This window comes from Binatus sp. (SeqCode), from assembly GCF_035272065.1.
Classification (GTDB): domain Bacteria; phylum Desulfobacterota; class Binatia; order Binatales; family Binataceae; genus Binatus.
This window is the reverse complement of record NZ_DATEQZ010000066.1, coordinates 1-55,324: the sequence shown is the minus strand read 5'-3', so window position 1 is coordinate 55,324 and position 55,324 is coordinate 1. Positions and strand designations below refer to the sequence as shown.

At 60.3% G+C, this 55,324-nt stretch carries 52 protein-coding genes, 2 tRNA genes and 1 pseudogene; 37 read left to right on the top strand and 18 right to left on the bottom strand.

Features of this window, described 5'->3' with window-relative positions; translation table 11 throughout:
* Positions 1-191 precede the first annotated feature (191 nt).
* The 10 genes from VJX68_RS12970 to VJX68_RS12925 all read left to right on the top strand — a co-directional run bounded on the left by VJX68_RS12970 (position 192) and on the right by VJX68_RS12925 (position 10,362).
* A tRNA-Glu gene (locus VJX68_RS12970) sits at positions 192-269 on the top strand.
* A gap of 19 nt (positions 270-288) precedes the next feature.
* Positions 289-1,134, top strand: a complete 846-nt coding sequence (locus tag VJX68_RS12965) for a phytanoyl-CoA dioxygenase family protein (protein ID WP_324096118.1) — start codon at positions 289-291, stop codon at positions 1,132-1,134.
* Between the two features lie 344 nt (positions 1,135-1,478).
* On the top strand, positions 1,479-2,273 hold the full coding sequence (locus VJX68_RS12960; protein WP_324096117.1) for a UDP-2,3-diacylglucosamine diphosphatase: 795 nt from the start codon (positions 1,479-1,481) through the stop codon (positions 2,271-2,273).
* Positions 2,270-3,526: a glycosyltransferase gene (locus tag VJX68_RS12955; RefSeq protein WP_324096116.1), complete on the top strand. Its 1,257-nt coding sequence runs from the start codon at positions 2,270-2,272 to the stop codon at positions 3,524-3,526. The genes VJX68_RS12960 and VJX68_RS12955 overlap by 4 nt, the downstream gene beginning before the upstream one ends.
* Before the next feature lie 332 nt (positions 3,527-3,858).
* On the top strand, positions 3,859-4,305 hold the full coding sequence (locus VJX68_RS12950) for a hypothetical protein (RefSeq protein WP_324096115.1): 447 nt from the start codon (positions 3,859-3,861) through the stop codon (positions 4,303-4,305).
* 304 nt (positions 4,306-4,609) lie between these two features.
* Positions 4,610-6,238, top strand: coding sequence for an alkaline phosphatase family protein (locus VJX68_RS12945; RefSeq protein WP_324096114.1), 1,629 nt, complete (start codon positions 4,610-4,612; stop codon positions 6,236-6,238).
* Positions 6,235-6,696: a hypothetical protein gene (locus VJX68_RS12940; protein ID WP_324096113.1), complete on the top strand. Its 462-nt coding sequence runs from the start codon at positions 6,235-6,237 to the stop codon at positions 6,694-6,696. The genes VJX68_RS12945 and VJX68_RS12940 overlap by 4 nt, the downstream gene beginning before the upstream one ends.
* Positions 6,697-6,822: 126 nt before the next feature.
* On the top strand, positions 6,823-7,221 hold the full coding sequence (locus VJX68_RS12935) for an STAS domain-containing protein (RefSeq protein ID WP_324096112.1): 399 nt from the start codon (positions 6,823-6,825) through the stop codon (positions 7,219-7,221).
* A gap of 92 nt (positions 7,222-7,313) precedes the next feature.
* Positions 7,314-8,213: an MBL fold metallo-hydrolase gene (locus tag VJX68_RS12930; RefSeq protein ID WP_324096111.1), complete on the top strand. Its 900-nt coding sequence runs from the start codon at positions 7,314-7,316 to the stop codon at positions 8,211-8,213.
* A gap of 52 nt (positions 8,214-8,265) precedes the next feature.
* A complete protein-coding gene (locus tag VJX68_RS12925) occupies positions 8,266-10,362 on the top strand; it encodes a CHASE2 domain-containing protein (RefSeq protein ID WP_324096110.1) in 2,097 nt (698 codons plus the stop codon).
* Here the strand turns inward: VJX68_RS12925 and VJX68_RS12920 are convergent, their stop codons facing one another.
* Together VJX68_RS12920 and VJX68_RS12915 are read right to left on the bottom strand one after the other, a co-directional pair.
* The gene (locus VJX68_RS12920; RefSeq protein WP_324096109.1) at positions 10,363-10,944 is read right to left on the bottom strand and encodes an OmpA family protein; all 582 of its coding nucleotides are present in this window, start codon (positions 10,942-10,944) and stop codon (positions 10,363-10,365) included.
* A gap of 2 nt (positions 10,945-10,946) precedes the next feature.
* A complete protein-coding gene (locus tag VJX68_RS12915; RefSeq protein WP_324096108.1) occupies positions 10,947-11,423 on the bottom strand; it encodes a FecR family protein in 477 nt (158 codons plus the stop codon).
* A gap of 116 nt (positions 11,424-11,539) precedes the next feature.
* Here VJX68_RS12915 and VJX68_RS12910 point away from each other — a divergent pair, with 116 nt between their 5' ends.
* Positions 11,540-11,968, top strand: a complete 429-nt coding sequence (locus tag VJX68_RS12910; protein WP_324096107.1) for an ATP-binding protein — start codon at positions 11,540-11,542, stop codon at positions 11,966-11,968.
* A 27-nt stretch (positions 11,969-11,995) separates the two neighbouring features.
* On the top strand, positions 11,996-12,346 hold the full coding sequence (locus VJX68_RS12905; RefSeq protein WP_324096106.1) for a hypothetical protein: 351 nt from the start codon (positions 11,996-11,998) through the stop codon (positions 12,344-12,346).
* Positions 12,347-12,397: 51 nt separating this feature from the next.
* Here VJX68_RS12905 and VJX68_RS12900 read toward each other — a convergent pair whose 3' ends face one another.
* Positions 12,398-12,751 carry a hypothetical protein gene (locus VJX68_RS12900; RefSeq protein WP_324096105.1) on the bottom strand — a complete coding sequence of 118 codons (354 nt, stop codon included), beginning with the start codon at positions 12,749-12,751 and terminating at the stop codon, positions 12,398-12,400.
* A 243-nt stretch (positions 12,752-12,994) separates the two neighbouring features.
* Here VJX68_RS12900 and VJX68_RS12895 point away from each other — a divergent pair, with 243 nt between their 5' ends.
* From VJX68_RS12895 to VJX68_RS12860, 8 genes are all read left to right on the top strand, one after another.
* Positions 12,995-13,582 (top strand): DUF2087 domain-containing protein, encoded by a 588-nt coding sequence (locus VJX68_RS12895; protein ID WP_324096104.1) that lies wholly within the window; start codon positions 12,995-12,997, stop codon positions 13,580-13,582.
* 730 nt (positions 13,583-14,312) lie between these two features.
* Positions 14,313-14,963: a potassium-transporting ATPase subunit KdpA gene (locus VJX68_RS12890; protein ID WP_324096103.1), complete on the top strand. Its 651-nt coding sequence runs from the start codon at positions 14,313-14,315 to the stop codon at positions 14,961-14,963.
* A gap of 35 nt (positions 14,964-14,998) precedes the next feature.
* Positions 14,999-15,436 (top strand): potassium-transporting ATPase subunit KdpA, encoded by a 438-nt coding sequence (locus VJX68_RS12885; protein ID WP_324096102.1) that lies wholly within the window; start codon positions 14,999-15,001, stop codon positions 15,434-15,436.
* Between the two features lie 32 nt (positions 15,437-15,468).
* Complete coding sequence (locus tag VJX68_RS12880; protein WP_324096101.1) at positions 15,469-16,134, top strand: potassium-transporting ATPase subunit KdpA; 666 nt, start codon at positions 15,469-15,471, stop codon at positions 16,132-16,134.
* Positions 16,135-16,207: 73 nt separating this feature from the next.
* Positions 16,208-18,352 carry a potassium-transporting ATPase subunit KdpB gene (gene kdpB, locus VJX68_RS12875; protein WP_349255915.1) on the top strand — a complete coding sequence of 715 codons (2,145 nt, stop codon included), beginning with the start codon at positions 16,208-16,210 and terminating at the stop codon, positions 18,350-18,352.
* Positions 18,353-18,378: 26 nt separating this feature from the next.
* Entirely contained in the window at positions 18,379-19,398 is a 1,020-nt protein-coding gene (locus tag VJX68_RS12870) for a potassium-transporting ATPase subunit C (RefSeq protein ID WP_324096121.1), read from the top strand.
* 60 nt (positions 19,399-19,458) lie between these two features.
* Positions 19,459-20,466 (top strand): sigma-54 interaction domain-containing protein, encoded by a 1,008-nt coding sequence (locus VJX68_RS12865; RefSeq protein ID WP_324096099.1) that lies wholly within the window; start codon positions 19,459-19,461, stop codon positions 20,464-20,466.
* Between the two features lie 184 nt (positions 20,467-20,650).
* A complete protein-coding gene (locus VJX68_RS12860) occupies positions 20,651-21,964 on the top strand; it encodes a DUF1329 domain-containing protein (protein ID WP_324096098.1) in 1,314 nt (437 codons plus the stop codon).
* Positions 21,965-22,065: 101 nt separating this feature from the next.
* On the opposite strand, the gene VJX68_RS12855 is transcribed toward VJX68_RS12860, so the two are convergent.
* The 3 genes from VJX68_RS12855 to VJX68_RS12845 are packed head-to-tail and all read right to left on the bottom strand — an operon-like array spanning position 22,066 to position 24,096.
* Entirely contained in the window at positions 22,066-22,584 is a 519-nt protein-coding gene (locus VJX68_RS12855; RefSeq protein WP_324096097.1) for a chromate transporter, read from the bottom strand.
* A gap of 20 nt (positions 22,585-22,604) precedes the next feature.
* Positions 22,605-23,276: a chromate transporter gene (locus VJX68_RS12850; protein WP_324096096.1), complete on the bottom strand. Its 672-nt coding sequence runs from the start codon at positions 23,274-23,276 to the stop codon at positions 22,605-22,607.
* A complete protein-coding gene (locus VJX68_RS12845) occupies positions 23,212-24,096 on the bottom strand; it encodes a hypothetical protein (RefSeq protein WP_324096095.1) in 885 nt (294 codons plus the stop codon). The genes VJX68_RS12850 and VJX68_RS12845 overlap by 65 nt, the downstream gene beginning before the upstream one ends.
* Before the next feature lie 133 nt (positions 24,097-24,229).
* Here VJX68_RS12845 and gabT point away from each other — a divergent pair.
* The 6 genes and pseudogenes from gabT (at position 24,230) to VJX68_RS12810 (ending at position 30,093) form a co-directional block, all read left to right on the top strand.
* Positions 24,230-25,506 (top strand): annotated as a pseudogene (gene gabT, locus VJX68_RS12835) (4-aminobutyrate--2-oxoglutarate transaminase).
* A gap of 33 nt (positions 25,507-25,539) precedes the next feature.
* Positions 25,540-26,412, top strand: a complete 873-nt coding sequence (locus VJX68_RS12830) for a sulfotransferase domain-containing protein (RefSeq protein ID WP_324096093.1) — start codon at positions 25,540-25,542, stop codon at positions 26,410-26,412.
* Positions 26,409-27,266, top strand: a complete 858-nt coding sequence (locus VJX68_RS12825; RefSeq protein ID WP_324096092.1) for a sulfotransferase domain-containing protein — start codon at positions 26,409-26,411, stop codon at positions 27,264-27,266. Before VJX68_RS12830 ends, VJX68_RS12825 begins: the two co-directional genes overlap by 4 nt.
* 4 nt (positions 27,267-27,270) lie before the next feature.
* Complete coding sequence (locus tag VJX68_RS12820) at positions 27,271-28,179, top strand: sulfotransferase domain-containing protein (protein WP_324096091.1); 909 nt, start codon at positions 27,271-27,273, stop codon at positions 28,177-28,179.
* A gap of 6 nt (positions 28,180-28,185) precedes the next feature.
* Positions 28,186-29,106, top strand: coding sequence for a glycosyltransferase family A protein (locus tag VJX68_RS12815; protein ID WP_324096090.1), 921 nt, complete (start codon positions 28,186-28,188; stop codon positions 29,104-29,106).
* 30 nt (positions 29,107-29,136) lie between these two features.
* The gene (locus VJX68_RS12810; protein WP_324096089.1) at positions 29,137-30,093 is read left to right on the top strand and encodes a glycosyltransferase family 2 protein; all 957 of its coding nucleotides are present in this window, start codon (positions 29,137-29,139) and stop codon (positions 30,091-30,093) included.
* Positions 30,094-30,208: 115 nt separating this feature from the next.
* Here VJX68_RS12810 and VJX68_RS12805 read toward each other — a convergent pair whose 3' ends face one another.
* The 3 genes from VJX68_RS12805 to VJX68_RS12795 form a co-directional block, all read right to left on the bottom strand.
* Positions 30,209-31,453, bottom strand: coding sequence for an NAD-dependent epimerase/dehydratase family protein (locus tag VJX68_RS12805; protein WP_324096088.1), 1,245 nt, complete (start codon positions 31,451-31,453; stop codon positions 30,209-30,211).
* A 42-nt stretch (positions 31,454-31,495) separates the two neighbouring features.
* Positions 31,496-32,458, bottom strand: coding sequence for a glycosyltransferase family 2 protein (locus VJX68_RS12800; RefSeq protein ID WP_324096087.1), 963 nt, complete (start codon positions 32,456-32,458; stop codon positions 31,496-31,498).
* Positions 32,459-32,898: 440 nt separating this feature from the next.
* Positions 32,899-34,080 (bottom strand): sigma-54 interaction domain-containing protein, encoded by a 1,182-nt coding sequence (locus tag VJX68_RS12795; protein WP_324096086.1) that lies wholly within the window; start codon positions 34,078-34,080, stop codon positions 32,899-32,901.
* Positions 34,081-34,575: 495 nt separating this feature from the next.
* Here VJX68_RS12795 and VJX68_RS12790 point away from each other — a divergent pair, with 495 nt between their 5' ends.
* The 4 genes from VJX68_RS12790 to VJX68_RS12775 all read left to right on the top strand — a co-directional run bounded on the left by VJX68_RS12790 (position 34,576) and on the right by VJX68_RS12775 (position 38,948).
* Positions 34,576-34,968 (top strand): hypothetical protein, encoded by a 393-nt coding sequence (locus tag VJX68_RS12790; protein WP_324096085.1) that lies wholly within the window; start codon positions 34,576-34,578, stop codon positions 34,966-34,968.
* Between the two features lie 68 nt (positions 34,969-35,036).
* Positions 35,037-35,112: transfer RNA gene (locus VJX68_RS12785), tRNA-Lys, on the top strand.
* Positions 35,113-35,349: 237 nt separating this feature from the next.
* Entirely contained in the window at positions 35,350-36,906 is a 1,557-nt protein-coding gene (locus VJX68_RS12780; RefSeq protein ID WP_324096119.1) for a right-handed parallel beta-helix repeat-containing protein, read from the top strand.
* Between the two features lie 206 nt (positions 36,907-37,112).
* The gene (locus VJX68_RS12775) at positions 37,113-38,948 is read left to right on the top strand and encodes a flavin-containing monooxygenase (RefSeq protein ID WP_324096084.1); all 1,836 of its coding nucleotides are present in this window, start codon (positions 37,113-37,115) and stop codon (positions 38,946-38,948) included.
* A 99-nt stretch (positions 38,949-39,047) separates the two neighbouring features.
* On the opposite strand, the gene VJX68_RS12770 is transcribed toward VJX68_RS12775, so the two are convergent.
* Positions 39,048-39,416, bottom strand: a complete 369-nt coding sequence (locus VJX68_RS12770) for a hypothetical protein (protein WP_324096083.1) — start codon at positions 39,414-39,416, stop codon at positions 39,048-39,050.
* A 251-nt stretch (positions 39,417-39,667) separates the two neighbouring features.
* Between VJX68_RS12770 and VJX68_RS12765 the strand changes: the two genes are divergently transcribed.
* Positions 39,668-40,189 carry a CC0125/CC1285 family lipoprotein gene (locus VJX68_RS12765; RefSeq protein WP_324096082.1) on the top strand — a complete coding sequence of 174 codons (522 nt, stop codon included), beginning with the start codon at positions 39,668-39,670 and terminating at the stop codon, positions 40,187-40,189.
* 132 nt (positions 40,190-40,321) lie between these two features.
* Here the strand turns inward: VJX68_RS12765 and VJX68_RS12760 are convergent, their stop codons facing one another.
* Positions 40,322-41,575 carry a nucleotidyltransferase domain-containing protein gene (locus tag VJX68_RS12760; protein ID WP_324096081.1) on the bottom strand — a complete coding sequence of 418 codons (1,254 nt, stop codon included), beginning with the start codon at positions 41,573-41,575 and terminating at the stop codon, positions 40,322-40,324.
* Between the two features lie 344 nt (positions 41,576-41,919).
* On the opposite strand from VJX68_RS12760, the gene VJX68_RS12755 reads away from it, so the two are divergent.
* The 6 genes from VJX68_RS12755 to VJX68_RS12730 all read left to right on the top strand — a co-directional run bounded on the left by VJX68_RS12755 (position 41,920) and on the right by VJX68_RS12730 (position 48,663).
* Entirely contained in the window at positions 41,920-42,210 is a 291-nt protein-coding gene (locus VJX68_RS12755; RefSeq protein ID WP_324096080.1) for a PqqD family protein, read from the top strand.
* Positions 42,211-42,233: 23 nt separating this feature from the next.
* Positions 42,234-42,635, top strand: coding sequence for a lasso peptide biosynthesis B2 protein (locus VJX68_RS12750; RefSeq protein ID WP_324096079.1), 402 nt, complete (start codon positions 42,234-42,236; stop codon positions 42,633-42,635).
* 248 nt (positions 42,636-42,883) lie between these two features.
* A complete protein-coding gene (locus VJX68_RS12745) occupies positions 42,884-44,203 on the top strand; it encodes a tetratricopeptide repeat protein (RefSeq protein WP_324096078.1) in 1,320 nt (439 codons plus the stop codon).
* 219 nt (positions 44,204-44,422) lie between these two features.
* Positions 44,423-46,351, top strand: coding sequence for an asparagine synthase (glutamine-hydrolyzing) (asnB, locus tag VJX68_RS12740; protein ID WP_324096077.1), 1,929 nt, complete (start codon positions 44,423-44,425; stop codon positions 46,349-46,351).
* A 184-nt stretch (positions 46,352-46,535) separates the two neighbouring features.
* A complete protein-coding gene (locus VJX68_RS12735; protein WP_324096076.1) occupies positions 46,536-47,144 on the top strand; it encodes a hypothetical protein in 609 nt (202 codons plus the stop codon).
* Positions 47,145-47,430: 286 nt separating this feature from the next.
* The gene (locus VJX68_RS12730; RefSeq protein WP_324096075.1) at positions 47,431-48,663 is read left to right on the top strand and encodes an MFS transporter; all 1,233 of its coding nucleotides are present in this window, start codon (positions 47,431-47,433) and stop codon (positions 48,661-48,663) included.
* Between the two features lie 187 nt (positions 48,664-48,850).
* Here the strand turns inward: VJX68_RS12730 and VJX68_RS12725 are convergent, their stop codons facing one another.
* The 7 genes from VJX68_RS12725 to VJX68_RS12695 all read right to left on the bottom strand — a co-directional run.
* Complete coding sequence (locus tag VJX68_RS12725; RefSeq protein ID WP_324096074.1) at positions 48,851-49,645, bottom strand: MaoC/PaaZ C-terminal domain-containing protein; 795 nt, start codon at positions 49,643-49,645, stop codon at positions 48,851-48,853.
* 83 nt (positions 49,646-49,728) lie between these two features.
* Positions 49,729-50,118 (bottom strand): CBS domain-containing protein, encoded by a 390-nt coding sequence (locus VJX68_RS12720; RefSeq protein WP_324096073.1) that lies wholly within the window; start codon positions 50,116-50,118, stop codon positions 49,729-49,731.
* A 386-nt stretch (positions 50,119-50,504) separates the two neighbouring features.
* A complete protein-coding gene (gene pgi, locus VJX68_RS12715; RefSeq protein WP_324096072.1) occupies positions 50,505-52,142 on the bottom strand; it encodes a glucose-6-phosphate isomerase in 1,638 nt (545 codons plus the stop codon).
* Positions 52,143-52,161: 19 nt separating this feature from the next.
* A complete protein-coding gene (locus VJX68_RS12710) occupies positions 52,162-53,055 on the bottom strand; it encodes a cytochrome c oxidase assembly protein (RefSeq protein WP_324096071.1) in 894 nt (297 codons plus the stop codon).
* Positions 53,052-54,494 carry a cytochrome b N-terminal domain-containing protein gene (locus VJX68_RS12705; protein ID WP_324096070.1) on the bottom strand — a complete coding sequence of 481 codons (1,443 nt, stop codon included), beginning with the start codon at positions 54,492-54,494 and terminating at the stop codon, positions 53,052-53,054. The genes VJX68_RS12710 and VJX68_RS12705 overlap by 4 nt, the downstream gene beginning before the upstream one ends.
* Positions 54,491-54,994: a QcrA and Rieske domain-containing protein gene (locus VJX68_RS12700; RefSeq protein WP_324096069.1), complete on the bottom strand. Its 504-nt coding sequence runs from the start codon at positions 54,992-54,994 to the stop codon at positions 54,491-54,493. The genes VJX68_RS12705 and VJX68_RS12700 overlap by 4 nt, the downstream gene beginning before the upstream one ends.
* Before the next feature lies 1 nt (position 54,995).
* Positions 54,996-55,324 (bottom strand): c-type cytochrome (locus VJX68_RS12695; protein WP_324096068.1); only part of this gene is annotated, 329 nt, incomplete at its 5' end.

Here is a 55,324-nt window from a genome sequence, read left to right as displayed (position 1 = left end):
ATTCGATACTTGCCGAGCATGGCCACAAGTCGGTGTCTGAAATCGTCGGCATCGTGCGATTCTCGCGATGAGTCCTCGCGCGGCTCGAATCGCCGGACAGCATGGCTTGCTCCGCTTCTTGCGGCTCTGATACTTTCGGCTGTCAGGCGCGCGCATAGCGCGCGTTCGTGTTTTCGGGCTTCGTGCGCAACGTCCCCGTCGTCTAGCTCGGCCTAGGACACCGGCCTTTCACGTCGGTAACACGGGTTCAAATCCCGTCGGGGACGCCAGGATTCGAGGAGATGAGACGTGAGTACTCTGTCATCGACTAGCGACGCGGTCGCGGCGCTGCATCCGCTGAATCACGGATTCAGTTGGACGCCGGTGCGTGGGCCGTTTCGCTCGATCACCGACGAGCAGGCGCGTTCGTTCAATGAGCGCGGCTTCTTCGTGCTCGAAAACGCGATCGATCCCGCGAGCATCGTGCGAGTGCGCGACGCGATCGATCCGTTCGAAGCGCGGGCCGAGGAGTTTCTGCGCTCGCGCCCCGACGGCAGGATGGGCATCGCGCAAGCCGACGGAATCACTTTCACGGTGCATCTGGTCAAGCTCTCCAAAGTATTGCGCGAGTTCTCGGCGAGCCGCGTCTTTCAGGATCTCTGCCACGATCTCATCGGCACCGACGTGCGCCTCTACTGGGACCAGGCCGTGTACAAGAAGCCCGAGTATCCCAAGCCATTCCCGTGGCATCAGGACAACGGCTACACCTACATCGAGCCGCAGGCGTACCTGACCTGCTGGATCGCTCTCAACGACGCGACGGTTGATAACGGCTGTCCGTGGGTGATTCCGGGCGGGCATTTGCGCGGCACGCTCGCCCATCGCCTGTCGAAGCTCGGCTTTGTGTGCCGCGAGCAGGACGGCCCCGAAGCGCTCGCCGTTCCAGTGCGCGAGGGGAGCACCGTCGTATTTTCTTCGCTGATGCCGCATCGCACCGGCCCCAACGTCACTGCGGGCGTGCGCAAATCGTACATCTTGCAGTACGCGCCCGATGGCGCGCGAATCGTACAGACCGATACTGCCTGTGACGATCCCGATCGCCAGTATCTGGTTCTGAAAAACGGCGAACCTGTTTCGCCGCCGCCGCTCGAATAACCGTTCTCAATAGTCAGATCGGAATAAAGTCGGACCGCCGCCGACTTTCGCGGAGCCTGGCGAAAGCGTTGAGGATTCGATTAGCTAATCATCAATGTAGCAGTGCGTTAATATGCAAGTAGCAACTTGCTAATACATTTATCATTCTTTCCTATCTCACTCTTCAGCCGCAGTTCACTATTTGTGTAGTTATCGAAGTCTCGATCTGATTGCATATTTTAAGCAAAGTCCGACATGGAGTGTCGGAACGATCGCAGAAGATCGATCGGCGGATCGTTGGATGTTGGCGGAAGGATGCTCGTGGTGCTGTCGATTCGAAGCAAGCGGGGAGGGGAGGGTAGGCCATGTTTCAACGCAGTTACTACCGAACGATCTGGATATCCGATGTTCATCTCGGGACCCGTGCATGCAAGGCAAGTTCGTTACTCAGTTTTCTGCGCCATCACATTGCGGAGACCCTCTATCTTGTCGGCGACATAGTCGACGGATGGAACTGGGGACCTTCGTGGCACTGGAGTCCCGCGCAAGAGGAGTTGGTGAATGAGATCGTGCAATGGCGCCGCAACGGCGTCAATGTAGTATTCATTCCGGGAAATCATGACGAGACCAAGGTTGGGCTGGTTGAAGCACTATTCGGCCGCATTCCTTCCATAAGTTCCTTGATTCACACCACCGCCGAGGGTGCCAGGATGCTTGTGATCCACGGGCATCAGTTCGACGGCTCGCTCAATCCGAATCGCCTGCTGCCGATCATAGGATCTTACGCGTACGCTCGAGCCCAACGGATTCATGACTGGTACAATCGACAGACCGAACCGGGAAGCGATGAAGGTCGTTCGCTTTCCGACTTTTTTCGCTACCCCGCTCGCAAGGCTCTCGAGTTTCTCACTGACTTCCGCGATCGAGCAGTACTCGCAGCCGCGCGCGACCACAAAGCCGACGGCGTGATCTGCGGACACATTCATCGCTCGGATCATCGGGTGATCGGAAACGTCCTATACGTGAACGACGGCGATTGGGTACAGAATCGGACCGCGGTCGTCGAGGAGCGCGACGGCTCGCTGCAGGTCCTTCGATGGAGCGGCGTGCAGGAGAACATTTCGATTTCGGAACCGATGCAACAGGAGGCGACTTCGTGACAACTTCCGGACCCGAGTCGACCAGCCACGCAGATTCACAGATCGATCTAATTTATTTCGACGCCGGTGGTGGGCATCGCGCTTCGGCGACCGCGCTGATATCGGCGGCGCGCCAACAGCAGCGTTCCTGGCAAATCAAACTTATCAACCTGCGCGATCTGCTCGAACCGGCCGACTTGGTCCGGCGCCTGACCGGGGTTCGCATCGAGGACTTCTACAACTCGCAGCTCAAATACGGCCTTACCATAGGCACCGGTCCGCTGCTGCGGATAACGCAGATGCTGATTCGGCAGCTCGAGCCGGCGATCATCAAGCTGCTGGCGCGTTATTGGCAGCACTCGCGGGCCGACCTTGTGGTTTCGATGATCCCGAACTTCAATCACGCGATTCTGCAAGGCCTGCGGCAGGCGGACGCGATGCGGGGACGGCGCGACACTCCAATGGTAACTATTCTTACCGACCTGGCCGACTGCCCGCCGCACTTCTGGATCGAACGCCAGAGGCAGTACCTGGTTTGCGGTACTGCTAGTGCGGAGGAACAGGCGATAGCTATGGGTCATGCCTCCGAGCGTGTATTTCGCACCTCGGGAATGATCGTGCGTCCCGAGTTCTATCGTCCTATGAAGCTTAGCCGTGAAACCGAGCGCGTCCGGATAGGGCTTGACCCAAAATTGCCGACCGGCATCGTGATGTTCGGCAGTTATGGATCGAGCCAGATGGCAGCTATCGCCAGGAGAATCGAAGTTGCCGGGCTGAAGACTCAGCTCATCTTCATATGCGGTCACAATGACAAGCTGCGCGAGCGTATCGAGAGTATGGAGCTGTCCTATCCGTTCCGCTGTGTCGGCTTCACGCAGGAAATTCCCTACTACATGAAGCTGGCGGATTTTTTCATCGGCAAGCCGGGTCCGGGCAGCATCAGCGAAGCTCTCGTTATGGGACTTCCTTTAATTGTCGAGCGCAATGCCTGGACAATGGTGCAGGAACGCTTCAACACCGATTGGATCGCGCAAAAAGGGTTCGGGATAGTGCTGCCTTCCTTTCGTGAGATAGGCAGTGCGGTCTCGACGATGCTGGATCGCGTAGAGTTCATCCGCTTGCGTGCCAACGTGGAAGCGTTCGACAACTGCGCGGTGTTTGAAATCCCCGAAATTCTGGAAGCCCTGATTTCCCGCCATCGCGCCTCAAACTGGAGCTTCGGACGCACCGCGACTGCGAGGCAATTTGCGTCAGAAATTCACTACGGCGTTTGAACGATTGAAAGTAGCTTTTCTTGCGGTGTTCCTGTTAGCAGCATGCACCGCACATTCGAGTGACGCCGGTGCCTTAGAGGCCAGCCCGATCGGCGCTTCCGATTTCGGCGGGCTACAGTTCAAGATCCTGAGTTCTGATGGGAAGCAGACGATTGGTTATACGCGTTTCGTGGTCTTGCAGCAACTCAATCGAAGAGATCAAGGGCGATACCAGATACCTCGATGGCGAGCGCGATAGCGAAGATGAACTCTTATACTTAGCGCCTTCGACCCATACGCCAAGGCTCGACACCTATAAGCACTCGTTCTTCTATGCCGACGGCACGCTTCATATGGTCGACACGCTAGACACCAAATCTGGCGTCGCCTCGTGTACGAGCTACACGTCGGGCAAGATGAAGGTGCGCAAGTCTCAGCTTGACGTACCGGCGGATTCATTCGCGGGTGCGTCTGGACTTATGACGATGGTGGGCAGTCTTCGGCACGGGAACCGTGAAGTCAGATTTCATGCGTTCGCATGCGCGCCGGGACCCGCGATCTTCAGCGTCAAGGCGTCGCTTTCGGATCGATCGGAGCATTGGCCCTTTTACCCCGGCGACCTTTTCCGCCTTGATATGCGGCCCGACCTCGGAGCTTTGAACCTGCTGATTGCGCCGTTCATCCCAACAATGGATGCGTGGTTCAATCCCAATGACAACTGGAACTATGTAGGCGGCGAGTTCGACCGCTATTTCCGCGGACCTCACGTGCTGACGGTGCGAGTGCTGGCGGCAGATTGAGACTTCCAGAGCTCAAATCCGAGATCGATTCGTGACGATAAGATGGCGCGTACGTGTCGTGTGGATTGTTGTTTTCTTTCAGCCAATCGGTCATCGCACGAAACCTTCAACTCAAAAGCGCCGAAACGTGCGGTGGCTTCCGGGTTGCTGCGCATAACTTTTAATCCTCCTTCGCCCGAGCGTTCACACCCCTGCTGAACATCGCGCGCTATTGGTGCGGTTGCTCCGATCGGTAATCACGGGACGCAGAGTTGCGAAGGTCTCGCAGATTTTGCGCGCACACGATCTAAGGAGGAACAATGCTGTGAAGTCTCGAAAACGAATCCTGAAATTTGCGTGGGCATTGCTTGCTGGCGCGATCTTGCTCGCTGTGGCGGCATGGCCCGCGGGCGCTCGTGCTGCGTGCCAGCTCGGCAACGGAATCGAACACGTCGTCTACGTCGAGTTCGACAACGTGCACTTTACCCGTGACAATCCGAACGTGCCGTCGGATCTCGAGCAGATGCCCCACCTGCTGAACTTTCTCACGCAGAACGGCACACTGGACGCCGGCGATCACGCGGTGCTGATCTCCCACACCGCCAACGACATTCTCACTACGCAAACCGGCCTGTATTCCGACGATGACGGCATCGCAGTCGCTAACAGCTTCGGAGTATTCGATCCTTCCGGCGTTGGGTTCCCTTCGTCGTTCTTCTACTGGACGGACCTCGTCAAGGATATAACCCCAGCCACCATGGACAGCACGTTCGCGCTGACCACACCGTCGGGAGAAAACGTTCCAGCGCCGTGGGTGCCGTTCACGCGCGCGGGATGCGACGTCGGCGCCTACTCGACCGCCAACATCGTGCTGGAACGGTCGCCATTCGACGTCGCAAAGGTCTTCGGTAACCCGTCGTCACAATTGTCCGAGTCGGAGCCGCAGAGAACCAACGACTTTATCGGTGAGGCTATCCATTGCACTCAAGGCAGCGCGCTTTGTTCGACCGCGAATCGCGGCGTGACCGATACCCTGCCGAGCGAGCCCGATGGCTACATGGGCTACCAGGCGTTGTTCGGGGCGAAGTACATTTACCCAGTGCTGGGCAACCCCAACGACTATAATGGAAACCCGTTGAACTCCTTTCCAGGTTTCGATCCCGTCCCGGCGCAGACGCTTGCGATGGTCGAGGCGATGCTGAAGAAAGGCATTCCGGTGGTCTTTGCCTACATCGCCGACGCTCACGACAATCAGGAGGGACACAGCCTCTCCCTCGAGAGCACGTTCGGTCCGGGCGAAGCGCCCTACGTGAAGCAGCTTAAGGATTACGACACTGCCTTTGAGACATTTTTTGCCAACCTCAAAAGCGAAGGGATTGACCAGACCAATACTCTGTTCGTCTTCACTCCCGACGAGGGCGATCACTTTGTCGGAGCTACGCCGGCCAACCCAGGTTGTGATGGTGTGAATACACCTTGCACCTATCCCACCTCACCAGTGCCGGGAGTTGGCGAACTCGACATCAATCTGAACGGGCTGGCCGCCGCCGCTGGCGACTCGACGCCCTTCGACATTCATTTCGACGATGCGCCGACTGTTTACGTGCCGGGCCAGCCGCTTCCGACCGACCCGTCAGTCCGGAAGCTGGAGCAGACAATGGCTGGCCTGACCGCGGAAAACCTGCACACGGGATCAATCGAGAACCTGATGGTAGCGATGGCGGATCCGGTGGAAGAGTCGATGCTGCACATGGTGACGCAGGCGATTCCGCACGCACGCCGACATTTACGTACTTCGGCGATCCCAACTTCTTCTTCGAGTCGCCGCCGTCCGCTACGGGCACCGCTCCGTTCGTGGGCACCGGCTTCGCCTGGAATCACGGCGACATCCAGCCCGAGATCGCGCGCACCTTTATCGGTATCGCAGGTCCGGGAGTCAACAATCTCGGCGTGACCGACAGTTTCTTTTCCGATCATGTCGACGTGCGGCCGACGATTATGTTCCTGACCGGACTCATCGACGACTATCAGCACGACGGCCGCGTTCTGATGGAGCTGATTCGGCCGAATGCGTTGAGCGGCGATCTGCACGCGCATCACGAGACGCTGCTCAGGCTCGGACAGGCGTACAAGCAGATCAACGCGCCGTTCGGCCAGCTCGCGATGAGCACGCTGGCGATCTCGACCAGCGCGCTTCAAAGCGTGTCGATGAACGACTCGACCTACACGCAGCTCGAAGCGCAGATCGCCGCGTGGACCGCTCAGCGTGACGACATCGCGGCGCAGATGAAGGCGTTGCTGGAAGGTGCCGAATTCGGTGGACAGGCCATCGACGAGAAGCAGGCGAAATCGCTGATCGCTCAAGCGCAGAGCTTGATTGGTCAGGCGGCGAGCCTGGCGGCATCGCTCTGACCTTTAGCCTCTGCTTGACCCGGGCTGGCCGGCTCGACGCCGTGCCAGCCCGCGTCAAGTCCGATCCATTCTCACCGACGGCCTCGCGCCGTTAGCAGATCTTTCAGCTTGCGCCTCATCGCGGAAATGTCGAGAATTGAGCCGCAAATCATTTGCACGGACATTTGCCATTGGAAATTCGCGGAGGTTTCCGTGGAAATCGGCGAGCGGCGCGATGGCGACATCCTGGTCCTGAGTCCCGCGGGACGAATCGACAACGACACGAGCCCGCCCTTCCAGACGCGGCTGCTCGGCGCTTTGACCCCTGGCGCGGCGGTGTTGGTTGATTTCTCGGCCGTCGAGTACATTTCGAGCGCCGGCCTGCGCGCGCTAATGATGGGATCGAAGCAATCAAAAGCGGCCAACGGGCGGCTCGCGGTGGCGGCGCTGGGGCCAGTGGTCAAAGAGATTTTCGAGATCAGCCGTTTCTCATTAGTGGTAGAGGTCTTCGACACTCCCGCCGGCGCGCTCGCGGCCCTGCGCTAGCCGGTGGACGCGCGCACAGGGGATCAGTGCCGATGTTGATCCGTTTTTGGGGAAGTCGCGGTTCGATTCCGACGCCGCTCGGATACCGGGCTGTGCGAACCAAGATCCGCGAGGCGCTGCTCGCCGCGCGCCGCCATCAACTGGACAGCCCCGAGTCGATCGACAACTTCATCGCGAAGGAACTCCCATTCTCGACGAGCGGCACCTACGGCGGCAACTCGAGCTGTGTCGAGATCGAAGCCGGCGGCGACGAGTACGTGCTGTGCGACGTGGGCTCGGGCGTGCGCGAGTTCGGAAACGCGTTGCTCGCGAAGCATGGTCCCGCGAGGAAATCCCGCTTCAACGTTTTCCTGTCGCACACGCATTGGGATCATATTATGGGGTTTCCGTTTTTCACCCCGTCCTACATCCCCGGCAACGTGATCCGCATTCACGGCTGTCACAACGCGATGCGCGACGTTTTCATTCGCCAGCAATCGAATCCCTGCTTTCCGATCGATTTCCGTTCGCTCGGCGCGACTATCGAGTTCGTCGAACTGGAACCCGGCCGCACCTACGAGATCGACGGGCTGTCGGTGAAACCGATCCGGCAGAACCATCCAAGCGATTCCTACGGCTTTCGCTTCTCAAAGAATGGCAAGTCGATGGTTTACTCGACCGATTCCGAGCACAAGTTCGACGTTCTCACCGAGAACTATCCGTTCGTCGAGTTTTTCCGCGACGCCGACCTGTTGATCTTTGACGCGCAGTACTCGCTGGCGGATCAGATCTCGATCAAAGAGGACTGGGGGCATTCGAGTAACATGATTGCGGTTGAGCTCGCGCAACTCGCGCGCGTCAAGCACCTCGTGATGTACCATCATGAGCCCGTCTTCGACGACAAGATGATCGAAAAGGTGCTGGGCGAGACGCGCCGCTACGCGGAAATCAACGGGTCGCCGAATAAGTTGACCGTCACCTCCGCTTACGACGGACTCGAGATTGTCATCTGAGGACAAGTCCGAGTTACAGCCTGGACGACCGCTGACTAGCCCGCGGGGATTGTTGGCAGAGCCGGGACGCGCGCCGGCGTTGGTCGTGCTGGCGTTGCTCGTGGTCATGCGCGCGCTCGATCCCGGCGTCGTGCAGAGCCTCAGGCTGCGCGGGTTTGATTTCCTCGAACAACTTGCGCCGCGCAAGTATCAGCCGCTGCCGGTGGAGATCGTCGCAATCGATGACAAGAGCCTCGCACAATACGGACAGTGGCCATGGTCGCGGGCGCGCGTGGCGCAGCTGGTCGACAAGATCGCGGCGGGTAAACCGGGCGTGCTCGGCGTTGATATTATTTTCGCGGAGCCCGACCGTCTTTCACCCGGACGCCTGGTCGAATCCGATCCGGAAATTCCCGCGAACGTTGCCGGCGAGCTCGCGCGGCTGCCCTCGCATGAATCCACTCTCGCCGACGCTTTGCGCAAAGTCCCGACGGTATTGGGCGTCGGGGTTACCAACGAAGCGGACCACGGCGCGGCGGCGCCCATGCGCGTCACGATGATTCTCGAATCGGGCGCGAATCCGCGCCCGTTCCTTTTCACTCATCCGGAGCTCATCCGCAGCCTGCCAGAGATTGCGGCGGCGGAGCACGGGCAGGGTTCGATCGACCCGGAGAAGGATCATGATGGAATCACTCGCCGCGTGCCCCTGTTCGTTGTCGCTGAAGGCCGTCTAGTGCCGAACCTGGCGCTCGAAATGCTGCGCGTAGCCGTGGGTGCTCGCGCTCTCGGAATCGTCAGCGGAAAGGAAGGCGTGGAAGGGGCGACCCTCGGATCGCACTTTCTGCCGACCGATCGGCACGGCCGCGTCTATCCGTATTTCACGCCCTCGTATGACGCCCGCTACGTCTCGGCGGCGGACCTGCTCAACGGTTCCTACGATCCCGCCCGGCTCAATGGCGCTGCCGTTCTTTTGGGGTCGAGCGCGCTCGGATCGACGGACGAGAATCAAACTCCGCTTGGCCTGATGGCGGGGGTCGAGGTTTGGGCGCAGACCCTGGAATCGATGCTGACCGGAAATTTACTACGCCGCCCGGCGTACCTCGACCTGATCGAGATCGCGATTGTGCTGGTCGCGGGACTCGTCATTGTCTTGGCATTGCCCTACGCGAATCCACGGACGGCCGCCGCGGCGTTTCTGGGCATCGTTGCGATCCTCTTCGTCTCCGCGCTGGCGAGTTTCAAATTCTCGAGGCTACTGCTCGACGGCGTCTATCCCGCGCTGTCGTCGGCGCTCGTGTTCGGCGTCATGTTGTCGGAAAACTTGCGCGTCGCAGAGGCGGGACGCCGACGGCTCGCGGCCGAGCTGCAGCACGAACGAGAAATGGAGGCTCGGCTGGACGGCGAGCTGAATGCCGCGCGCGCCATCCAGATTGGCCTGCTGCCGCGGCATTTTCCGGGACCGCCCGAGCGCCGCGACGTAGAGGTCTTCGCTTCGATCGAGCCCGCGCGGATGGTCGGCGGCGATCTTTATGATTTCGTTTTGCTCGATTCCGATCATCTTTCATTCGCGATTGCCGACGTGTCGGGCAAGGGAGTGCCGGCCGCCTTGTTCATGGCGATGACCAAAGAGGTGTTGCACACCGCTACGCTGCGCTACCGGAAAGCGCTCGATCGGGTCTTCAGCGAGGCGAACGCCAAGATTTCAGCGGCGAGCGAGGAATTAGGCGCCGGCGGCGCAAACATGATGTTCGTCACGGTGTTCGCGGGGATACTCGACCTCGCGTCGGGCATCCTGGTTTACGTCAACGCCGGCCACGACTCGCCGTTCGTAATGCGCGCGGGCGCAAAGCCTGAGAATCTCCCGCTTGCGGGAGGGCCGCCGCTCGGCACGGTCGACGACTTTCAGTATTCGATCGAGCAGCGTCAGCTCACGCCCGGAGAGACGGTGCTTGCGTATACCGACGGCGTGACCGAGGCTCAGGACGCGAAGAAGACGCTGTATTCCGGCGCGCGGCTGGAGCGGTTGCTCGTGTCGGCACCGATGACGGACGCGAAGGCCGTCGTCGATTTCGTGCGTGACGATGTCCATCGCTTCGCGGCCGGCGCTGAGCAGGCCGACGACATTACGCTGCTCGCGGTGCGCTGGCTCGGGCCGGGTTCCTCGGGCTGATCAGCGGACGGTAATTTCCACGCGCCGATTCCGCGGTTCCGCCACCTGATCGGCGGTCGGCGCCGCTAGGTCCAACTGCCCGCGGCCCGCGACCGAGATCGATTTGGGACTGATCCCATCGTGCACCAGCCGGTCGCGAATCATCTCGGCGCGGCTCATCGAGAGCTGCTGATTGTGCGCCGGGTTGCCAAGCGTGTCGGTATGCCCTATGACCTCGACCTCGTACACATTTCGGCGCTTGATGTCGCTGAATACATCCTGGTACTGGACTTGCGATTTCGGCGTCAGAGTGTCGCTGTCCTTTTCGAAATAGAGCACGAAGTGGCTGGGCAGGACCGGCTGCGCGGCGAGCGCGCTGCCGAAAATCTGCTGCACCTGCGCCTGATCGACCTTCACCGGCGCGGCGACGCCTCCGCGAACCTCTCCGGCCGCGTAGGGCTGGTCCAGTACAACAGACTTCTGGCCCTCGATTGTGACCGCGCCAGAGCTGCCGTCGGGATTGGGCAGCACGACGAACAGCGACTGGCGGCTGGAACAGGACGCCAGTAAGAGGAGTGCCAGAACCGGCGCGAAGCGGCGCATGATCAGCGGTTGTCTTTGACTTCGATCACAAACCGGGTGCCGCGCACACCGAGGATTGCCGTCGGCGTCTTGACCTTCATCGCACCGGGCGTGCTGCGCGCGATATCGCCGGAAATCATCGAGACCGTGCCGCGGTTCATGTCGGTGAGCATCGAGCCTTTGAAATTACTCGAATTGAACTTGTAGTCCTCGAGCACGATCTCACTATTCGGACCGCTCGACATCACGGTGTTGTCGATGAAGGTGATTCCGATCGCGCCGTCGCCGCCGGTCTCGATCGTGTCTTTCTCGTAGAGCGGATCGCCGATCTTAGCCGCGGTGCGGGCACCGTTGCGCACGATTTCGGCCTGGCCGGACACGGTCTTTATCTGCGCGACCTGGGAATTGTCCGCTTCCGCGACAGAGCTGCGGGCGGCCAGCAGTGTCAGGATGAAGACGAGACTTGTGGCGATGCGCCACGCTCCAGTCACGGAATTCATTTGGCCTCCTTTATAGATCCTGACACGATTCGGCGTGCAGATTATCGCCGCGAGGCGCTAGAAGCCAGCCGTGGCAACCGCGACCGGAGGCCGATAATCTGGTTTCCGAGTTAGCGATGCAATCCCGACTCATTGTACCAGCCGATTCCAGCGCGATGCGCCAGGTGGACGATTTCGTCGCGGCATTCACGAGGGAGCAAGAAATCGCTGCTGACGAGGCGGCGCGTATTTTGATCCTGCTCGAAGAGTTGCTCACCAACCTTGTGAAATACGGATATCCGGATCGAGCGGAGCCTGGACAGGCTGAGATCGTGCTAGCGCTCAACGGAAGTCGCCTGGAGATCGAGTTCATAGATGATGGGTGCGCATTCGATCCGTTCGCAGGTCCCCCACCTAATCTCGACGAGCCTCTGGAAGCCAGGCAGGCGGGAGGACTCGGTCTCCACATCGTGCGTTTGCTTACCGATGAGGCGCGCTACGAGCGCCGCAACGAGACCAACGTAATTCGACTGTCACGGATGGTCGCGTCGGCCAAGGTTCTTTAGCGACCGCTTCGTGCTACAAAAAATTCGATGCGGTTCGAACGCCGTCACGAGGCCTTGTTGCCGCGCCGCCTGTTCCTGTGGCGACTTGTCCGATGGTGCGCGGCCGCGGGCGTCGTGGTTGCGGGCTCTCTAGCCGTCGGCATCTTTGGCTACCATTATTTCGGCGGCCTGCCGTGGATCGATTCGTTGCTCAACGCCTCGATGATCCTAGGAGGCATGGGCCCTGTCGATACGATCAAGAGCGATGCCGGCAAGGTCTTCGCGTCGGTGTACGCGCTATACAGCGGACTCGCGCTGATCGCGGTGGTGGGAATCATGCTCGCACCGGTCCTGCATCGCCTGCTGCACATGTTTCACATCGGCGACGAGCAGAAGTAGATCGAGGGCGGGCCGCTGTCGCACCGCCCCCGAATTGCCTTCAGCGAAATCTCAATACGGAGCGCTGTGCGGCGATGCGACCGCTTTGTCGACGGCGCTAAGCGGGAAATCCTCGCCCGTCTTGAGCTTGCTCTCGAGGGCTTTGATCTCGTCAATTTTTTTGTCGTAGGTGGCCTGGGTCAACGGCTCCTGCGACCATCCCGCGCGCGCGATCTTGTCGTGCTTCTTGGCTTCCTCGAGCTTTTTCATCAGAGCGTCCTTGTCAGCCTGCGACAGGCTCGACGCCATCGCCTCGGTCGCCATTGCGGCTGGCGCGCCCTGCGCATACGACACCCCCCGCTGGAGCGGCGCACTCAACCCGGCCAATGCCATGAAAGCTACGATCGCGGTCTTCCGCATGCCCATAATTTCTCCTTCCTCCCGATGGTAGCGTCCGAAGATGGCCGCACCAGTTGTCTGTGGTGCCAAATGGACGTTACCGACGCATTAACGACTGGTTGAGAGAGGGTGAAATAGTGAACCCCGCGGATGCCCGACTCCGCAAAATCGCCGGTCCCAGCACCATCAAATCGAAAGACTCTTTGCTCAGCCAAAGTACTTTGATATGTATCTAATTAGATTAACATCAAAATAGTCGAGCGCACCTCTATGGACCCGCAACCACCCGAAATCATGCTTCAGTTTTGCAAGGCGATGGCCGACGAGAGCCGCCTCAAGATAATCGGGTTGCTCTCGACTGCCGAGCACAGCGTCCAGCAGCTCGCATCGATGCTCGAGTTGAAGGAGCCGACCGTCTCGCATCACCTCGCCGTGCTAAAGCAGCTCAACCTCGTGAGACTGCGCGCCGACGGCAACTTCCGCTGGTATCGGCTGAATGATGAGGTGCTCGGACAGATCAGCCGCGCCGTTTTCAGCCGCGACAGTATCGCCAGGCTGGCCGTCTCGGCCGAGGCGCGCGGTTCGGAGCGGAAAGTGCTCGACAACTTTGTCGACGGAGAGCGCCTGCTCGAAATTCCGGTCAGCTACAAGAAGCGACTGGTAATCCTGAAGTGGCTGGCCGATTTCTTCGAGCCAGGTATCAGCTACGCCGAGTCCCAGGTGAACGCCATCCTCAAGCTGCACCATCACGATTGCGCGACGCTACGCCGCGAAATGATCGGATGCGGGATGCTGGCGCGGGACAAGGGCATCTATCGGCGCAGGCCGGAGTCCGAATGGCGGATCAACCGCAAATGAGCAACCTCCGCCACACTTGCAAGGTGGCGAGTCGACCCGCGGCACGCGGATATCAAAATGCATTCAGCATTTCAAATTGCCGCATGATTGCTTTCTGCCGGGTGGGCGGTTCTTAAATTTCGCCCTCAATTCGGACACTTTTCACTATGGTCCGAAAAATGTGTTTAACGCTTTCTCATGAAGTTTTGGGAAAGCCACACTCCGCATCCGCAACTGCAAGCGCCGAGCCTTAGGCACGAGTTTGTTATCGGGCCACTGTGCGATAGCGAGCTGTTTCGGCGCAAGGCGCGGCTTTACTACTGCATCCGATGCAAGTGGCACTTCCTGGTCTGCGAAAAGACGGTTGTCGTGCTGGACGGCTACGGTCATCCGATGGCCGGTCCTGATAGCGCGACCCGCTTTGATACTTTTGCAGAAGGGCCATGCCCCGCGCTCGCTGAGTCTGAATCTCGCTATCCCAACGAAGCTTATATCGTCCCTTTCAAATCCGGGAGGAAATCCGATGAACGAAGCACTCTGGCTGTCGGCAACATTCCTGTTGGGACTAGTTGGTCTCGGCCTTTGTTTCGCGTTTTTGGTCGCCTGCGAGAAAATCTAGGGAAGCAGTCATGATCTATCTAACCGCTGTCGTTGCGGCCCTGGTGTCGCTTACCTGGTTACCGCAATGGTTCGTCCCGAGTGGTTCTAGTCATTACCGCTTGCTGACATTGAAAGAGAGGACTTAAGGCCTATGTGGCTTCTGCCAGTCTCCATAATCGTATTCACGATAGTAATTGCAATCCCAGTAAGCCGTTACATGGCGAAGATCATGGACGGCAAGTACAAGGCGTCGCGAATCTTCGGATGGTTCGAGAAACATCTCGATAGCGGGCCGCAGAACTGGAAGCAGCAGTACACGGTAGCGCTGCTCGTCTTCAACACAGTCCTGTTCGTCTATGGCTACATCGTCTTGTCGTTGCAACCGTGGATGCCGCTTAATCCGCGTGGCCTCGGGATGCTGGCGCCTAGCACGATCTTTAACACCGTTATCTCGTTCATCACGAATACGAACATCCAGTATTACTCGGGGGACGTCGCGTTTTCGAATTTCACTCAGATCTTCTTTTGCGTCGCGATGTTTTTCCTCTCCGCGGCTGTCGGCTTGTGTGCTCTCACGGCGATCATTCGAGCTCTCAGAAGCGATTCGAGCCTGGGTAACTTCTTCCTCGATATGTGGCGAGTGGTCGTCTATCTGTTCCTGCCCGCAGCCTTCGTCATTAGCCTTGTCTTCCTTGTCCAGGGAATGCCGATGACCTATCAGAACGCCTACCAGGTCTCGACGCTCGAACCCGCCTCGATGGGAACGACCGATACAATGGCCAGCCGAAGCAGCAGACAATAGTTATCGGGCCGCTTGCAGCGTTTGTTCCTATGAAGATGATGGGGACTAATGGCGGTGGCTTTTTCGGAATGAACTCGGCCCATCCGTTCGAGAACCCCGGCGCGGGAACGAACTTCTTCGAGACCTTTTGCATGATGCTCTTCCCGATGGCTCTGGTCCTGATGTATGGCCGGATGCTCAGTCGGTTCCGCCACTCGGTCGTCATATTCTCGGTGATGTTGTTGTTATTCGTCGGGACTGTGGTCTGGGCGATTTACTTTGACACGATGCAGCCCAATCCGGGACTGACTGCCCATCCGCAGAGTAGAACCTTCACGATCGCGAGTGCGACTGTGCCCGGCGGGAAGCGGGACATTGTCCTGCCTGCCGTCGCGGGACTGCCCGTCGATCAGCACCTGGGTAATCTCGAAGGCAAGGAATTGCGTTTCGGAACCTCGGCGGGTGCGACCTTTGCGGCCGCGACAGTTGCGTAACGTGCGGCGCGGTAAACGCCGAGCACGACAGCTTGAATCCTATTGCCGGGCTATCGCCCTTCGTCGGCATGTGGCTGAACTGCATTTACAGCGGCAAGGGCGTGGGGATGATCAACCTGTTGCTCTTTCTCATCATAGGTATCTTTCTCGCCGGCCAGATGGTGGGACGCACGCCAGAGTATCTTGGCAAGAAGATCGGTGCTCGCGAGATGAAGCTTGCCATGATCGCACTCCTGGTCCATCCGATCTTGATCCTGGGACCGTCGGGACTGTTCGCCGCGACCAGTTGGGGAATGAAAGCCACCAGCAACCCGGGCGCGCACGGACTATCGCAGATCGTCTACCAGTTCTCGTCATCATCTGCGAACAACGGCTCCGCTTTTGACGGCCTGGGAGTGAGCTATGGCCTGAACAACAATCCAAGTCCAGCGGCCGAGGCCGTGCCGTGGGACATAGCGGGCGGCCTGGTAATCATGTTCGGCCGCTATCTTCCAATAGTAGCACCCATCGCGATGGCGGCGTTTCTCGGCATGAAGAAGAGCACGCCATTCGGTCTGGGAACTCTGCGCGACGATACTGCCACCTTTGGCTGTCTGCTCCTGGGCACAATCGTGATCGTTGGCGCACTGCTGTTCCTGCCGGTCGCCGCGCTCGGTCCGTTGGCGGATCACTTGGGACCGATACCGTTTGGCGGTTAGGCCGGGCGCCAATGGTGTCGCACTTTTGAGGACCGTTCTCGCAGATGAGCATGTTATGTCGGAGGATTTAAAAATGGGAGCAGTCGCAACACCGATACGGACTATTCAGGAACCTCAGCATCCCCGTCCGTCAAGGCGGATCAGAAGCCGAAAACTTTTCGAACCGGAGCTCGTGCGCGACGCCTTGAAGCAGTCCTTCGTGATGCTTCGCCCCGACATTCAGTGGAGCAATCCGGTCATGTTTGTGGTCGAGATCGGCGCGGTGCTGACACTGCTCTTCATCGTGCAGGCGTTGGTGAGTACCTCCGCGAGCCAGGTCCCGATCACGTATTTCATCGCGCTGGATTTCTGGCTTTGGCTGACTGTCCTGTTTGCGAATTTCGCCACCGCGCTTGCCGAGGCGCGCGGCAAGGCCCAGGCCGATTCGCTGCGCAAGACGCGCACTGAGACGCCGGCCTATCGCATCAAAGTCGGCGATGTGGTCGAAGAAGTTTCGTCAACCGATCTGAGGCCGGGCGATCGTGTCGTTATAAGCGCGGGACAAGTGATTCCAAGCGACGGCGAGGTCATCTCGGGCATTGCGTTGGTGGATGAAGCTGCGATTACCGGCGAGATCCGCGAGGCCGGCGGCGACCGCTCCGGAGTTACCGGCGGAACAAGGGTTATCTCCGATCGAATCGCGGTAAAGATCACCGCGCAGCCAGGCGAGACCTTCCTCGATCGCATGATCGCTCTGGTCGAGGGCGCCGTTCGCCAGAAGACGCCGAATGAAATCGCGCTGACGCTGGTGCTGTCCGCAGTTACCCTTGCGTTTCTGATCGTGGTTATCCCGATCTGGCCGATGGCGTGGAATGCCGAACAGTACATGATGGGTTATCTCGGCACGTCCGAGCCGCTGAAAAGCCTGGGCACCGACGTTCCAACCCTTGTAGGTCTCCTCGTCTGTCTTATACCTACAACCATCGGAGCACTTCTCGCCGCGATCGGAATAGCGGGAATGGATCGCGCACTCCAGGCCAACATCATCGCCAAGAGCGGCAAGGCGGTTGAGACGGCAGGCGATATCGACGTCGTGCTGCTGGATAAGACGGGCACGATCACTGTGGGCAATCGCCACGCCACTGACTTCGAGCCGGTTGCTGGCTATACGAAACAGAGACTGGCGCAGTTGGCGGCGCTTGCTTCGGCGGCTGATGAAACTCCGGAGGGCAAGAGCATCGTGGTCGCAGCTCAGGCGGCCGGAGTCGGTGCCAGAGAGTTGCAAACGCCGGTCGGCGCGCAATTCATCGCCTTTAGCGCGCAGACTCGGATGAGCGGCGTTGATCTCTCCGATGGCGGATGCATTCGCAAGGGCGCGCCGGACGCGGTTATCGCCTTCGTCCGAAAGAGAAACGGCGCAGTGCCAGCCGGGTTGGAGAAGATCGTCGACACTATCGCCTCGAAGGGCGCGACCCCATTGGTGGTGGCTGAAAATTCCAAAATCGCCGGCGTGGTCGCGCTCGAGGACATCTTGAAACCCGGGATGAGCGAGCGGTTCGAGCGGCTGCGCAACATGGGTCTGCGAACGGTGATGATCACCGGCGACAATCCTCTCACCGCCGCGACGATCGCGAAGCAGGCTGGCGTCGATGACTTTGTCGCGCAAGCCACGCCGGAATCAAAACTAGCGTACATCCGCAAGGAACAAGCTGAAGGCAAGCTGGTCGCGATGATGGGCGATGGAACCAACGATGCCCCTGCGCTGGCACAGGCCGACGTGGGCCTGGCGATGAACTCCGGCACGCAGGCCGCCAAGGAAGCCGGCAACATGGTTGACCTTGATTCTGACCCAACCAAGCTCATTGAAGTGGTCGAGGTGGGCAAGCAGCTCCTGATGACCCGGGGTGCGCTGACCACGTTTTCTGTGGCCAACGACGTTGCCAAATATTTCGCGATCGTTCCGGCGCTGTTCGCCGGCACGCTCCCATGGCTCGCGGCGATGGATGTGATGCATCTACACTCGCCGACCTCCGCGATACTGTCGGCGGTCATCTTCAACGCCATCACCATTCCGGCGCTGATTCCGGTCGCCTTGAAGGGAGTCAAATATCGGCCGCTGGGTGCCGATGCACTCCTGCGGGAAAATCTTCTCATCTGGGGTCTCGGCGGCATCATCCTGCCGTTCGCCGGCATTAAGCTGATCGACGTCGTCCTTAGCGCTATGCACCTGGTTGCGTGATCAACGCCCGATTGAAGGTAACAACGATGAAAAATCACATAATCAAAAGTTTCTGGCTGTTAGGGAGTTCAGTCGTAATCTGCTGCTTGATCTACCCACTGGCAGTATGGGCAATCGGGCAAACGTTCTTCCCGTTCACCGCCAATGGCAGGATGGTCGCGGGACCGGATGGAAAGCCGGTCGGGTCGCTGCTCATCGCGCAACCGTTCACCAAGGATGAGTATTTCTGGCCGCGACCCTCGGCTGCATCTTATGACGGTTCGGCGTCGGCCTCATCGGCGCTCGCGGCATCCAACTATATGTTGCGCTATCGCGTAGCGCAGGCACTGGGCCCGATCGTCAAGTACAAGAGTGGAGCAAAGGCGGGTCAATTGGTGGCCCCGGACATCGAAGCATGGTTCCAGCAGGACAGCTTCGGCGGACAGCCGCACATCGTCGCGCAGTGGGCTGATGCTCACAACGCAGCGGCACAGGGATGGGTAAGTGCCGATCCGTCGCATGCCACGTACATCACTGATTGGGCGAAGGACCATAAGGCCGAAGTTGCAGACTGGATCAAGCAGAACCCAGGCACCCCAACTCCGCAACCGTCGGATCTGGCCATCCTGTTCTTCGAAAACTTCTCCAAGCAGTATCCCGGCAAGTTTCCGTCGGCGGTTACCACGCAGTTGCCCGGTGGAAAGAGCCAGACCGCGATCGAGCCAGTCAAGGACGGATCGGACATCCAGTCCAACTTCTTCGACATGTGGCGGCAGGACCATCCGGATGCACCCCTCGCTGACGTACCGGGAGATATGGTTACGGCTTCCGCCTCCGGGCTCGATCCGCATATCACGCTGCAAAACGCCGAATACCAGCTCGACCGGGTTGCTTCAAAATGGGCGACCGATACCAAGCGCGACCCGGGCCAGTTGCGCGTGGAGATCGGTCAAATCTTGCAGACAGACGCGTTCGCGCCGCTGGGAGGTTTCGTCGGCGAGAAAATGATCAACGTGTTGCAGGTCAACCTCGAATTGAACAAGCGCTATGGTGCGCCGCCAGCGTAGCCATTTTTGAGCATGCGCGGGTCAGCGCAACTCGAGGGCGATTTTCGGGGACACAGGGCGATGGATGTTCAAAGACCATACGGAGCTCCGGCGCTTGAATTTCGCGCTAACAACCAGGCGCTGCAGGAACCGATCGAAGAAGATTTGTTGCTCGAATCGCGGAACCCTGAAATGTCCGCGATGCTCGAGACGCTCGAACGAGCCGCGGCGGGCGAATCGACAATTCTCCTGACCGGTGAAAGCGGCACCGGCAAAGATGTGCTTACCCGCCAGATTCATCGATGGAGTCCGCGGCGGCGTGGCCCGTTCGTCGTAATCAACTGCACGACGCTGGCCGAGCACTTGCTGGAAGACGAGCTGTTTGGCCACGTTCGCGGGAGTTTCACCGGCGCCATCAATGATAAGCCGGGACGTCTGGAAGCCGGCAATGGCGGCACCGTGTTGTTCGACGAAATCGCCGAGCTCCCAACCTCGCTGCAGATAAAGCTTCTTCATTTCGTGCAAGACCGTTGCTTTGAGCGAATTGGCAGCAATCGCATACTCAGAGTTGATGTTCGCGTCGTCGTCGCGTCCAATCGAAACCTGGAAGCCGAAGTCGCCGCCGGACGCTTTCGCGAGGATCTCTTCTATCGCCTGAATGTGATCGCATTCACGCTTCCGCCGCTCCGCGAACGAACTCAGGACGTCCTTCCTTTCGCGGATTGGCTGTTGCAGAGAATGTCGATCGCCTCCGGCCGTCCCCAGCTTCGCCTGTCGATGGAGGCCGCCGGGGCCCTGGTCAGCTATCGATGGCCGGGAAATGTTCGCGAGCTTCACAATGCCCTGAAGCGCGCAGCCGACCTCGCTTGTAGCGAAACAATCACCCTTGATGACCTGCCGGACTCGGTCCGTCATCGCGTCTCGCCGATGTGTGCCCCCGCTGCGCGCGGAACCAGGCTGAAAGACTTCGAGCGTGAGCAAATTCTGCGCGCGCTGGCGCAAAGCCCGACTCTTGGCCAGGCGGCGGCCGCACTCGGCATCAATGTGACGACGCTCTGGCGCAAACGCCGACAGTACGGCATCGGCTGAATCCGCCTCGTATAGAGCCGTGCCTCGCGGAACGCAATAGGTAAATTTGAGCCGAAGCGTAATTAGACGCATTGACATCTGCATCTGACCGTTCTAATACGAGACAACGGGCGTGAAAAATTCACGCCAAAGGCATTAAGTCGGGCCAGGGAAAAAACGTTTCAGGGCTTTCACGGAGGTTCGAATGTTATTGGGGACATTGGGGATTCGCAAAACGGTCGTCGTCGGGGGCATCGCGCTGCTGGCCCTCGTGGCAATGAGCCTGCCAGGGGAGGCAGGCGTCAAGCCGGGCGACTTCATTACTCCGGACAACGCGGCGCAGGTGAAGGACCTCGTTTCACCGGGCGTATTTTACAAAGTGCAGCACGGGATGACGATGAAAATCGTCCCGACACTGCGCGTGGACTGGCCGCCTCCTTATAAGGATGCGACAGAAAAATATTCGTCGCAAGTGCAGCTCTCGAAGGATCATCGCACGGTCGTCGGCTATGTCGCCGGCCAGCCGTTCCCGCTGATCGACGCGAACGATCCTGACGTTGCGACCAAGGTCATCTGGAACAACGTGTGGCGCCCGATTCAATCCGACGACTACGATCTCCGCTATTTCGATTGTGACACCGTTTACACCGGCTACAACAAGCCGTTCTTTGAAGTTGCATACGGACAGCTCGGCCACTACGCCGGTTACGACCTCGTCGGCCGAACCGAAGTCGAGCCGCTGCCCGTCGATCCCGACTTCAAGACTACCAACCGCCTGTGGCTGTTCCTGCTCGGTCCCGAACTCGCGCCCCAGGACGCTCGCGGCACCAGCCTGCTGCGCTATCGTTATGGGGATCCGGCTCACGGCGACGACACTTGGACCTGGCAGACCGGCTCGCGGCGTTTGCGCCGTCTGAACGAGTCGATAAATTCGAGCGCGACTGGCGCGCAGACCTGGGATCCCGATCACTATTCTGGTTTCAATCCCAAGACCGAGCAGTACAACTACAAGTTCCTGGGCGAGAAGGAGATGCTCGCGACGGTTGACGCCGAGCATTCACCGGAAATCCGGTGCGCCACCGACGGCGGCGCCAGTGCGTGCCCGGAACGTTGGCAGATGCGCCACGTGTACATCGTGACCGCTGAGCCACGCAGGAGCGTGAACAACGCGGCGGCGCTGGATTCCAAGACCGTCATCTACATGGATTCTGAAATGTGGTTCGAGCCGTACATCGACACGTATGATCGCCGCGGCGAGCTGTTCCGCAACCACATCTACTGGCTCGCGTATCGCGACCGTCCGGTACCCGACGCGAAAGTCGCCATCTATCCTTTCAAGCGCGAATTCGTCGTCGGCGCCTGCTCCACCGATGTGCAGAGCACCGAGGCCACCATGTGCTACCTGCCCGGCATCGAGACGCCCGAGCGTGAATGCTGGTACATCAACATGGGTGCGGTGGACAAGGCGTTCTTCACCACCGAGGCGATGGTGAAGATGTCAGAAGTCGGCCACATGTAGCCTGGCGATCGGATCTTGATCACACGAACGCCGGCAGGAGCATCGACTCCTGTCGGCGTTTTCTTTTTCTGTCGAGCGCCCGGGGTCGATTCTTCGCGCGCCTAGCTCAATAGTACGTAGGCGGCGCCGCCCACCAGCACCAGCACGCCAGGGTTGATGTGGCGCCATAGCAGAATCCCGAAAACCACAACCGCGATTGCCAGCGTCTGCGCGTTCACGATCGAAAGCTTCGCGATCGCATACGTGCCCGACATCATCAGGCCTATCGCCACCGGCGCCAGCCCGCGCTGAATCGACGTGCGCCACGGCCATCCGCCCAGACGCACCCACCATCGATTGACGAACAGTGTGATGATGCAGTCGGGCAGAAAAAATCCGATTCCCACCACGACCATCCCTGCCCATCCCGCGAGCTTGTAACCGATCACCAGCACCATCAGCATGTTCGGCCCCGGCGCGACCTGCCCGAGGCTGTAGATGCTGCGGAACTGCCCGTCGGTGAGCCAGTGAAACGTGTGCACCGTCATGTGCTGCATCTCGGGCAACACCGCCGTGCCGCCGCCGACCGCCAGCACCGACAGCAGCGAGAAGACCAGGAACAGGTGGATCAATCGCGTCATGTGGATTTTGATCTCAACTGCTAATGACGGAACAAGTGATGGCGCGCGCCGCGATGAAACGGCAGATGCTCGTCCTCCGCACGCGGTTTCGAAACGTGCGGACGGTACAGCCACACCGATATCGGCCCGATACCAAGCAGCACCACGAACAATTGCAATTTAAGTGAGCTGACCGCCAGGAACGTGATGATGACGATCGCGATGTCGGGAAGCTGGCGAAACTGCCGCCGCCCGATCTGCAACGTCACCGCCGACAGCAAACCGACCGCCGCCGCGGCAATCCCGAGCAGGAAACGCTTCAGCTCGGGATTGCTGTGATTCGATTGATACAGTATCCCGAGCACCATCACGACGATCGACCCCGGCAGCAGCATCCCGATGACCGATACCGCCGCGCCCGCGATGCCGCGCAGATTGTCGCCCATGATGATCGCCATGTTGACGGCGTTGAGCCCGGGCAGCGTCTCGCTGATCTCCATCGCGCCGAGAAAGCCCTCGTCGTCGAGCCAGCCTTCGTCGCGCACCAGGTACTCGCGCAGATAGGCGACTGCGCCGCCGCCGAAGCTTAGCCCTCCCGCGAGCAGGAAGATCCTGAACAGTGTCAGCAGGCTCGGATGAAGATCGGGCTCACTCTTCGTGTTTGAGACTGGTATTTCTGTATCCGTAGATGAGGGCGGTCTTGGTTGTTCCACGCTGCACCCAGTCTGTGGCCCGCGATTGCAGGGCCGTGTAGAAGAACTCGGAAAGTTCGCGCTGCTTGCGCCGCACCGCTTCGGGACTGTCGAACTTCAACTGGTACGCGAACTCCGCGACGATCGGCGAATTGGAGCTGCGCACGCGCCACACGGCGAGCGTCGCCTTCGCCTCGAGCTTGTGGCCGAAGTCCAGCATCCCGAGATCGACCAGGTATTCCTGGATCGATACGCCGTTCACCACGCTTAGCGGCGCCTTCGGATTCGCGTCGATATGCTTGAGCGCGGGAAACGCTTCGGCGGTCGTCTCGAATCGTTGCGTCAATATGATGTTGGGCGTGTCGAGCTCGCAATTGTGCGAATACACCAGCCGCATCCCGAGCGCGCCGTCCTTGGGCAGGAGGATTTCCTCTTTGAACTTCAGCGTGTATTCGCACGGCAGCAGCGGGCGCGGATCCACCGCCAGCGCCACCTTCTTTTCCGGATGCCGAAATTTGATCACCAGCTCGTGCCGCGCGTCGGGCACGCCATGATGGTAGAAGGTGCGTTTTCTCAGGATGAAACCGTGATTGTAGAGCTTGAAGTGCGGCGTGTCGTAGAAGACCACTTCGCGCTGATGAGCCTTGATCGATTCGTCCATCTTGCCGAGCTTGATGCCCAGCGACTTGGCCGCGTGATGCGCCAGTTTCCAGAATTTGTGAAACGCCTTCTCGTCGGGGAACAGCTCCGGCCTCAGCAGCAGCTTGTATTCGCGAAACTGAATCTGGTCCGACGGAACGATCGGTTCGTAAAGCTTTGAACTTTCGGGGTGCGCACTCATCCGCAATTATCGTCTGCTCGTCGAGTCAATTATTACTGATTTGCTGGCGGGTCCGAAACTGTTACTCAGTCATTTTGGAGAGGAGGCCTGGCGCAGCGAGATAGGTACCGGGCCAGCCTGCCGGGAGTCAAACATGAGCATCGCAACACCACTGTCCGAGCGTATCGCCGCCGCAATCCCGCGCGGCGTCAGCGTACCGATTCCGATCCTCGCCCATCACGCGTCGGGCGCCGAAATCTGGGACGCCGACGGCCGCCGCTACATCGACTTCGGTAGCGGAATCGCGGTGCTCAACGTCGGCCATCGCCATCCGTACGTCATTGCCGCCGTGCAGGCTCAGCTCGACGCCTTTACTCACACCTGCTTCGGCGTGACGCCGTACGAGTCGTACGTCAAGCTCGCCGAGCGGATGAACCAGCTCGCGCCGATCGCGGCGCCCAAAAAACCATCTTTCTGACCACCGGCGCCGAGGCGGTCGAGAACGCCGTCAAGATTGCGCGGCACGCGACCGGCCGGTCCGCGATCATTTCGTTCACCGGCGGATTTCACGGGCGCAGGCTGATGGCGCTGGCGCTCACCGGCAAAGTGAATCCATACAAAGCCGGCTTCGGGCCATTTTCCGCAGATACGTTTCACGCGCCGTTCCCCGACGCATATCGCGGCGGCAGCACGGAGATGAGCCTCGCCGCGATCGAGGCGTTGTTCAAGTCGTCGGTCGAGCCGTCTCGCGTTGCCGCGATTATCATCGAGCCGGTGCAAGGGGAGGGCGGCTTCAACGTCGCGCCATTCGAGTTTCTGCGCGAGCTCCGCGCCCTGTGCGACCGCCACGGCATCGTCTTCATCGCCGATGAGATTCAGACTGGCTTCGGACGCACGGGCAGGATGTTCGCCGTCGAGCACGCTGGCGTCGAGCCCGACCTCATAACGACCGCCAAGAGCCTGGCCGGGGGATTCCCGCTCTCGGGCGTCATCGGCAGCGCGGAAATCATGGACAGCGTCGCACCCGGCGGTCTCGGCGGCACGTTTGCGGGCAGTCCCGTATCATGCGCCGCCGCGCTCGCCGTGCTCGACATATTCCGCGACGAGCAGGTGCTCGCGCGTGCGGAAAAGCAGGGCGCGCTGGTCCGCGCGCGCCTCGACGCGATGCGCGAGCAGTTCCCGTTCATCGGCGACGTGCGCGGACTTGGCGCGATGCTCGCGATCGAGCTGGTCCGCGACCGCGCAACCAAGGAACCGGCGCCCGAACTGGCAAGCCGCCTCGCGAAGCGCGCGTCGGAGCGCGGCCTGATTCTGCTGACCGCGGGAATCCACGCCAACGTCATCCGAATCCTCGCGCCGCTGACCGCGTCTCCCGAATTGATGGACGAAGGCATGACAATTTTGGAGCACTCGCTCGCCGACCTCCGCTAGCACTGTGCACCTAATTCATATGAAATATGGCAGATGAGGCTCCCCGACGTTATCGGAATCGGGCCGCCGCGCACTGGTTCGACCTGGCTCTACAACGCGCTGCGCGACGCGGTGGACATGCCCGACGGCGTCAAGGAGCCGCAATTTTTCAGTACGTTCTACGACAAGGGCATCGACTGGTACGCGCATCACTTTCGCTACGCGACCGGCCGCCGTCCCATCGCAGAAATCTCGCCGCCGTATTTTTTCCATCCTGAGACGCCAGCACGCATCAAGACTCACATTCCGAACTGCAAAACCGTCGCGACGATGCGCAATCCCGTTGATCGGATCTATTCCGTGTACAAGCTGATGCGCCACTACGGATGGGTGCGTCGCGGAACCCTCGACGAGGTCCTGCAATCCCGGCCCAATCTCGGCGGCGGCAACCGCTACGCGGCACACCTCCAGACTTGGTTCGATACCTTCGGGCGCGAGAACGTGCTCGTCACGATGTACGATGAATTGCGCGACCAGCCGCAGGCCTACCTCAATCGCGTCTGCGATTTCATCGGTGTCCCGCGAATCGCGCTCGCGCCGCGCCCCGACCTCAGCGGCGACGTGAACTCGTTCGCTCGCGCACCGAAAAATCGCCGGCTCGCGATCAACGCGACCAAGCTGATGTATTGGCTCAAGGGGCATCAGGCGTACGGCCTCATCAAGGCGCTCGAACGCGCGGGCGTGTGGGGGTTCTGCGGTGGACGCGGCGAGCCGTATACGCGTCTCACCATCGAACAGGAGGAGCGACTGCGCGAACGCTACATCCCTGAAGTCGAGGCGCTCGAAGAATTGCTCGGCATCGATCTCTCCGCGTGGAAAAAGCCGCGGGCCGCCGAGCGTCCCGCTCCGCGGCTAGCCGTCGGATGATTCGACGGCTGCCAGAAATCATCGGCGCTGGTCCCGGCCGCACCGGCACCACGTGGCTGCATCGCGTGCTCGAGGGCCGCGTCGATTTGCCCTACGGCGTCAAGGAGACGCAGTTTTTCAACACGTTCTATGACAAGGGCATCGACTGGTACGCGCATCATTTTCGCTACGCGACCGGCGAGCGCAAAATCGCCGAAATCTGTCCGTACTTTTTCCATCCGCTCGCTCCGGATCGCATCAAGACCCACATCCCGAATTGCCGTATCATCACCACGCTGCGCGATCCCGTCGATCACGCTTTTTCCGCGTACAAGCTCGTCGTTCACTTTGCATGGGCGCGCGGCTCGTTCGACGAGGTCCTGAAATCACGCCCCAATCTTGGCAGCGGCAATCGTTACGCCTCTCATCTCCAGACGTGGTTCGACTTGTTCGGCCGCGAGAACGTGCTGGTAACGATGTACGACGAATTGCGCGCGCAGCCGCAGTCGTATCTGGATCGAGTGACCGATTTCATTGGCATCGAGCGCATCGCACTTTCCGCGCGCCCCGAAATCGGTGATGATGTCCATTCGTTTGCGCGCGCTCCACGCAACCGCAAGCTCGCGCGCAACGCGCGCAAGATGATGTACTGGATGCAGAGTCATCAGGCATACGGGGTAATCAATCTGCTCGAGCGCGCCGGCGTGTGGGATTTCTGCTACGGCCGCGGCGAGCCATTCGGCCGCCTTACGCCCGAGCAGGAACAGCACTTGCGCGAGCGCTACCTGCCGGAAGTCGAGGCGCTCGAGGAACTGCTAGCGATAGATCTCTCCGCGTGGAAAAAACCGCAAGTGCGCCGCGTAACCGTTGCTTAAATAGATGACTCAATCTTCCAACAACGCGCGCGACTTGCGACTGCCCGACTTCATCGGCGTCGGTCCCGGCCGCACCGGCACCACGTGGCTGCACGAAGTTCTGAAGGGCCGCGTAAATCTACCTGCCGGAATCAAGGAGACCGATTTCTTCACCACCAACTACTACAAGGGCATCGACTGGTACGCGCATCACTTCCGCGACGCCGACCGCGCGCGCCCAGCTGGCGAGGTCAATCCATACTTCGGCTTCCCCGAGGCCGCTGAGCGTATCGCGCTCCATATTCCGCGCTGCAAAATCATCTGCTCGTTTCGCAACCCCGTCGAGCGAATCTATTCGGCCTATAAACTCTGGCGTCATTACACGCTGACCAACGATCCACTCGACGTGTTCCTGGTAAAGGTTCCGCAGATCATCGAAGTGACGCGCTACGCGACGCATTTGCCCGACTACCGCGCGCGCTTTGGCGACGACCGCGTGCTAGTGCTGCTCAACGACGACCTGCGCGCCGATCCGCAAACCTACCTTGACTGCGTTTGCGACTTCATCGGCATCGAGCGCTATCCGGTGCCGGCGTCGGCCGCCGAGGGTGAGATGATCAACTCGATTAACGATCTGCCGAGATTTCCGCGCGTTGCCCGCAAGGCGCGCCACTTCATGTACTGGCTCGAGGAGAAACAAGCCTACACCACCAGCAATTTTCTCGAGCAAGCTGGTGCGTGGAAGCTGGTTTTCGGCGGCGGACCAAAGTTTCCACCGCTCGATCCAGAGATCGAGGCGCGCCTGCACGAACTCATGCGCCCCGAAATCGACGTGCTCGAGCAAATGATCGGACGCGATCTATCGGCGTGGAAGAGTCCTCGCGCCAAAAGCGGTCGCGCCGTCGGCAGCGCCGCTGCCACTCAGGGAAAGTAGTTCGCGATGGCGAAGGTGTCGACAATTGTTGCCGTGTACAATGGCGCAGCCGCCATTGACCGTGCGCTGAGCAGCATTTTTGCCCAGACTTTCACCGACAACGAAGTAGTCGTCGTCAATGACGGTTCGACCGACGACACCGCATCAGTGCTGTCGCGCTATGGCGATCGAATCCGCGTGATCACCCAGTCCAACCGCGGTGTATCCGCGGCGCGCAACGTTGGAGTACGCGCCTCGGTCGGCGAGTACATCGCATTTCTCGACCATGACGACGAATGGATGGCGGGAAAGCTCGCGCGATGTGTCACCGTACTCGATCAAGATAAAGCCTGTGGGCTAGTCTACACCGACGCGTTCAAGGTTGACCTAAAAGGGCTGCCGATGCCCAATCAGGAGAGCCAGACCGACGGCGTGGATTCGCCTACGATGGCACAAATGCTCGCGCGCCCGTGGAATGTCGTGCCCAGTCAGCTCGTGGTGCGACGATCGGCGTTCGAGCGGTCGGGTGGATTCGACGAGCGGTTGGGTGCTTCCTGCGAAGATCTGTTTTTCCTGTTGCGGGCGCGTGAGTTCGGACATTTCCTACGCGTCCGCGAATCTCTCGTGCGCAAGACCACGCGCCCGCTCTATCCCAAGGCGCTCAACCGCGAACCGCAATGCGACTTGTACGTTAGGCTGCTCCGCGAACGCTATGGCGCCTCGGCCGCCGGCGTCATCCGCGAGTTCCGGCTCAGCCGGATGAAGGTCATGCAGCACATGGCCCGCGTTCTGATGAACGAGGGAGGACCCAAGGATGCGCGCCGATGTCTCGCCCGCGTCATCTACTATCAACCTGCCTCACCGAAGGCATATCGCCGATATCTAAAAACCTTCCTTCCGGCGCGCACGCCGCGGGTGTCCTCGAGCTCGGACTTGCCGGGAGTTTGAGCCGCGGTTCGCTGGGGCCGACTTGGGAAGATGACATCTGCCGCGTCAACATCCGAGCAGGGCGAACGCAACCCGCGCGTCTCGATAATAATCCCGGTTTACAACGGTGCCGCGACGATCGAGCGCGCGCTCAAGAGCGTTTTCGATCAAACCTTCACCGACTACGAAGTCGTCGTCGTCGATGACGGCTCGACTGACGACACGCCCGCAGTGTTGGCGAAGTACGGCGACAAACTTCGCGTCGTGCGACAGGCCAATCGCGGATTGCCCGCCGCGCGCAACGCTGCCATCGCCGCTAGTCGCGGCGAACTACTCGCACTGATCGATCACGACGACGAATGGCTCCCGCAAAAGCTCGAGTTTGCCGTCGCCGCGATGCGCGCCGATCCCGGCGCGGCGCTGCTTTATTCCGACATGATCGTCGTGAACGAGGCCGGCGAGGAGTTCCGCCGGTCGCAGATCGGCTCCGACACCGCGCACGCGCCCACGATGGACGAGATGCTCGCGCGCATCTGGCCGATCACGCCGAGCACGGTCGTGATGCGCCGCGACGCCTTCGATCGCGCCGGCGGTTTCTGCGAACAACTGATCAGCGCCGAGGACATTCATTTCTGGCTGCTGATGCGCGAGCAAGGGCATTTTATCTACCTGCCCGAAAAATTAGTCCGCTTCACTTACGGCCAGTTGTTTCCCAAGGTGCTGAACCGCGATATCGGCCCCACCGCAATTGTCGATCTGATTCGCCAACGATATGGCACGCGCGCGGACGGACTCGTGAAGGACTTCATCCGCCATCGCGTGCGAATGATTGCCAACGCCGGCGTAATCGAGATGAGCCGCGGCAACATGGAAGGCGCCCGCCGATGTTTTGTACGCGTGCTGAAGTACGATCCGCGGCACGTGAAGAGTTACATGCGGATAGCGCGAACGTACCTGCCCGCGCCGATCCGCCGCGCGCTGGGCGGCAAAGCCTCCCGCGGCGGGTAGGGTCTTCTTGCCTCGTCGGCAGGTGAGGGTGCTGCGGCGCATTCACCAAACGTACGTGCTGGATCGCAGAACCCTCACCTAACCTCTCCCGTGAAATAACGGGCGAGGTATCAGACTAGCGTGCGCGCGATATACGCGCCTTCGGCTTCGCCTCAACCTCTTCCGCTTCCGGCGCCGACGACATCGAGCCGTACCCGACGGCGTTGCTGGTATGCCGCCAGTTCACCAGCGCATCGATGCGATCATTCTTTACGCGGTGCTTGTAGTGCTCGACTTTGTCGAAAATCGAATCGATCAGCGTCTCCGACAGCAGCCGTGGCTTGAGGCCCAGGTCGATCAGCTTGGTGTGTCTGGCGTTGTAGTAGTGGACCTCGGCCTCGACGCGCGGGTCCGCGATATGCTGAATCTCGACGTTGCGCCCCTGATGCTTCGCCGCCGCCTGGATCAGGTCCGCTAGCTGCGCGACTGAGAACTGCTCGGTGAACTGGTTGAACACGCGGTATCCCCCGGCTTTCGCGGGCTTCTCGATCGCGATTTCGATACATCGCATCGTGTCGCGAATATTCAGGTAACCGCGGGTCTGCCCGCCCTTGCCGTGCACTGTCAGCGGATGGCCGATCGCTGCCTCGATACAAAAGCGGTTGAGGACCGTGCCCCAGATTCCGTCGTAGTCGAACCGCGTCGCGAGCCGCTCGTCGAGCGTCGTCTCGTCGGTGTCGACGCCGTACACTACGCCCTGGTTGAGGTCGGTCGCGCGGATTCCCCAGATTTTGCACGCGAACTGGATATTGTGCGAGTCGTGGACCTTGGACAGGTGATAGAAGGAGCCCGGCTGCTTTGGATACGGCAGCGTGTCAGTGCGCCCGTTGTGCGTGATCTCGATAAAGCCCTCTTCGATGTCGATGTTCGGCGTACCGTACTCGCCCATCGTGCCGAGCTTGACCAGGTGGCATTCGGGCACGTGCTCACGGATTGCGTAAACGGCGTTGAGCGTGCCGACCAGGTTGTTGACCTGCGTGAGCACCGAATGCCGCCGATCGATCATCGAAAACGGCGCGCTCCGCTGCTCGCCGTAGTGCACGATTGCGTCGGGCTTGAAGTCGCGCACCACGCCGCTGATAAATGGGTAGTCGGTCAGGTCGCCGACCGCGATTCGGATCGACTTGCCGGTCGTCTCGCGCCACGCCGCCAACCGGTCCTGCAACGAGCAAATCGGAATCAGGCTCTCGGTCCCGCATTCGAGGTCCCACAGACGGCGGCTGAAGTTGTCCACCACGCATACTTCGTAGCCGCGCTTGGACAAGTACATCGCCTGCGGCCATCCGAGGTATCCGTCCCCACCAGTTACAATCACCCGCATCGAAAATGCCTCCAACGGTAAAGAGCGAAATATCCTGTCTAGTTATTCCTGATATGCGCGATCAGATCGAGTGCGCCGGGACCTTCCGCCGGACAGGCTCTGCGCCAGCCGATGCGGCAGCCACGTCCGCATCCAGCGCAGGTAGTTCTTGAGCCGATAAGGATCGACCCTGATCGCGCGCGCGAAGGCAGCCCGCGCGCGAGGACGATTGCCGTCGCGCAGCGCCTTGAGGCCGATCGTCGCGAGGATACTCCGCGGCGCGCGCGCGCGCGCATTGACCAGCGGCGCCGCCGAGACCCCGTAGCGCTCCTGCAGATATGCCTCGAAAACGTGCAGTGCCTTCGAGTAATCGGGCAGCCGCTTGAGCTGCCTGGGAAACCACGCGAATCGCCACATGATCAGCGGCTCGTCGATATAGCCGAACGGCCCCTGCTCGCGCAGCTTGATCCAGAAATCCACGTCCTCGAAGCGGAAGCTCGCGCCCTTTAACGCGTCACGATAGCCCCCGCACGCATCGTACGCGGAGCGACGGACGAGGGCAGCGCTCGGCATGATCGGCCACAGCTGCGTCAGCAGTTCGTTCAACGACGGAGCATGGTCGAAGCCTTTCCCGACCAGCGACGTGTTGAGCGAGACGCCCTCGCTGTCCGCCAGCGAGCAGTTGCAGTACACGAGCGACAGGGCGGGGTCGGCATCGAGCGCCGCGATACTACGCTCGAGGAATTGCGGCATCCAGACGTCGTCGGCGTCGAGAAACGCGACGTACTCGCCCGACGAATGCCGCGCGCCGTTGTTACGTGCCGCCGCAGGCCCGCTGTTGGCCTGCTCGATCAGACGCACGCGGTCGTCGTACTGTTTGATGATTGCGAGAGTAGCGTCGGTCGAGCCGTCGTCAACGCAGATTATTTCGAAATCCTGAAGAGTCTGCGCGAGGACGCTGTCCACGGTGCCAGCGATAGTCGCTGCCGCATTGAACGCGGGAATGATTACAGAAACGCGAGGCACGATTTAGTTGGGTTCTCTTGCGGTCTTTTGACCGGCCGCGAAGGCCCGATGGCGACAGGTTACACGCCAAGTGGCAGCCTGCTCAACGGGCTTCGTGAACAGCATCGAGATAGCGGAGGCCGGGATTCGGAGTAACTCAGCTTCGCGTGCCTCGGTGCAGTCGAAGTGCTCCGCATCGCAAAAGATCCGGGATCCCTCGGCTACGCTCGGGATGACACAAAAATAGGAGCAGACAAATAAGACCGGGATTCCTCGCTACAGCAGCTTTCGCTCTAGAATGAGAGAATACACACGAAAAAGAGCAGCCCGCCTCTTCCCAAAATGACTTCTGACAGGCACGAAGTCTTGCATCCTGTCTTAATACTGGGTGCAGGGGTCACCCCTCCCCAAGGAAGCGCGAAACCCACGGAGGGGTTTCGCTACGATGGAATTCTGCCCTTCTACGCGCGGCGGGCGGTTGGCTTGCGGAAGGTCCTGTATGTGCGCCCCTCGGCCAGGCCGAAACGATTCAGCATCCGGTAGACCGTGTAGCGCGATACGCCAAGCAGCTCGGCGGCGCGATGGCAATTGCCCTCGGTTGCCTGCAGCGCCCGAATCAGCGCGAGCTTCGAGGCCTCGCGGATTACGGCGTCGAGGGAGTAGGGCCAGTCCTTGGCGGTGGCATTGGCGCCGCCGTCGACCAGGTCGAGCGTCCCATTGGGAAGCATCGTGTCGGTCGGAACGCCGACCGCCTCTGGAGTCGCAACCTCGTGGCTGAAGGGCAGGTCGTCCACATCGATGCGGTCGGTCTCGGTCATCAGGACCGCGCTCTCGATCGCATGGCCGAGCTCGCGAACGTTGCCGAGCCACTGGTTGGAGCACAGCGCGTCTAATGCGGCGCGCGACACCAGCTTAACGTCCTTGCCGAACAGGCGATTGAAATGCTCGATAAAATGGGCGATGAAGGCCGGGATTGCATCGCGGCGTTCGCGCAGCGGAGGGACCAGGATTGCGGCCGCATTGAGACGGTAAAACAGGTCGTCGCGGAATTGCCCGGCCTTGACCATCGCGCGCAGGTCGCGATTAGTCGCCGCTACCAGCCGAATATCGACCGAATAGCACCGCGACGAACCGACTGGCTGGATCTCATGCGTCTCTACGGCGCGCAGCAGCTTGGGCTGCAGCCGCAGCGGCAGCTCGCCGATTTCGTCCAGAAACAGCGTGCCGCCATTGGCGGAGCGGAAGTAGCCGAGTGAATCTTCGCGGGCGTCGGTGAATGCGCCGCGCACATGGCCGAAAAGCTGCGACTCGGCCAGCGATTCGACCAGGTTGGAGCAGTTGAAGGTCACGAACGGGCCGCCCGGGGCCGAGCCCAGCGTATGCAGTGCTCGCGCTACGAGCTCCTTGCCGGTTCCGGACTCGCCGTGAATCAGAACGATTGCCTTATATGGGCTCAAGCGTGAAATGGTTTTCAGTACCTTGCGCACTTGCGCCGACCGCACCACCATCCCGCCAACCCGCTCCGATCCATGCGCAAGAAGCTCCAGGCTCAACCACTCGCACGCGGCAGCCGCCGGTTCGCTGCGAAGATTATTCGCAGCCGCGACCGGCGTTGCGTTCGCCGAGTACTCTTGAAGGCGCATCTTTGGTTCCTTCTCCGCTGCTTATCTTCGACCTACAGTCAGTTACTAAATCTGCTCTACTAGTTGTAGGGTTTTGGATATAATCGAGCAGTGGCTCGTGTGTCAAGCCGTTGCGCACGAATTTTACCGTCTGACTTTAGCAAAGGCGAGTCCCCTTGTGTCTTGCCATCGCCCTTTCCATCGTGCATAGCGCGGGGCAATCATGACGGGGTTCCACAGCAAATGATAGCCCCAATTCCCCGCCGCACTAATTCTCGCCGTCTCCTATGAAAGGCATCAACCTTCGATCGCCTTAACCTATTGAAAAATCGAACTTTTTACGGCTTATCCACAGTAGCCGATTGCACCCGTTGTGATGCCTCGATTTCCATCAATCGGCGCAAAGATGGCATCGATATGATGGCCTAATAATGCGGTCAAAAAGTGCAGCGCGCGCCGATTCCCGGTAGTCGAGCACGCCAACGATTGCTATGACTAGCGCGGGAGGAATTAAAGATGAAGGTCGTAGTCCTCGTCGCTCGCATTCTCCTGGGGTTGGTGTTCTTTATCTTCGGCCTGAACGGCTTCCTGCATTTCATGCCCAATCCCCCGCCGACTCCCGCCGCGGGTGCATTTTTCGGTGCGTTGATTGGCACCGGCTACATGTTCACCTTGATTTTCGGGCCCCAGGTTTTAGGAGGAGCGCTACTTCTGTTGAACATGGCGGTACCGTTTGCGCTGGTGATTCTCGCGCCGATCATCGTGAACATCATCGCCTTCCATCTCTATCTCTCGCCGGTGCCGATGCAGCTGGCGGTCGCGTTCATCGTGGCCGCCTTCGAGGTCATCCTGGCATGGCACTATCGAGCGGCGTTCGCGCCGCTGTTCGGCGGCGCATCGCGCTCGTGACTGGCCCGCCGCGTACTCGCCTATTTCCAACGCATTGAATTACCTGTAAGCATTGGAATCCCGCAGGCGAGCCGGTAGCTCAGGTGGTAGAGCATGTGACTTTTAATCACAGGGTCCCGGGTTCAAGTCCCGGCCGGCTCACCAGTAAATCCACTCGAAATTGACGAAGTCTCAGGCGTTCGAACTCGCCGCACCCAATCAATGCCCGCACCTTTTGAGGTTGCCGACGGCCGCCGCCGGATTGACAGTGCATAATGCAGATGGAACAGTTGACCACGAAAATTTGCCGACGCGGCTGAACGCGCTGCGGGAAGGGGTCCATGGCAGATTCGAAATCGGCGCTTCACGCTTGCGGCAGTTGCGCTGCCGCTTTTGTTCCTGGTGATGGCGGGGTTGGCGCGTGCCGCCACTATTACCGTCGACACGCTCAGTTCCACCAGCGTCAGCGGTCACTGCAACCTGTCTGACGCTATAACGGCGGCAAACACCACGGCAGGTGTTCAAGCGTGCGCGGCAGGAACCGGCACCGACACCATAGTCTTTCAGACCGGCCTCATCGGCGGAATCGACCTGGTCAGCACACTTCCCGACATCGTCAGCGGCGAGACGGTGACCATCACCGGACCGACCGGCTCGCCGGGCATCACGCTCGAAGGCGGCGGCCACCAAGTTACAAAAGTGGATAGCGGCGCCACGCTAACCCTGCAGAACCTGACCATTGCGGACGGCTCGGCGAGCCTCGGCGGCGCCATCAACAACAGTGGCACGTTGACCGTCACCAACAGCACGTTTTCCAACAACCAGGCCAGCCTCGGCGGCGCAGCGATTTTCAACAACAGTGGCACGGTGACCGTCACCAACGGCACGTTTTCTGATAACGACGCCATCGACAACGACGCCACAGGCACGTTGACCGTCACCAACAGCACGTTTTCGAACAACCAAGCCTCCAACGGATTCGGCGGTGGCATCTACAGCGAAGGCACGCTCAAGGTCACCAACAGCACGTTTTCCGGCAACGAGGCCCTCCAGGGCGGCACGGGCGGCGCCATCCACAACGAGGGTACAGTGAGCCTTAAGGGTAACATTTTGGCGGCCAGCACCGGCGGCAATTGCGGCGGTAAAGCGGTTACTGACGTGGGCTACAACATCTCGGACGACAATAGCTGCGGTTTCAGCAGTCCCAGCGTCAATAACAGCACGACTCTGCATCTTGACCCGGCAGGATTGCAGAACAACGGCGGACCGACGCAGACCATCGCGCTTGAGCCGAACAGCCAAGCGATCGATTTTATTCCCGTCGCCGATTGCACCGACCAATCGTCGCCGACTGCCTTACCTCTAATGAACGACCAGCGCGGCTTGCCGCGTCCCGATCCCAGCAACCTCAATTTTTGCGACGCCGGTGCCTTCGAATTGCAGACGACGCCCTTCGTGCTCGCGCCGAACAGCGAAAGGCTGCAGATAGCGCGTTCGACCACTCCAATTTCAGATCAGGTCAACCTGGCGTTTACCTTCACGGAGAATGGCTTCCCGACGTGCGACGCGGCCGACGATGCGTTCAACGGAATCGATGTCAGTCTTCTGGCAGGCAGTTGTGAAACTCATGACCACACCGGACTGTTCCTGTCGCTGGATTCCTGGGTGGTGCACACGGTCAACCACGTGAGCTACGGAACTCTCTTCTTGGATCCGCTGGCGGCGACCGTCTCGGCCAGGATGGTCGAGCTGCCGATGCCGGCGGCGCCAGCCTGCGGTGAGTGGACGCTGAACATCGAGATCGCAGGCGTCGACTCCGCGCCCCTGGGTAATGGGCCGTTTTCTCTGGTACTTGAAAACCCGGATGGCGATCAGGGATGTTTCGACATCACCAACGCGATAGTCGGCATGCAGATTCCGGTGCCAATCCGCGGTGTGCGGCGCGGGGTTAGGCGATAAGGGCGGGTCAGGTGAGTGGATTAATTTCGCCGAAGTCCCGGGTTCAAGTCCCGGCCGGCTCACCAAATTTCGCACCTAGTAGAAGAATATTGAAACGAACGCTACGGACGACTACTGAAAGATAAGCCTCGACTGACCTTTAACCACCGGGGTCCGGGTTCACGACCCGACCGGGCTCACCAAAAATCCAGTTCGGAGATTGTGCGATGAGTGACGCTGAAAAAGTTCCGACCACCGGCAACGGCCAGCAGGAATTCGATTTCGACCCTGAGACGCTTCGCGCCAAGTATCGCGAGGAGCGCGACAAACGCCTCCGCCCCGACGGCAACGAACAATACGTCGAAGTGAACGGCGACTTCAGCCGTTACGTGGACGATCCTTACGTCGATCACGGCTTTACCCGACCACCGCTGAACGACGCGGTTGACGTTGTGATCATCGGCGGCGGTTTCGGCGGCCTGCTGGCAGGCGCGCGTCTGCGCGAGGCCGGCGTAAAGGATATCCGCGTCATCGAGAAGGGCGGCGACTTCGGCGGCACCTGGTACTGGAATCGCTATCCCGGTGCGCAATGCGATATCGAGTCGTACATCTATCTGCCGCTGCTCGAGGAAACCGGCTACATCCCCAAGGAGAAGTACTCGTACGCGCCGGAAATCCTGGCCCACGCGCGGCGCATCGGCGAGCAGTTCGATCTGTATCGCGACGCCTGCTTTCAGACCCAGATCAAGGCGCTCACCTGGAGCGAGGACGAGTGCCGATGGATCGTCACCACCAACCGCGACGACCGGATGCGCGCGCGGTTCGTCATCATGTCCAACGGGCCGCTTAACCGGCCGAAGCTGCCCGCGATACCCGGCATCGATACCTTCAAGGGCCACACGTTCCACACCAGCCGGTGGGACTACGGATACACCGGAGGCGATACCAACGGAAATTTGCACAAACTCGGCGACAAGCGCGTCGCCGTTATCGGCACTGGCGCGACCGCCGTACAGTGCGTCCAGTTTCTCGCGAAGTACGCGAAGCATCTGTACGTGTTCCAGCGCACTCCCTCCTCTATCGACGAACGCGGCAATCGTCCGACCGACCCCAAATGGGTGAAGACGCTGAAGCAGGGATGGCAGAAGCATCGCATGGAGAATTTCAACGTGCTGGTCACGGGCGGCTTCCAGGACCAGGATCTCGTCAACGACGGATGGACCGACATCATCCGCAACCTCGGCGGTCTGCTCATCGCGCGGAACAACACCAACTCTGCGGTATCGCCGGAAGAGATCATGCGTCTGGCGGAGATCGCGGATTTCAAAAAGATGAATCAGATTCGCGCGCGCGTGGACGCAGTGGTGAAGGACAAGAGGACGGCGGAGGCGCTGAAGCCCTGGTACCGCCAGTTCTGTAAACGCCCGACCTTCAATGACGAGTATCTGCCGGCGTTCAACCGGCCGAACGTCACGCTGGTGGACACGATGGGCCGCGGCGTCGATCGCATCACAGAGAGGGGCCTGGTGTTTGACGGCGTCGAGTACGAGGTCGATTGCATTATCTTCGCCACCGGATTCGAGGTGGGCACGGCGTACACGCGGCGCGCGGGCTTCGAGGTTTACGGCCGTGACGGCAAATCACTGACCGACAATTGGGCGAATGGAGTGAAAACCTTGCATGGTTTCTGCAGCGCCGGTTTCCCGAACTGCTTCCACATGGGCATCACGCAGAACGCGCTGACCGCGAATTTTCCGCACATGCTCGAGGAGCAGGCACGCCACATCACTGCGCTTATTCAGCACGCAAAATCGCAAGAGGCGCGATGCATCGAGCCGACGGCCGAGGCCGAAGCGGAGTGGGTTGCGACAATCAAAGAGAAGGCGATGAACAACCAGGATTTTCTGGAGGCGTGCACTCCCGGCTATTACAACAATGAGGGCAAGCCGCAAAAAGGCTTCGGTCTCGCCGGCGAGCTATACGGCGGCGGCCCGGTCGAGTTCCACGAGCTGATCCGCAAATGGCGCGAATCCGGCGAAATGAAGGGCCTGCGCTTTAGCTGATGCAAACGGAGAGGGGCCGGCTGGGAAGCCGGCCCCTCGGATGCCTAAGCTGGGCGGACGCCGCTTGCGCGGCGTCCGCTTTCACTCCGTCGCGCAGTTTTAGATCTCTGAAAGAGTTCCCTTCCAGGTGCGCGCAGCCAAATCTATCTCGCCCGCGGTGGCCAGCCGGCGGCCATCGGAGAGCTGGACAATGGACGCGGTGGACCACCGGTGTTTGCCCTTGCTCTCGTAGGTTCCTTGACCGACACCGCTCAGGACGTCGCCATTGTCGAGATAGGCCGACCCGACCTGACTGAAAGTCCCATCCTTGCCGCCGCCGATGAAAGTGGAAGTGTCGAAGATCGCTCCAAACCCGGTCCCCGTCCCTTCGAAATTCACCTGGATGAGAACGCTGCCGGCAGGTCCGGGAGTGTTGGTTTGAGTGACCATCTTCAATGAAAATTCGCCGATTGGCTTGCCTGACGCCATGTGTTTTGTTCTCTCTATGTTAGCGGAAGTTAACGATACTAGACCCTCCTTGATGGCCCTATTGAAGCCAAAGAGCAAACGGTTTCGAGGGAGGGTTCTTTCTTCTCGCGGCTAGGTTTGTGCGCTGCGGAGCACGCTTCGTCGAGCGCGCGCGAAAGCGCGGCTTGGAAATTGCGCGCAAATCGGGCCGGTTGTTTGCTGATCATACGCAGGGTATATTAACTATTACTTATTGTAGGGGGAGAACGTCTATGCGAGTTCGCATCAGTCTAGTCGCGTTGTCGGCCGTTTGCTTACTCACTGGTTGTGCTACGGCATACCAGCCCGACGGCGTCTCGGGGGGATACTCCGATCAGCGGCTGGACGGCAACACCGCGCAAGTTTCTTTCCGCGGCAATAGGTTCAATTCACCGGAGATGCTTCATTCATACCTGCTCAGAAGGTGCGCAGATGTAACTCTGCAAAATGGCTACAATTACTTCGTGCTGGTGGAGCCGAGTGCAGGAATTACCAATATTGACGGCGCGAAAGTCGATAACGAATTCAGCGCGGGCGCGACGATCAAAATGTTCAAGGGCAACAAACCTGAGTCTGACCTCCATGCGTATGACGCAGCGGCCGTGGTCAGAAGCATTCCAGTTGACGAGGGTGAGACGGCCGAGGCGACGCCTCCTCCTGTTTCCATAGGCAACAGCCAGGCGGCCTCCGCGCGCATACCTGTCGTGAATCCGAACGCCCTGACCAACGAGCCCCCACCGTTCGAGCACTTTTAGGTCGCGCGTGCTGAATCTACTCTCGTAGCGGCGACGGCTTCCGCTTCGCCGGCGACTTCCCAAATTTCGGCGTGCCCCCGGAGTTCGAGTCCCGGCCTGTTCGCCAGCAAATCCACCCAAAATAGACGAGCTTCAGACGTTTGAACTGTTCGCGGAGCGGCGAAGAAGGCGCGGGCCGTATTGTGCCGCCATCCGAAACGGCCGGATTACCCAATAGAGCGGGAACAGCGCTGTCGGCAGCGGGATGAATTCGTAGTCGCCCATCGTTGGCGCGAACACTCGCCGGACGATGTAACGAATTCGGGCGCGGGCGCCTTCGATCGAACGACTCGGTACCGCCCACGGATCGAAGTTTGCCCTCCCCTGCGCGCCACCGCTGAACAGTTGGTTCGCGACTTTTCTTGCCAATGCCCGCACCGCGCGGTCGTTGCGAGCAATCGCGACGAGGTCACTCGGAACCGGCGCGCCGACCAGCTCGTGCGCCAGATAGATGCCTGTCAGGAACATCCTGCGGCTGCCGAGTGTGGTCGCCTCGTCGAGTATCGCCATCAGATCGATTCCCGGCCGGGCGCGAATCGTCTCCGCAACGTCGCAGATCGATTCGAGCTGGACCCATCCGTGCTTCGCCGCGTGAACGCAGATGTACAACAGCAGATCCTCGGGCGCGATTGCGTTCACGGTGCCGAACTCGAGATCAATCTGATGTGCGCGATGCCAGAACGTTTCCTCGTCGGGGCCGAAGCGAAACGAGCGGGGGGTGACCTTCCAATGAACGTCCACTGCCCCCATCCCGTCGGGCCTGAAGAGGGCGTCCTCGTACTCCTGAAAGTAGCCGGTCGCCAGGCCTTCGCGCCGGGTATGAGGCGACAGGTACCTCTCGGCTGTGAGTATTTCAGCGACCCGCGGCAGGTCGCTCTGACGCACGAGAATATCCAGATCGACAAACTGGCGTAGCTCGATCGATCCGTATGCCATCGCAGCGAGCACAGGACCCTTGAACGTGACCGCCGCGATTCCAGCCACGTGCAGCAGGCCCATCAGTCTCACAAGTTCGGCCGTAAGGTGGCGGTTGTAGAGGATGACAAACTGCCACTGCGTTCGCAGCTTCGCCAAACCCTCCTCCGGCACCGAAGTCTGACATTCGAGGTTTAGATATCGATACACCAGCGGGAGCACCGCATGGCGCTTTGCAATCTCGGCGACGCTATCCCAACTGTGCACACGTGCAACAATTTCGGAGGCTAACGCACTGCGCGCAGGTGTCGCCAAGGTCGCGCAGCAGAGCACGAGGGCCGCTTCGCTGGATGATTTGGAATGGTCGAGGAGAGCGTTGAGTGCCACAGAGTTACCAACAATAAGTTCGAGCGGCGCTCGAAGAGCAACCATCGAGTTTCTTTTTTCACGTAGAACTTGTCATACGATGCGTTTGCGTCTACAAAGTACATGCTTTAACGTTGCAAGGCATCAGGGGCAACTTACTAAATCGATGAGAAAGCCCAATCCAGAAATGGAGGAAGGTGCCGGGACCGGGTCCGGCAAAAGACCTCGTAAACCGTACAAGAAGCCACAGCTCACTACCTATGGGAAACTCGCCGAACTGACCGCAGGCGTGGGCGGATCGAACACGGATCCGGGTCAGGGGAACACTACCAAACGGGGCGTCGGCTGATCCCACATCAGACGGTCCTTTGCTCCTTCGATCGGATTTCTTTCGGCGCATAGGGACTAATATGGCTGCGGTTGGATTGTCGGATCAGTCTCGGATCGCTGTCTCGGCGAATCAGATATCGTGCGATCTCGCCGGAGAGGCTGCGATTCTGAATCTGAACAACAGCGTTTATTACGGTCTCGATCTCATCGGGGCCAGCCTCTGGAGTTTGATCCAGGAACCCAGAACCTTTGCAGAGATTAGAGAGGCTCTGCTGGGCATCTACGAGGTGGATAGCGCACAGGTCGAGTCCGACCTCCAAGCCCTCCTGGCGCAGCTTTCAGAGCAAGGGTTGATCGATATCCAGGCATGAACGCCATACGCAAGTTCCGGCAAGTGAGCTCAGCCGAGCGGGGGTTGCTGCTCAACGCCGGTATCTTGCTCGCAGCTTATCGGGTCGCGCTGTGGGTGCTGCCGTGGCATCGCGTGGCTGCTTTGCGACCGTCGACCGTCACGTCACGCGCTAGCCGATTCAGCGTTGAGCGCATGGAATGGGCGGTTCGCGCCGCCAGCCGCCCGATTCCGCGCGCTACCTGCCTAACTCAGGCGCTGGCACTCCATTATTTGCTCGCTCGCGCCGGATACGCATCCGGCATCCATATCGGCGTCGCGAAGGCGCCGGGTGGCGGGTTCGAGGCGCATGCGTGGGTCGAGCACCAGGGCGTAGCGTTGTTGAGCAGTGCCAGCGAGGTCGCGCACTATTCGCAGTTGCTGGCCTTACAAGCGCCATCGTTGTGACCGGATCCTCCCTCGCAGCGCACTCCTCCGCCCGGGTCGGAGTCGACCCGATTCGGCAAGTGCACCTGATGGAGAATCACGACCAGTCCTATCACCTCTGGCGCGACGCAGCTTTCAAGAACCGCATCCTGGTGCACATCGATGCTCATCACGACATGTGGTGGCTTGACGACAACCGCTAGCTGACGATCGCGAACTTTGTCTGCCTGGCGCTGCGAGAGCGAATTGTACGGGAAGTTTACTGGATTGTGCCAGATGGCACTTGGGAGAACTCCGCCGGTCGCAAGGCGCTTGGCAGTCATCTGAAGGAGATTCTGAGGAGTTACCCCGGGAACCCGGCTGACACGCAATGGGAACATCATGGTCTGCGCACCTCGGTGTTGGGTTGCCCCTTGGTGATTTGCTCGCTGGATACACTGCCGTCGTTTTCCGAGGATGTGCTCCTGGACATTGATACCGACTATCTGACCATTCCGAGGGTTTCCTACCGCACGGAGGATGTGCTGGACCCGGTTCCATGGCGGTCGCCGGAAGAACTGACGGAACTTCTTCGCGCGGCCGCGCTCACGACCGATTTTGTCACCATCGCGTACTCGGTAGAGGGTGGATACACACCGCTTGCGTGGAAATATCTCGGCGACGAACTGGCTACGCGACTACGCTGTCCTGATGAGAAAGACTTGCCGGATGCGTACCAGCGTATCCGGCAAGGAATCGTGGCAAGGCTCCAGGGCGATCTGACACAGGCGGAAAAAATTTTTCGCGCCGTCGGCGACAGGCTCGGAGCTGCGCCCTATTTTCACCTGGCGTATCTCATGGCTGAAACCGGACGGCCCGACGAGGGCCGTCATTGCTATGAACAGGTGCTCGCGATGGATCCTTCTTACCGCACCGCCCATGCGGGTCCAGGGATACCGCTGTACCGGGCGAAGCACGATGATGCTTCGCGTGATGCGTTTTGTCGCGGGGTGCTGCTGGATCCTGCCGACGCATTTCCGCACCTGGGACTGGGATGGATCGCGGCTCGACGTAAGCGTTGGGCAGAGGCCGAGACTGAGTTTCGGGCGGCCTTGGCGCTTCGGCCGGACCTGATTGACGCGCATCGGGGTCTGGGCCAAGCGTTGGAGAAGCAAGGCCGCTCACAGGAAGCGATCGAACCGTACCAACAATTTCTCAAGCTCGCATTGCGCGGGCATCGACCCGTGAATGATGCCATCGCCACCGATCCGAGTGCGGGGCTCATGCTTGATTCGGACCATGGGCGCGTCCACGCTGCACTGGCACGAATTTATGAACGCAATGGCGACACGAACCGCGCGACCGCAGGCTACCGCATCGCGATCGCCGGTGGCTATGACCGTATCGCGGTCCGCGTGCGCCTAGCCCGCCTTTACGGCGGCCAGCAGCAGTGGCGCCAGGCCCGCGAGCATGCCTTGGCGGGACTCCTGCTGATTCCGACGGCTGTCCGGCGTTCGCTTTATGGGAAGTTTCGATTGCCAATGCCGACGGCTTCTCGCAGACGCGGCTCAAATCTGAAAGCTGACTCGCATCGGATGGTTGTGTCATGATCCAGGGGCTGTCCAACCGAGCTTGAATAGCGGCATCATGAAGCCGCCGCGCACTGACCTCACAGTGCTCGGGGCCTCGCTGCACCGGGCAAATCCTGAATAGAACAAGAAGAGATCGATGATGCGAGTACCCGACATCGATTGCCGGTGGCGACCCGGCCACATCCGATTCGGTCATTTTTTCACGCTGGTCATCACAGTTCCCAACGGCTTCAATCCGTGAGCGGTTTTACCGCCGTATTCAATCTCGACGGCCGTCCGGTCGGACGCGAGCAGCTCGAACCGATGATCGATGCGATGGCGCATCGCGGTCCCGACGGCATCGGCCGCTTCTATGGCGGTCAGGCCGCGTTGGGTCATGCGATGTTGTGCGTCACGCCTGAGTCGTTCGAGGAGGTCCAGCCTCTCGGCGACGAAACCGGCGCGGTGCTACTTTGCTTCGACGGCCGAATCGACAATCGCGTCGAGCTTCGCAAGCTGGTCGAGGCGGCTGGCGCGCAGGTGCGATCCGATACCGATCCTGAGCTGGTGTTGAAAGCCTACCAGTTCCTCGGCGAGGACTGCGCGCGCAGGATGCTTGGCGATTTTGCGTTCGTAGTCTGGGACTCCACTCGGCGCCGCCTGTTTTGCGCACGCGATCACTCGGGCATCCGTCCATTTTACTACTACTGCGACTCCAAAACGTTCCTCGCGGCCTCCGAGCTACAACAAATACTCCGCTATCCCGGCATCCCACAGGAACCGAACGAAGGACTCGTCGGCGAATTCCTGACTGGCAAGCTCATTACCCGAGAAGAGACGCTCTATCGCGGGGTGATGCGTCTGACGCCGGCTCACATGATGGTTGTTACCGACCGCGGTCCGCGAATTTCACGTTACTACGATCTCAATCCATCGCGCGCTATCAGGTATGGCACCGACGACCAGTACGCTGCGCACTTCCTCGAAATCTTCGAAGACGCTGTGCGCTGCCGGATTCGCGCGCGTGACGGCGTGGCGGCCCAGCTTAGCGGCGGTCTCGATTCGTCCTCGATCGTATGCGTGGCGGAGTCGATGATTCGAGCCGGCGAGGTGAGCATACCGCGGTTTGAGACTTTTTCGCTTGCATATGACGAGCCGTCTTCCGACGAGCGCACGTATGCCAATGAAGTCGTCTCGATGTGGGACGTCAAACTAAACTGGATCCAGCCCTTCGAGATCGACATGCAGGCGGCGATCGACGGCGCCCGCCGCTGCCGCGAATGGGGCGATCCTCCCAATGGCGCGCAGTTCCGCAACCTCTCACAAGCGGTCGCGGACAAGGGGATGCGAGTTCTGCTGTCCGGTATGGGTGGCGATCAGTGGCTGACGGGCAGCGAGTTCTATTACGCGGAACTGCTGTCCGAGCTCAGGCTGGGCAAGCTGATGCGCCTATTGAAGACCGACTGGCGGTTCGGCATCCCAGGCTCCGCCGGGCATAACCGGCTCAAAAATCTGCTCTGGTGGGGCTTACGGCCGATGTTGCCCGACCAGTTGCGCCGCCGGCTGAGTGACTTAGTCCCGCGGGAACGCTATCCGGCCTTCATCCCCAGGGAATTCGCGCGTCGAATCGATTTGCTTGGCAGACTGCGTGTCGCTCGCCATCGACCCGCCGGGATGTCCTTCTCGCAGCGGTCCGTTTACGACATGTTCATTGACGGGTGGATGGTTCACGTCATGGAACTGGAGGACCGTCATTCGGCGCGGGTGGGGATTGAGGAGTGGCATCCCTTTTACGATTTGAGGATCATCGAGTTCTGCCTCGCCATTCCCGAAGATCAGCGGACGCAAAATAATTTTATCAAGTATGTGTTGCGCAACGCGATGAAGGGTATTTTGCCCGAGAGCATTCGCCTAAGGCTCACCAAGGGAGAGTTTTCGGCGACGTTCCTGCGTCTTTTCGATCGACTCGGTGGTGCAAACTTCTACGATCATCTCACCATCGCCGAAAATGGCTGGGTGGACAGCGACCTGGCACGCGACTTCGCGAGAAAACGGCTGAGCGATCCGAGCTCAAACCTCTGGCCTTTGATCAACGCATTCGCGATCGAGGTCTGGTACAACGTCGTCTTCCGCGACGGCGGAGATCTCCTCGACCGGGTTGCTCCAAAACAGGGCGCTTCGTCATAGCGATTAGTCGAAAATGTTTGGGTTGCCCCGCGGCGCGGCTTAAACTTTAAGAATGTTTCGTTATCGCGTCTATGGACTCACGATCGAATCGGACACTCGCTTCCCCGAGCTTTCCAGACTCGAGAAACCTGCCGATCGGATTGCGACGGACGTTCGAATTCGTTTACGCGTGCCGCGAGCGAAGATGCCGCCGCTCTCAGAAATACTGAAAACAACCACGACGCCCAACGGAACTCCGTGGCTGACATCAGCAAGAGTTGGTGACGGCTATCTGCTCCGATATGCCGGGATGGCCGACTTCATCCTCAACGGTGCCGGCAGCCAGCTCACATGCTGGCGCGTCGAGCCCGGGGTTTCCGCCGACACCATCCGCCATCTGGTGCTCGACCAGGCGCTCCCGATGGTCTTGAATCGCCGCGGCCGGGAAGCGCTTCACGCCACCGCAATCGTGACACCCAAAGGAGCTTGTGCGTTCTCTGGGCCTGCAGGTTCCGGCAAATCGACTCTCCCCGCCAGTTTCTTTCTGGCAGGATTCGGCGCGCTGGGCGACGACTGCCTTCCCCTCGTGGAGCAAAACGGGTCGATTCAAGTGCTGCCGGGTTATCCGGGGATGCGGCTCGGGCGCGACGCGCTCGAGGCGCTCTCGGCCGCGTCCGGCGTTACCGCCCCAGTCGCCGACTATACTTCCAAGCGGCGCGCACTCGCGCTGCCGAGCGCGAAGAACTTTCCACGCGAACCCGTCCTGCTCAGCCGAATTTATCGGGTCGTCCGTCCCAAAGAAGGGGAGCCGTAAATATTTAGCCCCGTCGTCGAGCGGATTGAGGCGCGCGAGGCGTTCATCGAACTGTTCTCATCTTCGTTTCTGCTCGACTTCACCGACTCCGAGATGCTCACGCGTCACTTCCAGCTCATCGAAAAAGTCACGGCCATCGTGCCCGTCAGGCGGCTCAGGGTACCCAACGACCTGGCCGCGTTGGGTGCGGTTCGGGAGGCCGTTCTCGCCGACTTGGACGCCTGACACTCTCTGCCTCTTAAGCGATTGTTCCGCTTCGCACGTGAGGTTAGGTTTCTGCGACGTAATGCCGACTCCAATCAATCGATGGTTCCCTCAGAGCGCGACTGCCGACGCGCGGCTGCTGCTTACGACGCGCGCGCTCCGCGGCTTGGCCGACGGCGCGGTCAGCGTGTTACTGCCGGGTTACCTGACGGCGATCGGATTCAGTCCGTTGCGCGTCGGCGCAATCGTGTTCGGCACGCTGCTCGGCTCGGCAGCGCTGACGCTGTGGGTGGGTCTCGCCACCGATCGGCTGGGCCGGCGTCGAGTTCTGCTCGCGGCGTGTGCGCTGATGCTGCTGACGGGAATCGGATTCGCGACGACGACTAGCTTCTGGCCGCTGTTCGTCGTCGCCGTGGTCGGCACGCTGAATCCTTCAGCCGGCGACGTCAGTCTGTTCCTGCCTGTGGAGCAGGCGGCGCTGGCGGAAGCAGCCGAGCCGAGCGACTTGACCGCGATGTTCGCGTTGTACAACGTGGCGGGCGCGATGGCCGGTGCGTTCGGCGCGCTGGCCAGCGGCGTGCCCGCGATACTCGCGGCGCGCCACGGGTGGGCGCTCGCGCCGGCGCTGCGATCGGGCTTCGTCGCATACTCGATCCTCGCGGTCATCGCGTTTTCGGTTTATCGGCGGCTCTCGGCATCTGTCGAAGTCGAGCGCCAACCGGTCAAGCGCGCGCCGCTGGAGAAATCGCGAGCAATTGTGATCCGGCTTTCGGCGCTGTTCAGTATCGACGCGCTCGGCGGCGGATTCGTGATTCAGTCGCTGCTGGCGCTGTGGCTGTTCCGCCGCTTCAACCTGCCGGTGCAGGTGGCGGGCGCGTTCTTCTTCGCGGCCGGATTGCTCGGATCGTTCTCGCAGTTCATTTCGGCCGCACTCGCTGCGCGCTTCGGACGGATTAACACGATGGTGTTCAGCCATTTGCCGTCGAATGCGATGCTGATACTCGCGGCGCTGGTGCAGACGCCGGCGCTGGCGATGACATTTCTGCTGCTCCGCTCGTCGATGTCGCAGATGGACGTGCCTGCGCGGCAGTCCTACGTGATGGCGGTCGTGCCGCCAGAGGAACGCGCCGCCGCGGCGACGGTCACGAACGTGCCGCGCAGCCTCGCGTCGGCGTTAGCGCCGTTGCCGGCGGGCGCGATGCTGAATCATTCGTCGTTCGGCTGGCCGCTGATTTGCGCAGGAACGCTGAAAACGATCTACGACATCCTGCTGCTAATCCAGTTCCGCGCTGTAAGACCGTCCGACGAATTTTAATCCTTTTCCTTTTACGTCCGAGTCCCCTCGCCCGGTTGTCGGTAGGAGGGTTAGGGTGAGGGACACTTGTGCGGCGCGATTGTCGGTTGCGCCGCACATCCGGAATCTTCAGCAAATTTGGTCCCTCTCCCGCCGCTCGAAGACGAGCGTCGGCCTCTCCCGACAACGGGCGAGGCAATTGAAGAAGTTACGCGCGCAGCACGACCATGCCGTCGCGAATTGCGAGGCGGCCTTCGCGGCTCAGCACCTCGAAGAATACGACCGCGCCCTCGCGCGCGAGCATGCGCACGGTCAGCGTCGACGGCATCGTCACCATCGCGCCGAAACGTCCCGCGACCCGCTCGACGCGCGCCGGATCCTTGCCCGCCTCGCTCTCGATTATTCGCGACACCGCCATCGCGAGCGTCGCGGTTCCGTGCAGGATGATCTCGGGCAACCCGGCCGCGTGCGCGACCGCAGCGTCGGTGTGTATCGGATTAAAGACTCGCGCGCACTCTGTGTAGATATGCGCCATGCCCGCGGGTACATCGACCTGGCACTCCGAGAGCGGCTCGCCTTCTTCGATGATCGGCTGCGTCGGCGCGGGTGCAATCTTCGCCGGAGCGTCAGACCCGATGACCTCGACACCGCGATAAATCGCGCCATACCAGCTTGTGCAAACCGGCTTGCCTGCCTCATCGACAGTGTCGAGCCGCGTGACCATGTACGCACCCGGCTTTCGGCGCTCGACTCCAGCGACGGTGAGCCGCGTCGTCGGCCGTTCCGGAGGACGAATCGCGCGATACAGCACGGTGTCATGCGTCGCGTGCACGCCGCGCATCGCCTCGTCACGCGTGAGCGAGGTGGCTTTCTCGAACTGCGCGCGCATCGCAACCTGCACCGGCCATTCGAAGCAGACCGGCAACATCGGATGCGCAATCACGCCGCGCATGGTATCCATGTAACAGGGCATCGAGTCGCCAAGCGCTGCCGCATACGCCATAGTCCAGCGCGAATCGATCTCGCTGACCATAGGCGCCCCAGCGGCTCCAACGATAGAAGACTCAATCGGCATAACAGCTAGTTCTACTCGTCGCGGGTCTTGCGCTGGGTGCGCGGATCCCATTCGGGGAGTGGGTGCGGTTCGGGCATCATGAGGTCCTTCGTCGTCACGATGCCGACGAGTTTGCCGCCGTGGATAACAGGAAGGGCACCGACTTCGTGCTGGCTCATCAGGGCGGCCGCATGTTGCGGCGTGTCCGAGGGCATCACGGTGATCGGGTCGCGCGTCATCGCGATTTCGACGGGCGTCGAGTCGAGCGCGTCCGCGTAACGCTTCAGGTCGAATTCGCTCACGATTCCGACCAGCTTGTTTGCCTCGACCACCGGCACCCGGTGGAATGCTCCCGCCTTCATTTTGGCTGCAGCGGCGGCGAGTGTATCGGCTAGCTTTACGGTGACAACTTTTCGCGTCATCCGGTCCCCGATCAGAAACATTGCTTAACTTCCACCTCATCAATCGAAATTACAGCTACTACTACTCGCCGCAGCGCTCGCGGTCCACTTACCCGTCGGCAGGTCAATACCGATTGCGCGCTGCGATCCTTCAGATAGCGCTCGATTTGACCGAGGCCGCATCCGGTAAGCGCGCTGCACGTCCGATTTCATTTGTTTGGAGCCGTCATCAGCTCTTCTAGCGGCATGTTGGCCCTTTCTACTTCGTACCCGGCCACATCTACAGTGCCGATAGGAGTGCTCGTGTCATTCTGAGCGAAGTTGCTGAAGCGAAGAATCCCGGATCCGGGTTCCTTCGCTGCGCCCAGGATGACACAAAGAAAGAAGGGCTACCGCGCTTATTGTCACTATCTCTTGTGGCGGGCGCGGTACCTTCTTATCAGGGCGTTGGTGGAGCTGTCGTGCGAGAGTGGCGGTTCTTTGGCCGCTTCCAGTTCTGGGATTATTTTTTGCGCCAGGACTTTGCCTAGCTCTACGCCCCATTGATCGAATGAGTCAATGTTCCAGATTGCGCCTTGGGTGAAGACGCTGTGCTCATACAGAGCTACCAGCTTGCCCAGGGTCTCGGGGGTTAGTTCGTCGGCTAGTATAACTGTCGACGGGCGGTTGCCTTCGAATACTCTTGCTGGGACTAGCCAGTCGGGGGTGCCTTCGGCTCTTACCTGTTCGGGGGTTTTTCCGAATGCCAGCGCTTCGGCTTGTGCGAATATGCTTGAGAGCAGCAGGTCGTGATGGCGGCCTAGCGGGTTGAGGGCGCGGCAGAATCCTATGAAGTCGCACGGGATTAGCTTCGTGCCCTGATGGATTAGCTGGTAGAACGAATGCTGGCCGTTGGTGCCGGGCTCGCCCCAGTAGATAGGTCCTGTCTGGTAGTCGACGGGCGCACCTTCGAGCGTGACGTGCTTGCCGTTCGATTCCATCGTTAGCTGCTGCAGGTAGGCGGGGAAGCGTTTCAGGTATTGCTCGTAAGGCAGCACGGCGACCGTTTGCGCGCCGAAGAAATCGTTGTACCAGACACCTAGCAGTCCCATCAGGACCGGCAGGTTGCGCGCGAACGGTGCTGTGCGGAAATGCTCGTCGATTGAGTGGAAGCCCGACAGCATCGCGCGGAAGTTGTCGGCGCCGACCGCGATCATCGTGGACAAGCCGATCGCGGAGTCCATCGAGTAGCGGCCGCCGACCCAATCCCAGAAGCCAAACATGTTTTTCGTGTCGATGCCGAACTTCGTCACCTCGGCGGCGTTGGTCGAGACCGCGACGAAATGCTTCGCCACCGCTTTGTCATCGCCGAGCGCGGCGAGAGACCAGTCGCGCGCGGTGTGCGCGTTGGTCATCGTCTCGAGCGTGGTGAAAGTCTTCGACGAAATGATGAACAGGGTTTCGGCCTGGTCGAGGTCGCGCGTGGCCTCGGCGAAATCGGTGCCGTCGACGTTGGAGACGAAGCGCACCGTCAGATTGCGGTCGCTGTAGTGGCGCAGCGCCTCGTAGGCCATGACGGGGCCGAGGTCGGAGCCGCCGATGCCTACATTAATGATGTTGCGGATGCGCTTGCCGGTGTGACCCTTCCACGAGCCGTCGCGGATGCGCGCGGAAAAGTCCGCCATGCGATCGAGCACCTCGTGGACTTTGGGCACGACGTCGTCGCCGTCGACGCCGATTGAAACGCCGCGCGGTGCGCGCAGCGCGATATGCAGGACAGCGCGCTTCTCGGTCACGTTAATCTTGTCGCCGCGGAACATCGCGTCGATGCGCGCCTTGAGTCCCACTTCGTCGGCCAACGCGAGCAGGAGGCGAAGAGTCTCGTCGGTCACGCGATGCTTGGAATAGTCGAAGTACAGGCCGGCGGCCTCGACCACGAGGCGCTCGCCGCGCTTGGGATCTTCGTCGAACATAGCGCGCAGGTGGCGGCTTTGGATTTCGTTGTAGTGCGCCTGCAGGGCTTTCCATGCGGGACGCTCGGTAAGCGAAATCGTTGGTGCTGGCATCGTTGTCTCCTTCTACAGACTACAAATGCGGCGCCGCCGGAAGTTCGCCGGCGACTCGGCGATGAATCTCAGCCTCACGAGCGGATTGGCGCGTGAGGTTTTGCGGCGCGAGCATCTGAAACATGATGAGCGTGGCGGGCACGAGATAAAAAATCGAGCCGGGCACCCACATGATAGCGCCGGCGACAATCTGGTCGCCAAGGGGAGTGAAGCCCGCGATGCGCGGCGCGGTCGCATAGTAAGGGTAAATCAGGCGGCCGGAAAACATGAAGAGCGCGGCGAGGATGGTGTTCTGGCCGTCGGCGAGCAGCAGATACGGAATCATGGCCCATCGCGGCCATCGCGCGACGCTCGGCCACGGCTGGACGACCGGATACCAGAACATCAGCGCAGTCGTGAAAAAGCATGCGTGCTCGGCGACGTGCCATCCGTCGGAGCGGAGCGCGAGCTGAAAGCCGGCGGGCAGGTGCCATCCCCAGGTCGCGGCGGCGAATGCGAGCCAGCATACCAGTGGCTGCGTCAGCCATGCGAAGAGGCGTCGCACGGCACTCGAGCGGAGAAGCGGGCCGACGATGGCCTTGCTAATACGCGGAGGGATCCCGCGGACGAGCGCAATAGCCGGAGCGCCCGCGAGGAGGAGCGGCGGCGCGACAATCATCAGCAGGAGATGCTGCGTCATGTGGATTTGCAGCAGCAGGTCGTCGAAGGCCTCGAGCGGTGACGCGATCGCGATGAAGAGCGCCGCGATTCCGCCCATGAACGCAGCGAGTCGCCAGACAGGGAAGCGTGTCGGCATCTGCCGATGCAGGCGATGGAACCCGCGCGCATAGATGGCGGCGGTGGCGAGCAGCATCGCGATCGTGGCGACGGGTGGCGTCCACGAATCGAAGGCGGCTTGGACTAGCGAGTTCATTGCGAAGATGCTCGTGCGGGCGGCTCGCCCGGTGGATGCATCGTGGCGAGGAATGCGACGAGCGCGTTGACCTCTGCGGGGGTGAGGTTCTTGCCGTAGGCCGGCATATTGCCGCCACCTTGAATTATCTGGCGCACGATCTGATCGCGGGTCAGGCGCGTGGCGGTGTCGTCGAGCGCGGGCCCGCGCATCCCACCTGTGCCGCCGAGCGAGTGGCAGTTGCGGCACTGCTTGCTCTGCACGAGAATCGCGCCTTGCAGTTCGAGCGGAGTGCGGCCCTTGACGTAATCGATGGGCGTCGGCACGGCGCTCCACGCGTCCATCACGGGCGACCATGGCGAGAACGTCCCGAGCCAGGTGAGTGTGCCGATGATCGTGACGGCGAGAATAACGATCACGACTGAGAAAGGTCGTCGATGCCAGCTCTTCTCGCCGGTGCCGGAAATGAAGGGCAGGGCGAAGAGGAGTCCGATTACAGCGACCGGACCGGTGAGCATCAGAAAGGTCTCGGTCCAGGGCGGCAATAGTGCGAACAGGGAGAATAGCCAGAGGAAGAAAAAGTCGGGGCGCGGCACGGTCTGAATGATGGTCGGATCGGGCTGGCCGTTGGGACCGATCGGGCCTTCGATGGCGGCGACTACGAGCAAACCCAGGATAATCAGTCCGGCGAAGACCAGATCCTTTTGCGCGGCGAATGGCATGAACGGTTCACCGTCGGCGTGTACTAACTCCTGGTACTGCTGCAAGTAGGTATTGCGTCTGACTATTCGACCGGGCATTGGCCATTCGTTGATGCCTAGTCGCAATACCAGGAAGAGATGCAGGCCGACGAAGCCTATGAGCAGGGCGGGAATCACGAACACGTGCAGCGCGAAGAAGCGCGACAGGGTTTCGCCGGCGATGATCGGTCCGCCGAGAATCAGATCGACGATCTTGAAGCCAATGATAGGAGTGCGACCGGCGATCGACGCGCCGATGCCGAGCCCCCAGTATGCGTTTTGATCGAAGCGCAGCACCTGCCCCGTGAACGCCATGCCGAGCGTGCACAAAAGCAGGACGCATCCTGCAACCCAGGTTAGTTCGCGCGGAAATTTGTAGGCACCGAACAGGAAGACCTGGATCATGTGCACGAACATGAGGGCGACCATGAAGTTGGAGCCCCAGCCGTGCAGCGCGCGCAGATACCATCCGAGCGGTTGTTGGTAGTTCAAGTAGATTAGGCTGTCCCAGGCGCGGTCGGCGGCGGGCGTATAGACAGTCGCGAGGCAGATGCCGGTGACTACTTGCAAAACGAATACGACGAGCGTGGCACTGCCGAAGACGTACCACCAGCTGGCGGAGCTGCGCGGCACCGGATGCGCTGCGACCTCAGCGATCGTGCTACCGAGTTGCAGTCGAGCGTCGAGCCATCGGCCGACAGACTTGAGCGCGTCGATCATGCTTGCGGCTCGCCCAGCGTCGGCAACTGACCGGCGTAGATCCAAAGTTTGCCTGCGTCAACTTTGTATTTGTATTGATACAGCGCGCGCGGCGGAGGTCCCGACGCGTGCCTGCCGTCGGAGTAGAAAACTCCGCCGTGGCAGGGGCACATGAACAGTTCGGATTCGGCGAACCATCGCACCGGGCATCCAAGATGCGTGCAGTTGATGGCGAAGACCTGGAACTCGTCGCCCGCGAGGCGCCGCACCCAGCAGGGAATCTTGGCCGTCTCGCCATCCCATGCTTTTTTGAACGGGTTTACATACTCAGCCAGGCGCGTCTGATGTTCCGGATAGTCGGTCAGCGGGCCAAGCGGTATCCAGTCGAGCCAGGTGAAGCGCCGTGCGGGCGATAGTACGTAGCCGACAATTGGTATAGCGAATAGTGCGACAGCGATCGCGTTAATAGCTATTCCGAGGCGAAATAAAAACGTGCGCCGCGAAGTCTTTTCAGTATCCATTTCAATCACTCTGAGCTATGGGCGACGCGGAACGTTTCGATGCGAGCCATGCCACGACGTCAGAGACTTGTCGGGGCGTGAGCGGTTTTCCCGCGGCGGCGTTCTTCCAATCAGGATGGCCGAGATCGGGGCGTCCCGCGATCACAATCGTGCGCAAGTACTGGTTGCTGACGAGCGCAAGGTAAGAGGGATCGACGACACAGCCGGCGGTTCCGCCTTTGCCGTCGGGCCCATGACACGATTGGCAGTTTGACGCATACACCCGTGCGCCACTATTTGAATCGCCCGGCGTGGAACTGGAATAAGGCGGGGCGCCGGCGGCCGCGTCAG

What these genes read in the sequence shown, in the direction of transcription:
- VJX68_RS12960 (WP_324096117.1), top strand. Translation starts at nt 1,479, where the DNA reads ATGTTTCAACGCAGTTACTACCGAACGATCTGGATATCCGATGTTCAT.
- VJX68_RS12790 (WP_324096085.1), top strand. Translation starts at nt 34,576, where the DNA reads ATGAAGGTCGTAGTCCTCGTCGCTCGCATTCTCCTGGGGTTGGTGTTC.
- VJX68_RS12795 (WP_324096086.1), bottom strand. Translation starts at nt 34,080, where the DNA reads ATGCGCCTTCAAGAGTACTCGGCGAACGCAACGCCGGTCGCGGCTGCG.
- VJX68_RS12730 (WP_324096075.1), top strand. Translation starts at nt 47,431, where the DNA reads ATGCCGACTCCAATCAATCGATGGTTCCCTCAGAGCGCGACTGCCGAC.
- VJX68_RS12705 (WP_324096070.1), bottom strand. Translation starts at nt 54,494, where the DNA reads ATGATCGACGCGCTCAAGTCTGTCGGCCGATGGCTCGACGCTCGACTG.
- VJX68_RS12870 (WP_324096121.1), top strand. Translation starts at nt 18,379, where the DNA reads ATGAAAAATCACATAATCAAAAGTTTCTGGCTGTTAGGGAGTTCAGTC.
- VJX68_RS12765 (WP_324096082.1), top strand. Translation starts at nt 39,668, where the DNA reads ATGCGAGTTCGCATCAGTCTAGTCGCGTTGTCGGCCGTTTGCTTACTC.
- VJX68_RS12845 (WP_324096095.1), bottom strand. Translation starts at nt 24,096, where the DNA reads ATGAGTGCGCACCCCGAAAGTTCAAAGCTTTACGAACCGATCGTTCCG.
- VJX68_RS12700 (WP_324096069.1), bottom strand. Translation starts at nt 54,994, where the DNA reads ATGGATACTGAAAAGACTTCGCGGCGCACGTTTTTATTTCGCCTCGGA.
- VJX68_RS12710 (WP_324096071.1), bottom strand. Translation starts at nt 53,055, where the DNA reads ATGAACTCGCTAGTCCAAGCCGCCTTCGATTCGTGGACGCCACCCGTC.
- pgi (WP_324096072.1), bottom strand. Translation starts at nt 52,142, where the DNA reads ATGCCAGCACCAACGATTTCGCTTACCGAGCGTCCCGCATGGAAAGCC.
- VJX68_RS12920 (WP_324096109.1), bottom strand. Translation starts at nt 10,944, where the DNA reads ATGCGCCGCTTCGCGCCGGTTCTGGCACTCCTCTTACTGGCGTCCTGT.
- VJX68_RS12760 (WP_324096081.1), bottom strand. Translation starts at nt 41,575, where the DNA reads ATGGTTGCTCTTCGAGCGCCGCTCGAACTTATTGTTGGTAACTCTGTG.
- VJX68_RS12775 (WP_324096084.1), top strand. Translation starts at nt 37,113, where the DNA reads ATGAGTGACGCTGAAAAAGTTCCGACCACCGGCAACGGCCAGCAGGAA.
- kdpB (WP_349255915.1), top strand. Translation starts at nt 16,208, where the DNA reads ATGGGAGCAGTCGCAACACCGATACGGACTATTCAGGAACCTCAGCAT.
- VJX68_RS12910 (WP_324096107.1), top strand. Translation starts at nt 11,540, where the DNA reads ATGCAATCCCGACTCATTGTACCAGCCGATTCCAGCGCGATGCGCCAG.
- VJX68_RS12885 (WP_324096102.1), top strand. Translation starts at nt 14,999, where the DNA reads ATGATGGGGACTAATGGCGGTGGCTTTTTCGGAATGAACTCGGCCCAT.
- VJX68_RS12860 (WP_324096098.1), top strand. Translation starts at nt 20,651, where the DNA reads ATGTTATTGGGGACATTGGGGATTCGCAAAACGGTCGTCGTCGGGGGC.
- VJX68_RS12950 (WP_324096115.1), top strand. Translation starts at nt 3,859, where the DNA reads ATGGTCGACACGCTAGACACCAAATCTGGCGTCGCCTCGTGTACGAGC.
- VJX68_RS12905 (WP_324096106.1), top strand. Translation starts at nt 11,996, where the DNA reads ATGCGGTTCGAACGCCGTCACGAGGCCTTGTTGCCGCGCCGCCTGTTC.
- VJX68_RS12755 (WP_324096080.1), top strand. Translation starts at nt 41,920, where the DNA reads ATGGCTGCGGTTGGATTGTCGGATCAGTCTCGGATCGCTGTCTCGGCG.
- VJX68_RS12890 (WP_324096103.1), top strand. Translation starts at nt 14,313, where the DNA reads ATGTGGCTTCTGCCAGTCTCCATAATCGTATTCACGATAGTAATTGCA.
- VJX68_RS12810 (WP_324096089.1), top strand. Translation starts at nt 29,137, where the DNA reads ATGACATCTGCCGCGTCAACATCCGAGCAGGGCGAACGCAACCCGCGC.
- VJX68_RS12935 (WP_324096112.1), top strand. Translation starts at nt 6,823, where the DNA reads ATGTCGAGAATTGAGCCGCAAATCATTTGCACGGACATTTGCCATTGG.
- VJX68_RS12720 (WP_324096073.1), bottom strand. Translation starts at nt 50,118, where the DNA reads ATGACGCGAAAAGTTGTCACCGTAAAGCTAGCCGATACACTCGCCGCC.
- VJX68_RS12830 (WP_324096093.1), top strand. Translation starts at nt 25,540, where the DNA reads ATGAGGCTCCCCGACGTTATCGGAATCGGGCCGCCGCGCACTGGTTCG.
- VJX68_RS12855 (WP_324096097.1), bottom strand. Translation starts at nt 22,584, where the DNA reads ATGACGCGATTGATCCACCTGTTCCTGGTCTTCTCGCTGCTGTCGGTG.
- VJX68_RS12895 (WP_324096104.1), top strand. Translation starts at nt 12,995, where the DNA reads ATGGACCCGCAACCACCCGAAATCATGCTTCAGTTTTGCAAGGCGATG.
- VJX68_RS12820 (WP_324096091.1), top strand. Translation starts at nt 27,271, where the DNA reads ATGACTCAATCTTCCAACAACGCGCGCGACTTGCGACTGCCCGACTTC.
- VJX68_RS12770 (WP_324096083.1), bottom strand. Translation starts at nt 39,416, where the DNA reads ATGGCGTCAGGCAAGCCAATCGGCGAATTTTCATTGAAGATGGTCACT.
- VJX68_RS12735 (WP_324096076.1), top strand. Translation starts at nt 46,536, where the DNA reads ATGCCGCCGCTCTCAGAAATACTGAAAACAACCACGACGCCCAACGGA.
- VJX68_RS12900 (WP_324096105.1), bottom strand. Translation starts at nt 12,751, where the DNA reads ATGGGCATGCGGAAGACCGCGATCGTAGCTTTCATGGCATTGGCCGGG.
- VJX68_RS12865 (WP_324096099.1), top strand. Translation starts at nt 19,459, where the DNA reads ATGGATGTTCAAAGACCATACGGAGCTCCGGCGCTTGAATTTCGCGCT.
- VJX68_RS12825 (WP_324096092.1), top strand. Translation starts at nt 26,409, where the DNA reads ATGATTCGACGGCTGCCAGAAATCATCGGCGCTGGTCCCGGCCGCACC.
- VJX68_RS12815 (WP_324096090.1), top strand. Translation starts at nt 28,186, where the DNA reads ATGGCGAAGGTGTCGACAATTGTTGCCGTGTACAATGGCGCAGCCGCC.
- VJX68_RS12805 (WP_324096088.1), bottom strand. Translation starts at nt 31,453, where the DNA reads ATGCGGGTGATTGTAACTGGTGGGGACGGATACCTCGGATGGCCGCAG.
- VJX68_RS12915 (WP_324096108.1), bottom strand. Translation starts at nt 11,423, where the DNA reads ATGAATTCCGTGACTGGAGCGTGGCGCATCGCCACAAGTCTCGTCTTC.
- VJX68_RS12725 (WP_324096074.1), bottom strand. Translation starts at nt 49,645, where the DNA reads ATGGCGTATGCGGCAGCGCTTGGCGACTCGATGCCCTGTTACATGGAT.